The sequence below is a fragment of the Acinetobacter sp. YH12135 genome (genome assembly GCF_013418565.1).
Lineage (GTDB): Bacteria > Pseudomonadota > Gammaproteobacteria > Pseudomonadales > Moraxellaceae > Acinetobacter > Acinetobacter towneri.
The window spans coordinates 1-57,671 of sequence record NZ_VPBU01000007.1 but is presented as its reverse complement, the minus strand read 5'-3'; the positions used below and the strand labels follow the sequence as shown (position 1 = coordinate 57,671).

Annotated in this window: 46 protein-coding genes, 4 pseudogenes and 1 riboswitch (1 of these 51 running past the window's edge); of the genes and pseudogenes, 34 read left to right on the top strand and 16 right to left on the bottom strand. The window is 42.1% G+C overall.

What is annotated here, in order from left to right:
• Window positions 1-635, top strand: the 3' end of a protein-coding gene (parE, locus tag FTU70_RS05700) for a DNA topoisomerase IV subunit B (RefSeq protein ID WP_180060276.1). The gene continues 1,246 nt to the left of window position 1, outside the view; 635 of the gene's 1,881 nt are visible here — the last part of the coding sequence; its start codon lies off the left edge, out of view; the stop codon is at window positions 633-635.
• Window positions 636-711: 76 nt separating this feature from the next.
• On the opposite strand, the gene FTU70_RS05695 is transcribed toward parE, so the two are convergent.
• From FTU70_RS05695 to FTU70_RS05680, 4 genes are all read right to left on the bottom strand, one after another.
• A complete protein-coding gene (locus tag FTU70_RS05695; protein ID WP_180060274.1) occupies window positions 712-1,413 on the bottom strand; it encodes a phospholipase D family protein in 702 nt (233 codons plus the stop codon).
• Between the two features lie 137 nt (window positions 1,414-1,550).
• Window positions 1,551-2,966, bottom strand: a complete 1,416-nt coding sequence (locus tag FTU70_RS05690; RefSeq protein ID WP_180060272.1) for a DASS family sodium-coupled anion symporter — start codon at window positions 2,964-2,966, stop codon at window positions 1,551-1,553.
• A gap of 177 nt (window positions 2,967-3,143) precedes the next feature.
• A complete protein-coding gene (locus FTU70_RS05685) occupies window positions 3,144-3,926 on the bottom strand; it encodes a sulfite exporter TauE/SafE family protein (RefSeq protein ID WP_180060270.1) in 783 nt (260 codons plus the stop codon).
• A 171-nt stretch (window positions 3,927-4,097) separates the two neighbouring features.
• The gene (locus FTU70_RS05680) at window positions 4,098-4,835 is read right to left on the bottom strand and encodes an outer membrane protein OmpK (RefSeq protein WP_180060268.1); all 738 of its coding nucleotides are present in this window, start codon (window positions 4,833-4,835) and stop codon (window positions 4,098-4,100) included.
• A gap of 549 nt (window positions 4,836-5,384) precedes the next feature.
• On the opposite strand from FTU70_RS05680, the gene FTU70_RS05675 reads away from it, so the two are divergent.
• The 4 genes from FTU70_RS05675 (at window position 5,385) to dsbD (ending at window position 9,276) form a co-directional block, all read left to right on the top strand.
• On the top strand, window positions 5,385-5,747 hold the full coding sequence (locus FTU70_RS05675) for an HPF/RaiA family ribosome-associated protein (protein ID WP_168417681.1): 363 nt from the start codon (window positions 5,385-5,387) through the stop codon (window positions 5,745-5,747).
• Window positions 5,748-5,925: 178 nt separating this feature from the next.
• Entirely contained in the window at window positions 5,926-6,468 is a 543-nt protein-coding gene (locus tag FTU70_RS05670; RefSeq protein WP_180060266.1) for an ankyrin repeat domain-containing protein, read from the top strand.
• Window positions 6,469-6,484: 16 nt separating this feature from the next.
• Window positions 6,485-7,255: a transporter gene (locus tag FTU70_RS05665; protein ID WP_180060264.1), complete on the top strand. Its 771-nt coding sequence runs from the start codon at window positions 6,485-6,487 to the stop codon at window positions 7,253-7,255.
• A 110-nt stretch (window positions 7,256-7,365) separates the two neighbouring features.
• Window positions 7,366-9,276 (top strand): protein-disulfide reductase DsbD, encoded by a 1,911-nt coding sequence (dsbD, locus tag FTU70_RS05660; RefSeq protein WP_180060262.1) that lies wholly within the window; start codon window positions 7,366-7,368, stop codon window positions 9,274-9,276.
• Here the strand turns inward: dsbD and FTU70_RS05655 are convergent.
• Window positions 9,217-9,537 (bottom strand): annotated as a pseudogene (locus FTU70_RS05655) (esterase); the annotation flags it as partial. The gene dsbD and the pseudogene FTU70_RS05655 overlap by 60 nt on opposite strands.
• Window positions 9,538-9,691: 154 nt before the next feature.
• Here FTU70_RS05655 and FTU70_RS05650 point away from each other — a divergent pair.
• Window positions 9,692-10,129: a DUF2147 domain-containing protein gene (locus tag FTU70_RS05650; protein WP_004974208.1), complete on the top strand. Its 438-nt coding sequence runs from the start codon at window positions 9,692-9,694 to the stop codon at window positions 10,127-10,129.
• Between the two features lie 96 nt (window positions 10,130-10,225).
• On the opposite strand, the gene FTU70_RS05645 is transcribed toward FTU70_RS05650, so the two are convergent.
• Together FTU70_RS05645 and FTU70_RS05640 are read right to left on the bottom strand one after the other, a co-directional pair.
• The gene (locus tag FTU70_RS05645) at window positions 10,226-10,573 is read right to left on the bottom strand and encodes a Spx/MgsR family RNA polymerase-binding regulatory protein (RefSeq protein WP_026438350.1); all 348 of its coding nucleotides are present in this window, start codon (window positions 10,571-10,573) and stop codon (window positions 10,226-10,228) included.
• Window positions 10,574-11,316: 743 nt separating this feature from the next.
• Window positions 11,317-12,135: an exodeoxyribonuclease III gene (locus FTU70_RS05640; RefSeq protein ID WP_179988755.1), complete on the bottom strand. Its 819-nt coding sequence runs from the start codon at window positions 12,133-12,135 to the stop codon at window positions 11,317-11,319.
• A gap of 39 nt (window positions 12,136-12,174) precedes the next feature.
• Here FTU70_RS05640 and pyrE point away from each other — a divergent pair, with 39 nt between their 5' ends.
• Window positions 12,175-12,825, top strand: a complete 651-nt coding sequence (gene pyrE / locus FTU70_RS05635; protein WP_096901637.1) for an orotate phosphoribosyltransferase — start codon at window positions 12,175-12,177, stop codon at window positions 12,823-12,825.
• Window positions 12,826-13,040: 215 nt separating this feature from the next.
• Entirely contained in the window at window positions 13,041-13,547 is a 507-nt protein-coding gene (locus FTU70_RS05630; protein WP_096901639.1) for a hypothetical protein, read from the top strand.
• 112 nt (window positions 13,548-13,659) lie between these two features.
• Here the strand turns inward: FTU70_RS05630 and FTU70_RS05625 are convergent, their stop codons facing one another.
• On the bottom strand, window positions 13,660-13,875 hold the full coding sequence (locus FTU70_RS05625; protein WP_096901642.1) for a DUF3565 domain-containing protein: 216 nt from the start codon (window positions 13,873-13,875) through the stop codon (window positions 13,660-13,662).
• A gap of 116 nt (window positions 13,876-13,991) precedes the next feature.
• On the opposite strand from FTU70_RS05625, the gene gshB reads away from it, so the two are divergent.
• The 8 genes from gshB to lpxC all read left to right on the top strand — a co-directional run bounded on the left by gshB (window position 13,992) and on the right by lpxC (window position 23,351).
• Window positions 13,992-14,936 carry a glutathione synthase gene (gene gshB / locus FTU70_RS05620; protein WP_004974228.1) on the top strand — a complete coding sequence of 315 codons (945 nt, stop codon included), beginning with the start codon at window positions 13,992-13,994 and terminating at the stop codon, window positions 14,934-14,936.
• Between the two features lie 319 nt (window positions 14,937-15,255).
• On the top strand, window positions 15,256-16,359 hold the full coding sequence (murG, locus tag FTU70_RS05615) for an undecaprenyldiphospho-muramoylpentapeptide beta-N-acetylglucosaminyltransferase (protein ID WP_004974229.1): 1,104 nt from the start codon (window positions 15,256-15,258) through the stop codon (window positions 16,357-16,359).
• 3 nt (window positions 16,360-16,362) lie between these two features.
• On the top strand, window positions 16,363-17,811 hold the full coding sequence (murC, locus tag FTU70_RS05610; RefSeq protein ID WP_180060260.1) for a UDP-N-acetylmuramate--L-alanine ligase: 1,449 nt from the start codon (window positions 16,363-16,365) through the stop codon (window positions 17,809-17,811).
• Window positions 17,812-17,867: 56 nt separating this feature from the next.
• Window positions 17,868-18,797 (top strand): D-alanine--D-alanine ligase, encoded by a 930-nt coding sequence (locus FTU70_RS05605; RefSeq protein ID WP_004974232.1) that lies wholly within the window; start codon window positions 17,868-17,870, stop codon window positions 18,795-18,797.
• 2 nt (window positions 18,798-18,799) lie between these two features.
• Window positions 18,800-19,654, top strand: coding sequence for a cell division protein FtsQ/DivIB (locus FTU70_RS05600; protein ID WP_004974235.1), 855 nt, complete (start codon window positions 18,800-18,802; stop codon window positions 19,652-19,654).
• A gap of 67 nt (window positions 19,655-19,721) precedes the next feature.
• Window positions 19,722-20,984 carry a cell division protein FtsA gene (gene ftsA / locus FTU70_RS05595; protein ID WP_004974236.1) on the top strand — a complete coding sequence of 421 codons (1,263 nt, stop codon included), beginning with the start codon at window positions 19,722-19,724 and terminating at the stop codon, window positions 20,982-20,984.
• A gap of 159 nt (window positions 20,985-21,143) precedes the next feature.
• Window positions 21,144-22,325 (top strand): cell division protein FtsZ, encoded by a 1,182-nt coding sequence (ftsZ, locus tag FTU70_RS05590; protein WP_004974238.1) that lies wholly within the window; start codon window positions 21,144-21,146, stop codon window positions 22,323-22,325.
• 123 nt (window positions 22,326-22,448) lie between these two features.
• Window positions 22,449-23,351, top strand: coding sequence for a UDP-3-O-acyl-N-acetylglucosamine deacetylase (gene lpxC / locus FTU70_RS05585; RefSeq protein ID WP_004974240.1), 903 nt, complete (start codon window positions 22,449-22,451; stop codon window positions 23,349-23,351).
• Between the two features lie 97 nt (window positions 23,352-23,448).
• Here the strand turns inward: lpxC and FTU70_RS05580 are convergent, their stop codons facing one another.
• Window positions 23,449-23,889: a DciA family protein gene (locus tag FTU70_RS05580; RefSeq protein WP_004974242.1), complete on the bottom strand. Its 441-nt coding sequence runs from the start codon at window positions 23,887-23,889 to the stop codon at window positions 23,449-23,451.
• Window positions 23,890-23,995: 106 nt separating this feature from the next.
• On the opposite strand from FTU70_RS05580, the gene FTU70_RS05575 reads away from it, so the two are divergent.
• The 10 genes from FTU70_RS05575 (at window position 23,996) to recJ (ending at window position 37,755) form a co-directional block, all read left to right on the top strand.
• Complete coding sequence (locus FTU70_RS05575) at window positions 23,996-24,679, top strand: M23 family metallopeptidase (protein WP_004974246.1); 684 nt, start codon at window positions 23,996-23,998, stop codon at window positions 24,677-24,679.
• 368 nt (window positions 24,680-25,047) lie between these two features.
• Window positions 25,048-27,750: a pyruvate dehydrogenase (acetyl-transferring), homodimeric type gene (gene aceE / locus FTU70_RS05570; protein ID WP_004974248.1), complete on the top strand. Its 2,703-nt coding sequence runs from the start codon at window positions 25,048-25,050 to the stop codon at window positions 27,748-27,750.
• Window positions 27,751-27,752: 2 nt separating this feature from the next.
• A complete protein-coding gene (locus FTU70_RS05565; protein ID WP_180060258.1) occupies window positions 27,753-29,735 on the top strand; it encodes a 2-oxo acid dehydrogenase subunit E2 in 1,983 nt (660 codons plus the stop codon).
• Between the two features lie 99 nt (window positions 29,736-29,834).
• A riboswitch (yybP-ykoY riboswitch) is annotated at window positions 29,835-29,994 on the top strand.
• A gap of 72 nt (window positions 29,995-30,066) precedes the next feature.
• Entirely contained in the window at window positions 30,067-30,642 is a 576-nt protein-coding gene (locus FTU70_RS05560; protein WP_004974251.1) for a TMEM165/GDT1 family protein, read from the top strand.
• A 185-nt stretch (window positions 30,643-30,827) separates the two neighbouring features.
• Window positions 30,828-31,625 carry an MBL fold metallo-hydrolase gene (locus FTU70_RS05555; protein ID WP_004974253.1) on the top strand — a complete coding sequence of 266 codons (798 nt, stop codon included), beginning with the start codon at window positions 30,828-30,830 and terminating at the stop codon, window positions 31,623-31,625.
• A 106-nt stretch (window positions 31,626-31,731) separates the two neighbouring features.
• Window positions 31,732-32,097 carry a YkgJ family cysteine cluster protein gene (locus tag FTU70_RS05550; protein WP_004974255.1) on the top strand — a complete coding sequence of 122 codons (366 nt, stop codon included), beginning with the start codon at window positions 31,732-31,734 and terminating at the stop codon, window positions 32,095-32,097.
• A 329-nt stretch (window positions 32,098-32,426) separates the two neighbouring features.
• A complete protein-coding gene (gene guaB, locus FTU70_RS05545) occupies window positions 32,427-33,893 on the top strand; it encodes an IMP dehydrogenase (protein WP_004974257.1) in 1,467 nt (488 codons plus the stop codon).
• 142 nt (window positions 33,894-34,035) lie between these two features.
• Complete coding sequence (gene glmM, locus FTU70_RS05540; protein WP_096901661.1) at window positions 34,036-35,367, top strand: phosphoglucosamine mutase; 1,332 nt, start codon at window positions 34,036-34,038, stop codon at window positions 35,365-35,367.
• 14 nt (window positions 35,368-35,381) lie between these two features.
• Entirely contained in the window at window positions 35,382-36,038 is a 657-nt protein-coding gene (gene pdxH / locus FTU70_RS05535) for a pyridoxamine 5'-phosphate oxidase (protein WP_131261206.1), read from the top strand.
• A gap of 13 nt (window positions 36,039-36,051) precedes the next feature.
• Window positions 36,052-37,755 (top strand): single-stranded-DNA-specific exonuclease RecJ, encoded by a 1,704-nt coding sequence (gene recJ / locus FTU70_RS05530; RefSeq protein WP_180060256.1) that lies wholly within the window; start codon window positions 36,052-36,054, stop codon window positions 37,753-37,755.
• Between the two features lie 58 nt (window positions 37,756-37,813).
• Here recJ and FTU70_RS05525 read toward each other — a convergent pair.
• A pseudogene (locus tag FTU70_RS05525) lies at window positions 37,814-38,314 on the bottom strand (putative porin); the annotation flags it as partial.
• 164 nt (window positions 38,315-38,478) lie between these two features.
• Entirely contained in the window at window positions 38,479-39,255 is a 777-nt protein-coding gene (locus FTU70_RS05520) for a putative porin (RefSeq protein ID WP_180060254.1), read from the bottom strand.
• Between the two features lie 571 nt (window positions 39,256-39,826).
• On the opposite strand from FTU70_RS05520, the gene prfB reads away from it, so the two are divergent.
• From prfB to FTU70_RS05495, 5 genes are all read left to right on the top strand, one after another.
• Window positions 39,827-40,922 (top strand): peptide chain release factor 2 gene (gene prfB, locus FTU70_RS05515; protein WP_104852716.1). Its coding sequence is split into 2 segments (ribosomal slippage): window positions 39,827-39,898 and window positions 39,900-40,922, totalling 1,095 coding nucleotides; the frame shifts between segments, so codons are not numbered across the junction.
• Between the two features lie 157 nt (window positions 40,923-41,079).
• On the top strand, window positions 41,080-41,379 hold the full coding sequence (locus FTU70_RS05510; protein ID WP_178867820.1) for a helix-turn-helix transcriptional regulator: 300 nt from the start codon (window positions 41,080-41,082) through the stop codon (window positions 41,377-41,379).
• 20 nt (window positions 41,380-41,399) lie between these two features.
• Window positions 41,400-42,479, top strand: coding sequence for an alkene reductase (locus FTU70_RS05505; protein WP_096901672.1), 1,080 nt, complete (start codon window positions 41,400-41,402; stop codon window positions 42,477-42,479).
• Between the two features lie 84 nt (window positions 42,480-42,563).
• On the top strand, window positions 42,564-43,844 hold the full coding sequence (locus FTU70_RS05500; RefSeq protein ID WP_180060251.1) for a 3-deoxy-D-manno-octulosonic acid transferase: 1,281 nt from the start codon (window positions 42,564-42,566) through the stop codon (window positions 43,842-43,844).
• 2 nt (window positions 43,845-43,846) lie between these two features.
• Entirely contained in the window at window positions 43,847-44,560 is a 714-nt protein-coding gene (locus FTU70_RS05495) for a 16S rRNA (uracil(1498)-N(3))-methyltransferase (RefSeq protein WP_180060249.1), read from the top strand.
• On the opposite strand, the gene FTU70_RS05490 is transcribed toward FTU70_RS05495, so the two are convergent.
• Entirely contained in the window at window positions 44,534-45,520 is a 987-nt protein-coding gene (locus tag FTU70_RS05490) for a mechanosensitive ion channel family protein (RefSeq protein ID WP_131261199.1), read from the bottom strand. The two genes, FTU70_RS05495 and FTU70_RS05490, sit on opposite strands and share 27 nt — an antisense overlap.
• Before the next feature lie 468 nt (window positions 45,521-45,988).
• Here FTU70_RS05490 and acs point away from each other — a divergent pair, with 468 nt between their 5' ends.
• On the top strand, window positions 45,989-47,932 hold the full coding sequence (acs, locus tag FTU70_RS05485; RefSeq protein WP_131261198.1) for an acetate--CoA ligase: 1,944 nt from the start codon (window positions 45,989-45,991) through the stop codon (window positions 47,930-47,932).
• Between the two features lie 38 nt (window positions 47,933-47,970).
• On the opposite strand, the pseudogene FTU70_RS05480 reads toward acs, so the two are convergent.
• The 4 genes and pseudogenes from FTU70_RS05480 to FTU70_RS05465 all read right to left on the bottom strand — a co-directional run.
• Window positions 47,971-48,084 (bottom strand): annotated as a pseudogene (locus FTU70_RS05480) (XRE family transcriptional regulator); the annotation flags it as partial.
• 782 nt (window positions 48,085-48,866) lie between these two features.
• Window positions 48,867-51,824, bottom strand: coding sequence for a tyrosine-type recombinase/integrase (locus FTU70_RS05475; protein WP_180060247.1), 2,958 nt, complete (start codon window positions 51,822-51,824; stop codon window positions 48,867-48,869).
• Window positions 51,821-54,001 (bottom strand): hypothetical protein, encoded by a 2,181-nt coding sequence (locus tag FTU70_RS05470; RefSeq protein ID WP_180060245.1) that lies wholly within the window; start codon window positions 53,999-54,001, stop codon window positions 51,821-51,823. The genes FTU70_RS05475 and FTU70_RS05470 overlap by 4 nt, the downstream gene beginning before the upstream one ends.
• A 2-nt stretch (window positions 54,002-54,003) precedes the next feature.
• The gene (locus FTU70_RS05465; protein WP_373685315.1) at window positions 54,004-54,630 is read right to left on the bottom strand and encodes a hypothetical protein; all 627 of its coding nucleotides are present in this window, start codon (window positions 54,628-54,630) and stop codon (window positions 54,004-54,006) included.
• 146 nt (window positions 54,631-54,776) lie between these two features.
• On the opposite strand from FTU70_RS05465, the pseudogene FTU70_RS05460 reads away from it, so the two are divergent.
• Together FTU70_RS05460 and FTU70_RS05455 are read left to right on the top strand one after the other, a co-directional pair.
• Window positions 54,777-55,716 (top strand): annotated as a pseudogene (locus FTU70_RS05460) (IS5 family transposase).
• Between the two features lie 280 nt (window positions 55,717-55,996).
• A partial coding sequence (locus FTU70_RS05455) for an Ig-like domain-containing protein (protein ID WP_180060243.1) occupies window positions 55,997-57,671 on the top strand: 1,675 nt, incomplete at its 3' end.

Sequence of the window (57,671 nt, the reverse complement as noted above, 5' to 3'; positions counted from 1 at the left end):
TTGTAGAAGGTGATTCTGCAGGGGGGTCTGCCAAACAAGCGCGCGATAAAAACTTTCAGGCGATCATGCCAATTCGCGGAAAAATTTTAAATACGTGGGAAGTATCTTCGGACGAGGTTTTGGCTTCACAGGAAGTACACGATATTGCAATTGCGATTGGGGTTGACCCAGGCAGTGATGACTTGTCTGAATTACGTTACGGGAAGATTTGTATTTTGGCCGATGCCGACTCGGATGGTTTACACATTGCTACCTTGCTGTGTGCTTTATTCGTGAAACATTTCCCAAGCTTGGTGGAAGATGGGCATTTATACGTCGCCATGCCGCCATTATTCCGTATTGATGACGGTAAAGATGTGCATTATGCGTTAGATGACGATGAGCTGGAAAACACCCTGAAAAAAGCCAAGACCAAAAATCCGCAAATTACCCGATTTAAAGGTTTGGGTGAAATGAATGCCAGTCAGTTACGTGAAACCACGATGGATCCAAATACACGCCGTTTGGTGCAACTCGATTTGGATGATAGTCATTTTACCGCAGGTTTATTGGATAAATTGCTGGCTAAAAAACGCTCTGCAGACCGTAAAGTGTGGTTAGAGCAAAAAGGTAATTTAGCCGATTTGGCGGTTTAAGCTGATTTAATTTAGAAAAAGCATCCATTATTTCAAAAAAGTAATGGATGCTTTTTATTGTAATTTTGATTGGTGTTTATAATTCAATATTTTCAGGCCATAAAAAATATCCACCATATTGACTGGTTTTAAATTCTGCACCTACGTCTTTGCCTTGTTGAGTGAGTATGTGCTTTCCAGCATCATTGATATTTAAAAAGCCTTTTTCGGTAAAATGAGCCAATAATTCATTGGTTTTCATTTTATGTTTTGCTGCAAGTTTAGATGATGTTAATTTACCAACATTATTGTCATTGGTTTCTTCAACAGATTCATTGATTGGTTCGGCTTTAACTTCATCTAAACTAATTCTAACTTCATCACTAATACGGATAATACGCTGTGCTTCTTCATAAGCATCTTTAAAGACATCTTGATCTTCATATTTACGAATCAAAATGCCCATTTCGTTATTATTAATTTGGCTAAACTCATAAAGATTTAGACTAGAAATAATACATTCAGACTCATTGAGATAGCATTTAGCATGTAAGTTTTTACAAAAACTGAGTCGAACAAAATCAAGTTTTTGCATCCATTTTATTTCATCAGGATGTAAATCGCTTTTTCCATAAACGATCCGAATATCAATTTTGAGTCGATCTTTATCTTCAAGTAATTCTTTAATACGATCATTTAAACGTAAATATGGGCTAATTAAAATTAACCTTTCTTTGGCATTTTTTATAAGTTCTTCTAAGAAAAAATTGGTCGCGCTCGTATTCAAAAACTTAGCCATTTAACCCTCCTCATCGTATCTAAATTATTAAGTCCTGAGTATAGCGAATTTATTTAGGTAATTATTTGATGATTAAAATATTCTAAAATTAAGGTGAAAAAAATGGAGCATCTTGTGCTCCATTTTTTTATTGATCCTTAACTAAAGAACCAATATACGAATAATGAAATAATAAATACGCACATGACGTTCAAGACCATGCCCACACTCATCATTTCACTTTGTTTAATTTGACCAGTACCAAATACAATCGCATTTGGTGGCGTTGCCACAGGAAGCATAAAGGCACACGATGCCCCAATACCAATAATCACCACTAAAATTTCTTTTGGAATACCCATTTGGTCTGCAATTGCAGCAAATACAGGGACCAATAATGCAGCAGACGCCGTATTACTTGTAAATTCAGTTAAGAAAATAATGAAGATGGTCACCGCAAAAATCACCACCAATGGAGAGGTATCCCCAAAGGTATTGGCAAGGGTTTGACCCAATACCAAAGATGCACCTGAATCTTTTAAGATTGCACTGAGGGTTAAACCACCACCAAACAGTAATAACACGCCCCAATCGGTATTTTCAGCCACTTGCCGCCATGATGCAGTACCTAGCATGACCACCAAACATGCAGCAGCTAATGCAGTCCATGTATCGGGTTGGCTAATACCAAAGGTTTCGCTAAGCTTCTTACCAAAAATCCACGCGACTGCAGTACATACGAATAAAAGCATGGTTGCAATACGGGTTTTGGTCCAAGGAATCACTTCAGTTTCAAAATGAATTTTCTGGTTTAAATTTGGACGCAATACCAAATACAAGCTGACCAACATGGCTGGCAGTAAAATCAGCATCATTGGTAAACCAATTTTCATCCAGTCAGCAAAGTCATAGTCTAAAGCTTTGGCTGCAATGGCGTTTGGCGGAGAGCCGACCAAAGTCCCCAAACCACCTAAACTGGCAGAGTAGGCAATCCCCAATAAAATGAAAACGAAGGTTTTACGCTCTTTGGTGGCATCGAGGTGTGACAACAAACCTAGTGCCAGCGGTAACATCATTGCTGCAGTCGCGGTGTTGGAAATCCACATCGACAGCGCAGCAGTGACCGCAAAAATAGATAAAACCGAAATCCCCAAGTGACCGCCCGACATGGAAATAATCCACATTGCAATTTTACGATCCAGTTTTTGGATATGCAGCGCAGTTGCTAAGGCAAAACCACCAAAGAATAAGAAAATGACAGGGTCAGCAAAAGTGGCTAATGCTTGCTTGGTTGAAATTGGTACAAGTTCTTTGCTGGCATTTTCAAGTGGCATACCTAAAGCTACAGCAAGCACAGGTACTAACAGTGCTGTAATGGTAATGTGTACCGCTTCGGTGAGCCATAAAATACCAATAAAAAGCAACAGACTTAGACCCTTATTGGCGTTTTCATCATAGGGTAAGACGTTATACAAACCGAAAGAGAGCAGGGTCGCAAGAATAACAATGGCCCAAGTCTTGATCAGTTCTTTTCGCTTAATACTGGCTGGCACTTCTATATGGTTATTTTCCATAGAAGTTCGCTCCGTAAAAATGGAATAAAAGGAAAAGTTGGAAGATTGGTCGGTGCAAACGACCGAAGCAGTCTTAACAGACTGTTTTTTAAGCTAGTCTTAATTATAGGTGTAAAAAATTATTTAAGCCAAAAAAAATCTAAATAATTTTCCATTTGTTATGTTCATTTTATTGATTTATATCAACAATGCAGGCTGTTTTGTGATGATGGCTAATCCTTGAGCAATTGCGTAAATAGCCATGAAACTAAGTAAAGTAAAAACAATGTGCTTAAATACAGCCTGAGAAATATTTTTACGAATCAGACTGCCCACATAAACCATTGCTACAGAAATTAGGCAAATTAGCGCCAAAACCTTAAATTGTGTGCTGCTAAATTGTTGAATTACTGGATATAACACTGCCAGTTGAATGAGTTTAGAGACAATAAAATTAAGATTACTAATCACCACAATATCGGTTTTACTGTGTTGGGTGCTGAGCAAATACATCATTAAAAACGGTGCCATAGCATTGGTGGCTCCACCAATCACACCTGCTAGAAAACCAAAAATCAGCATATTTTTCAGTGAGGCTGAAATTTGTAAGGGGTGGGTTCTAAACTGATCGGCCACGTAAAGCAGAATCAGTGTCCCCATCGCAAATTTTAAATAGCCTTCATTTAGAATCAGCAGCAAACTGACGCCTAAATAGCTGCCAATTAACGCACTGAGAATTAAGCCCCAATATTTTTTGCAGTAGCCATATAAACTGCTCAATAAAGATTGCTTGGTGTCACCCCGCAACATGTATAGATTTAACAGTAAACAGGGAATGAGAACCAAGGCGACTGCGGTACTCAGCGGATACAGCATCGCCACTGCAGCGGTGCTAAGCATGGGAAAGCCAAAACCACTCATGCCATGTAAAATTGCGGCAATGGCACAAAATAGCAGAATAATGAAATCGGTTTTTTGCATGTGGGGTTCACAGTGCTTTTTATTTGAAATTTAACTCAATGTAGCGGAATTTTGTAGCAAGTACAAACGGGTTGCGTGGTGGTGAGCAATGTATAACGATTGAAAATTATTTTAACGACCAATAAAAAAGCAAGACTGAAGTCTTGCTTTTTGAATAGCGATGAGGCTGGCTTAGAAGTGGTATTTGACTAATGCGCTAACATCGTTTTGATCTACGCCTTTAATACCAAACTTGTTGTTCCAGACAGAATGTTCAATACCCACGTATAAACGTGTATTTGGAGAGATATGTTTACCTGCATTCCACTTGTATTGTGTAGTCCAGTTGAGTTCGCTGGCGTGGTCATCTTCTGCAGTAGACCAATCAAGGAAACCATCAACTAAAAAGTCTTCAGCACCGACTTTAAACGGAAGGCCGTAAGCAAACGTCAATTGATAATCATCTTCAGACACATCTTTATCATTGTCTGCTTTGTAGAAGTTTAGCTGTGCATATTTAAAATATGGAATTTCAAGATCAAAACCAATACCGTACAGGTAGTTGTTAAAGCCTTCACCACCTTCCCAAGTCGTTGCAATTAAAACGTCTTTAATTGGGCCGACTGCCAGTTTTTGACCTGAAACAGCACCCAAGCTTAAACGCGGTGATACTTCAAAGTAAGTTTCATTGCCGTCAGCATCATTGTTAGAGCGGTCAGCAAAGGCAAAAAAATCACCGTATTTCAATCCAGCAGCATATTCGAAGGTAACTGTACTTTGTTCCAGTTTTTGATCTTCAGTAGCGTAAGGTGATTTGTAATTCTCACCATATAAACCTGTAATGCTGAAATCTTGCCAAACTGGCGCAGCTTGCGTGAATGTTGCAGCAGTGGAGAGAGCGCATAGCGCAGCAATATGTGTAAATTTCATAAAATAAGACCCCAAGAAAAGCGTTTCAAGGATACAGATTCTTAAGCAAAAATAAAGCAAAATTCGATTATTGACAGGTCATTTCTTGGTATTTTTTGCCAATTCTAAAAGCGCTGCATTTTTTGCAGGATTTAAAACCAATGGTAAAAATAATGTCTAGCTTTTTGCATGCCATGCTAAGCCCCTTAAAAGCATCAAGTTTCTGTGTTGAAAAACCAATCACATTGGCTTGAACAGTCAAATTGGTTGCTTATTGAACATCTGAGCGAAAACTTGTCCTAAAAGGGTTATTCTTTTGCTGCTTTTCTATAAATATCGCTTGCATATTTTTTAGATAGGCCCGATATTCAAGGTATAGGGACACGGTTCTGCAGACTTAAAAGTGTTCATCATTCAAATGGGAGGAAGTTATTCCAAACTAAGTTGAAGATGTACTTTATGCTGTAAAAACAGCACATTATAAACACGCTAAAACGTATATGTATAAAATTATATGTAAGATTTTGGCACAACAAGATTCAGAAATAACGAACGCAAGAGGATGAAATCATGAATATTGAAATCCGTACCGATAAAAACATTCAAAACAGTGATCGATTAATTAGTTACGTTCGTGAAGAACTGAATAATGAATTCCAACGCCACAGTGAGCGTATTACCCATTTTTCAGTACATTTTAGTGATGAAAATGGGGAAAAAGGCGGTGATGACGACATCCGTTGCATGATTGAAGCCCGTCCAGCAGGTTTAAAACCAGTGGTTGTAAATCATCGTGGTCACAACATTGATACTGCAATTCATGGTGCGATTGACCGTTTAAAACGCAGCCTAGAACATGCGTTTGAAAAAAATGAGAACCCTCGTGGTGCCCGCCCTGAATTTGTAGATACAGATGTCGATGCTGACGAATAAGAAACATGCAGTTTAAGTACTGCAGGCTTCTGGCCTCGCAAATATTGCGGGGCTTTTTTATGCCTGATAGAACTGTGCAGATGTAAATTCACGATTTGCTGACATTTATCTCATACAAATGCCGCTTTATTGGGCATAATAGTCTTAAATTGAATATTGATTGAAGAGAGCTTTCTGCATGTTAACTGCGCAACAACAAGTTTTGGTGCAAGCAATAGAAGAATTAGACCTTGCCCAAGTGCAACGCCTTTTGGCAGAGGGTTTGGATCCTAATTTTATGGATGCCGAAAAGGGGCCTGTCATTTCGGTCTGGTCTGACGGTTTATTTCAATGGTGGGAAAAAATTTGTGAAGCTTATGAGGCGGGTCAGCCATTAAGTGATCAGCAAAAACAACAAGATTTACAAGTCCATTTAGATATTTTAGAAGCCTTGATTCAAGCCAAAGTGAATTTGCATTTATGGGATGCCGAAGAAGTCTACGGCCCACTTTGGGATGCGGCTTCTGCAGCATGTGTTCCTGCGGTACAGCGTTTATTAGATGAAAAAGTCGATCCGAACAGCAAAGATGAAGATGGTTTAACGATTTTATCTTCAATTAGTGATTTATTGTTTGATTGTGATTTTGATGAAATTCAGTGGTCGGATGCTTTGCTAGAAGAACAGCAGACTTTAGAATTGTTGCGTCGCCATGGCGCAAAAATGAGTAAAGAATTGGCCTAACCGCAGAGATAAAAATATGTCAGCATTAAAAACAGTTGGAATTCTGGTGGCAGCAGCGATCAGCATGCAGGTTGGAGCAACCGAGTTTGAATTTGATCGTCTTGGTGCAGGAATGAGCACAGGTATCACCCCTGTAGGAAAATTGGCTTGGGAACAGGCTTTGCCAAGTGCAAGTTATCAGGAAAGTAACAACGCTTTGGGCGAAACAGTGAAAACCACACGCTTAAATGCTGACATGTTGTTGCGTACAGGCTTAATGCAGGACTTAGAGTTGCAACTAGGTTGGCAGGGTCCTGCGTGGAGCCAAAGCAAAACTGCAGGGCAATCGGTTGAAGATGATGGTTTGGGCGATGTCAGCATTGGCCTAAAACAAGCGATTGATTTAAATGACGATAAATTGTCGATGGCGGTATTGTTAGAAGCGTTAATTGCCACAGGCAATGACGGTTTTACTGAACATGACGATATTTACAGTTTAAGCACAGCGGTGAGCTATCAATATAGCGACCTATTAAAAACGGGCATCACTATGCGTTATGCGGTGCAAAATAGTGATTGGGCGGCAACTGCGATTCCAAATATTCAATATCGTTTAAATGATCAATGGTCGGGTTTTTCTGAGTTGGTGTATCGCAAAGCAGAAAGTCAGGACTATGAATATGGTTTGGGTTCAGGGCTGATTTATACACTGAATGAGCGGACCCAACTCGATGCCAGTGTTGGTGTAGATTTAGACGGTGCAGATAAAAGTTACCGTGCAGGTTTAGGGATGTCGTTCCTGTTCTAAGTGAACAGCACTTAAAACAGCAACTCAAAATGCAGCGCGTGTAAACAGTGATTTCACGCGCTGCATTTATTAAATAACAACAAAGTGTATGCGGAGGCAGCTAAAACAAGATGACACCGCCATTTTTTCAGCCGAGTACAGCACAGTTTAATGCAGTGATTCGAGGCGTGGCTTATCATCTGAGTCACTATTTGCATGAAGCTGTGCGCATTTTATTGCTGGGTTGGCTGTTGCTGTTCAGTTTGAATGTGCAAGCAGAAACGCCATTACTTCCGCCCGAAAAAGCCTTTCAGTTTAGTGTTGAATCTGTAGATTCGCATCAGGCAGAACTGCGCTGGAACATGCCTGAACAGTATTATTTGTATCGACATCAATTTAAGGTCGAGCATGGGCAGCAAGTGCTGGCTTTGGAGTTGCCTCCCGCTGAAGATGTTTATGATGAAAATTATGGACACACTCAAGTTTATTATCGGCAGGTGAGTTTTAAAATTCCCACCCAAGCTGCGCAGCACTATCAAGTGACTTGGCAAGGGTGCGCCCAAGATCGGATTTGTTATCCACCGCAGCGTATAGAATTCCAGACCGATAACACAGGTTTGGTCATTTTAGAAAATCAAAGTGCATCACAAAAAAGTATTTGGGCTGGGCAAAGTAGTTTCACTCGTGAAGGATTTTCAACTGCACCTGCCAATTCTCCAACTGATTTGCAGACAAGCCCTGAAGCTGCACAACCTATAACGGCACAAGATCAGCAGTGGTCTGAAAAACTGGCACAAAGCTCGTTGGCCTATGGCTTGTTATTATTTTTTGGATTAGGGCTGCTGCTGGCTTTTACCCCGTGTTCTTTGCCGATGTTGCCCATTTTGACCTCTCTATTGGTACGTGAACACAAAGGCCTCAAAGCATGGATGATTGCATTGGTCTTTGTCTGCAGTATCGCCATGGTCTATGCGCTGTTGGGTTTAATTGCCTCATCGGCAGGTTTGAATTTTCAGCGTTGGTTGCAGCAGCCTGCAACCTTAATTGCCTTTAGCCTGTTATTTGTGCTGTTTGCTTTAAACCTATTTGGTTTGTTTGAAATCAAGTTACCACGTGCTTGGGTCAATCGACTCGATCAGGCGCAATCTATGCAAAAGGGCGGTAATTTAGCTGGTGCTGCGCTAATGGGCATGTTATCTGCCTTGTTGGTTGGGCCGTGTATGACTGCGCCGTTAGCAGGGGCATTATTGTTTATTTCCCAAACCCAAAGTCAGATACAGGGTGCGTTACTACTATTTACACTCGGTTTTGGCATGGGTACGCCGTTATTGTTGGCCAGTGTGCTTGGGGCAAAAGTATTGCCGCGAGCAGGCTTGTGGATGCATCAAATTAAAGTGCTGTTTGCCTTTATTATGCTGGCTTTAGCACTATATTTTGTCCGTCCTTTAATCGGTGAAGCATGGCTGCAATGGCTTAGCTTGGCACTTGGACTCAGTTTTATTGGCTATGTGCTGCATCGTTTAAGCCGCTATCATGGTGGCTTGCGAGCCTTTTATGTGAGTGCGTTATTGTTGGTTGTGCCTTATCTGATTTATAGCCAGTATCAACACAGTCAGCGCTTTTGGCAGCAAAAAAGTGTAGTAGGATTACAATGGCATCAGGCCAAAACTGCTGCCGAATTACAACAGTTACTGGCTCAAGCCCCTAAAAATCAGCAAGTGATGATCGATGTTTATGCCGACTGGTGTGTAGCGTGTCGTCCGATTGAGCAGCAAGTATTGAAGGCTGCTGAGGTTAAACAGGCATTGGCAGCGTATTATCTGATTAAACTCGATTTAAGTGATTATGATGAAAGTCATCAGGCCTTGCTTAATCAATGGGAAATTTTAGGGCCACCGACATTCTTGTTTTTAGATGCACAACAACAAGAAATTCGCAGTTTACGTTTAACAGGTGCATTTACCGAGCGTACTTTATTGCAACAGCTCAGTCAGTTGGGTGCGTGCCGCAACTTGACTCAAAAATGCTCGATGGGTATTTAACGAACCCAGAAAAAAAGCCCCGCCATGAATATGAAAAATGAGCTGTGTTGCAGCATTCTGTGGTTTTAATTCTTCGGCATGCAGACCTGCTAAACGCAGCGCGCGTACCTGCACCGACTTTTGCATGGGAAATAAACGGCACATTTGTTCTAGTGCAAAACGTACAGAATTGGGGGGTAAATTAAATTGGCTTGGTTTGCGAATGGTGGTTTTTAAAAACTGCTCTGTAATAATTTGTTTCCACATGGGGTTAATCTTCATGATTTTTCCATCTTGTTCTTTATTTGATCGGATATTTGTGTATTTACCAACATAATTTACAAGGGTACACTAAACGGTCACATTCAAAAATTGCAAATTTGTTGTGACTTTTTAATAATAAAGTTGTCTGATAGTAGACCAGGGAAACAAAACAATGAAAAAAATTGCACTTGCATTCGGGCTGTTAGGTTTAAGCGCTTTGGCCAATGCTGCAGATCCGCTTAACGGCACAGTTTGGAAAACAATTGACGACAAAACCAAACAACCCAAAGCCACGGTAAGATTTACTGAGCAAAAAAATGGAACTTTAACCGCAAGCATTCAGTCAATTTTAACGCCTGGTGAAGAAAATGCCTGTACAAAATGTGAAGGTCCGTATCACAACAAATCACTCAAAGGTTTGACCATTGTTCGCGGTCTGAAAAATACAGGCGGCACGAGCTACGATGGTGGTTCAATTCTTGACCCGCAAACAGGTAAAACCTACAAGCTAAAAGGTAAACTTGCCGATGGTGGTAAGAAACTGGAATTGCGTGGTTTCATTGGTGTAGCGGCATTGGGTCGTAACCAAACATGGATTCGTGCGAACTAAGCATGTATTCCACCTGTGCAGTTGAAATCATATTGCACAGGATATAAAAAAACCTGCTCCATGTGAGCAGGTTTTTTTATTGGTATTTTTTTAAACTTAACCTAAAGCACGATAAGCCGCTTCATCAAAACCCGCAATAAAGCCTGATTCAGTTTTTAAGACAGGACGTTTAATTAAACTGGTGTGAGTGCAAAGTGCTTCAATTAAGTTGGCTTCACTGGCCAAAGCAGCTTGCTGTTCTGCTTCGCTGAGTTTGCGCCAAGTGGTGCCTTTTTTATTCAGTACTACATCTTGCCCAAGCGCATCTAACCAACTTTTGACAGTGTCGGCATCGATCCCTTGTTTTTTATAATCGTGAAACTCATAACTTAGCCCCAATTCATTGAGTAAATCGAAGGCTTTTTTCATTGAATTGCAGTTCTTAATCCCATAAATTTTTAACATATTTTTTTCACGTTAATATCATCAAACTGGCTATAGCCTAGCCCAAAACAGCGCTAAGTGCTAGAAACTTGCAGTGAACAATGATTGGCTGTTTAAATGGTATGTGTCATCAATACGTCATACCGATGTCACCAAATTGACACTTGATCGCTCTAAAATGGGACGCATAAACAGAAAAAAATGAAAAACTTGATAAGAACAGACTCTAGTGAAAATAAAAAATACAGTGAAGAACAACAGTAACAGCGCAAAACAGAAAATAAGATGATAAAAAGAGAAAACCCGCATTTAATCATCCTGATTATGCGGGTCTCATTTTAACGTCCATTGTTACATCCTTGAAACTAACCAAAACCAGTTAGTTTATTTTCCATCCTTCGGCTTCCAATCCTTTTGTGTCATCCTGACTGTCCCTTTGCCGTTATGCAATAATGCGCTGAATCGACTTGAAGATAAATACACAAAGTCGACAGATTATGTGCGAATTGAACCTCAGTTGAGTGAACAACTGTTCACTCGTGTAGGCTGTGAAATTTGTGTGAATAAGGGACTATTGACAATTCGTCCTTCGCTGCGCCTTGCGCTGCAAACAAAGCAGTGCTTGTTTTTGCTCAGGCTGTGGCTAAAACTTTCTCAGATTGCGTTATGAAACTTGGCAATAGACCCACTATTCCCTGCGTTTCATGCCTGATCTGCTCAGTTTTAGCCTACAGCGCAAACCATTTATGAAATGTCAATAGACCCTAAATCTTATAATCAATAATCACAGGGGCATGGTCACTAAACCATTCGTCTTTATACACCCAAGCATTGACAGTGCGTGCTTTCCAGTCGGGTGAGCAAGCATGATAATCAATCCGCCAACCAACGTTCTTGGCACGGGCTTGCCCGCGATTTGACCACCAAGAATACAGCTCCGCTTCATGGCGCACTTCACGGAAGGTATCAACATAGCCCAAATCATTGTAAATATGATCTAACCATGCACGTTCATGCGGCAAACAACCTGAAGACTTTTGGTTGCCCGACCAGTTTTTAATATCAATGCGCTTATGCACAATGTTGTAATCGCCACAGACAATGATCGATTTATTGTCTTCACGCCACTGTTTTAGAATTTTTTGATACTCTTCTAAAAAGTGATCTTTCCGCATTTGGGCTTCTTCACCTGAAGAGCCAGAAGGCAAATACAGTGAACAGATGTAAATTGGGTGATCCAGTCCTACATCAAATTCAGCACTGATAAAGCGACCCTGAGAATCGGCCAATTCAAAGCCTAAACCATTTTGCACAGAAACAAACGGCAAACGGCTATAAATAGCTGTCCCTGCGTAGCCTGCGCGTTCTGCAGGGAAAAGATGCGTGTGCCAGCCTTCTGGCTTAAATTTATCGGTCCATTGGGCGTGTGTGATGCGGCTTTCCTGCATGCAAATCACGTCTGCTTCAGACTTTTCCAACCATTCGAGTAAGCCTTTGCTTACCGATGAACGCAACCCATTGACGTTAATTGAAACCACTCGAAGAATTTTTTGATCACTCGGATAGCTACTCTTTGGTATCATGCTCAGGTCTTACCTCAATGTATTAATTTGGAGCACCTCATGACATCGCCAGCTCAATTTAACCCGCAAGCTTTTATCGAACTCGCCTTATCACGTGGTGTGCTTAAATTTGGTGAGTTTACTTTAAAATCGGGTCGTGTGAGTCCTTATTTTTTTAACGCAGGTTTGTTGAATGATGGCGAAGCTTTATCGCTATTGGCTTCGGGCTATGCAGATCAACTCATGCAATGCAAAAATGTAGATGTTATTTTCGGGCCTGCCTATAAAGGTATTCCATTTGTGGCAGCTACAGCAGTGGCTTTATCACAAAATCATGGCGTAAGTGTGCCGTGGGGGTTTAACCGTAAAGAAGCCAAAGATCATGGCGAAGGCGGTGTGTTGGTGGGTGCTGCGGTTGAGGGCAAAAAAGTTTGGATTATTGATGATGTGATTACTGCGGGTACGGCTATTCGTGAAGTGGTGACTATTTTGAAAAATGCAGGCGCACAAATTGCGGGCGTATTGGTGGCTTTAGACCGTCAAGAAAAAGGTCAGGGCGATTTGTCTGCTATTCAGGAAGTGCAAAAAGAGTTGGAAATTCCTGTGCATGCTTTAATTACCATGAAAGATTTAATGAATTATTTGGATGCTAAAGGTGAAAAAGATGCCTTGGCGAAAATGGAAGCGTACCGTGTGAAGTATGGGATTTAAGTCTTATCAATTCTCTTTAATGATAATATTGAGCGTTGATTAATAATTTAGCGCGGAACGTAACAAGTTTATAAAAAGCCCAGATCTGTAGGTTTGGGCTTTTTTTGTATGCAGTGGACTGAATTATGTGGAATAATTTTCGTGATGTGTTAAAGGTGTATGATGTCGATTTTAGAATAGCTTATTCTTAAAAATATTATGAGCGATGTCTTTCAATGAAAAATAAAGAATATATTAATCAGTATTTAGATAATACTTGTGATCTTGTCATTCAACACCTTAAAAATATAATGGTATTTCAAGCTAATATTCAAAAGTCTTGGGGATATCACTCCAGATTTATAGAGAGATTAGTTCATCCAGAAGATGAATTAATTTTTAAGGGATACTCTAATCCTGTTTTTCAAAATTTACCTGTGGGCTCTATTCCTGCAAGAAAAGAACACATCGTACCTATGTCTTATCTTTTCAATGGTTTATGGGGTTTAATAAAAACCGATCAATTATCAAATCAAGAATTATCAACGATTCTCAAACGAAATTTAGGCATAGCTTATATTACTCATGACGAGCAAAAAAAATTAGATTCCAAGACATGTGGCTTAAAAAACAAAATGCCTGATGGATGGTGTTTAAAAACAGGGGATCCATTAGATCGTTTAAAAGCTGCTGATATTGAACTTGTAGATGAGTTTGGGGCGCCCATACTATCTTTAATTTGACGGTGTCAGCACAATTATCATCTAAGAAAATATACTTAAATTTTCGATTTAACATAATCGTGGTCGTTATACGAAAGCCCCGCTTCATGGGTCGTTTGATTATCTTTTTAACCTAAAATCTCTTATCCAAAACCCACTCCAATTCCTCCTCACACTTCTTACACTCCAGCATCACCCCCAACTTTTCCTTGCGCCCTTGCTCTGTGATTACCCACGGGCGGTTTTGCCACGGTGGATTATGCCGCACATGCTGCCCATGACCGCAGGCCAAATCTGCGACCCAATCATTTTCTTCATCTAAATGAAAACCAATAATCGCTTGTTGCATCGCATACTCCTAAGTGCATGATGATCGTGGATAAAGCGTTACGAAAATTGCAGCAAAACCAAAGCCAAACTCCGCTATACTTTTGCTTATTCAATTCTTCAAAAGAGCACCGAAATATGCGCGTACTTGTTGTGATGGATCCCATCGAAAGTGTCAATTTGAAAAAAGACTCAACCATGGCGATGTTATGGGCGGCAAGCCGTCGTGGGCATACCTTGGGCTATGCATTACAGCAAGACTTATATATTGATCAGGGCAAGGCATTTGGTCTGATTGCATCGCTCAAAGTCTTTGAAGATTATAACCATTATTACGAATTGGGCGAAAAACGCAAAGAATCCTTAGCTGATTATGATGTCATTCTCATGCGTAAAGACCCGCCTTTTGACATGAATTTCGTTTATACCACATATATTTTAGAGCAAGCTGAACGCGAAGGCGCATGGATCATCAACAAGCCGCAAAGCCTGCGTGACTGTAATGAAAAGCTGTTTGCGACTCAATTCCCAGAACTACAAGTTCCGACATTGGTCACTTCACAACAAAGCCTGATTCGTGAATTTATTCAGCAACATGGTGATGTGATCGTTAAACCGCTCGATGGCATGGGCGGCATGGGAATTTTCCGTTTGTACCAAGATGGGGTCAATATTGGCTCAACCATTGAAATTCTGACCAACAACGGCACTCAGCCAATCATGGCGCAGCGCTATATTCCAGAAATTGTAGATGGTGATAAACGCATCCTCATGGTTAATGGTGAGCCTGTGCCTTATTGTTTGGCACGAATTCCACAAAATGGCGAAGTGCGTGGCAACTTAGCTGCAGGTGGTTTAGGCGAAGCACGTCCATTGACTGAAAATGACAAAGCCATTGCCGCCAAAGTCGGGCCATTTTTACGTGAAAAAGGCTTGGTTTTTGTCGGATTAGATGTGATTGGCAACTATGTCACTGAAATCAACGTGACCAGTCCAACGTGTATTCGTGAAATTGATGCACAGTTTGGTACATCCATTGCCGATGATTTATTTACCGTACTTGAAGCAGGTCGTCCCAACTAAGTTTGGGCTTTATGCTCACTGTATCAATACAAAAGCCGTTTTCTATTTGAAAGCGGCCTTGTTTTTAGAGACGTGGATACAAAAAACAACTTAAACACTTTGCAAAATAGATCAATCAAAGCAGGTAAAATTGAATAAAACTTAACATTTTCCGTAGATTAATAATAAAACTAGTTTAAACTTGAAAATCTGTAGAAAAAAACAATCAAGCACTTGGTGAAAAAAAGTAAATAACCTTTCAAGCCCATGCGTTTGTGATTACAATTGATAGCTTATACAAGATTTTTATTTGCCTTATTTTGAGTTGAAGAATTAAACCGTGACTGACGCACAGCAACAACAGCCTAAACATGTCATGATGATGGCCGCAGGTACAGGTGGACATGTTTTTCCCGCTTTGGCCGTCGCAAAACAATTACAGCAACAAGGGATTCAAGTGTCATGGTTGGCGACCCCAACGGGCATGGAAAATCGTCTGCTTAAAAATCATAATATCCCAATTTACCAAATTAATATTCAAGGTGTACGTGGCAACGGTTTGATCCGTAAACTGGCTGCACCATTTAAAATTTTAGGCGCAACGCTCAGTGCTGTGCGTTACATGAAGCAATTAAAAGTTGATGCTGTTGCAGGTTTTGGTGGTTATGTGGCAGGGCCAGGTGGCTTGGCAGCACGTGCTTTGGGTATTCCTGTGCTGATTCACGAACAAAATGCAGTTGCGGGTTTTACCAACACTCAATTGTCACGTGTGGCAAAAACCGTGTGTCAGGCTTTCCCAAATACCTTTCCAAACAGTAACAAAATTGTCACCACAGGCAACCCTGTTCGTGAAGAAATCACTGCGACCTTAAGCCCTGCATGGCGCTATCAGGAACGTGAAAAAGCAGGCTTGCCAATTCGTATTTTAATTGTGGGTGGTTCACTAGGTGCACAAGCCTTAAATGAATGTGTACCTGAAGCGTTAAAGCAACTAAATGTCGCTTTAGATGTTTATCATCAATGTGGGCAAAACCATGCCGAAGCGACGCAGGCACGTTATGCACACAAGCCTGACCATTTACAGGTTGAGGTACAGCCTTTTATTGAAGATATGGCCAAAGCCTATAGTGATGCCGATTTAATTATTTGTCGTGCGGGCGCACTCACGGTAACCGAGGTCGCGACTGCAGGTGTTGCAGCAGTATTTGTACCATTGCCTAGTGCGGTGGATGATCACCAAACTGCCAATGCCAAGTTTTTAGCCGATCTTGGTGCAGCAAAAATCTGTCCGCAAGCCAGCATGACACCTGAAAGTTTAACAACATTATTAACCCCGTTAATGAATCGTCAATTGTTGTCTGAAATGGCGGTCAAAGCCCGTCAGCAGGCGCAGCCTGATGCAACTCAACACGTGGTTCGTCTTATTCAAGCATTGTTCGAGTAAAATATGTCTCCTTCTACACCCGCTGATCAAGCGAAAAAATTAATCAAAGTGCCTGAAATGCGCCGTATCAAACACATTCATTTTGTGGGTATTGGTGGCGCGGGGATGTGTGGTATTGCCGAAGTCTTGAAAAACCAAGGCTATAAAGTGTCGGGTTCAGACATCAAAGCTTCAAAAACCACAGCGCAATTAGAAGAAAACGGCATCAAGGTTTATATTGGGCATGCGGCAGAGAATATTAAAGGCGCCAATGTGTTGGTGGTGTCTACTGCAATTGACCCAGAAAACCCAGAAATTAAAACAGCAATTGACACCCGTATTCCTGTGGTGCGTCGTGCTGAAATGCTGGGCGAGTTGATGCGTTACCGTCATGGTATTGCAGTCGCGGGTACACATGGTAAAACCACCACTACCAGTTTAATCACCTGTATGTTGGCCGAAGAAAACATGGATCCAACTTACGTGATTGGTGGTTTGCTAAACCGTACTGGGGTCAATGCAGCATTGGGTGCTAGCCGTTATATCGTGGCAGAAGCCGATGAATCTGATGCATCGTTCTTATTCCTAGAGCCAATGGCGGCTGTGGTGACCAATATTGATGCCGACCACATGGACACCTATGGTGGTAGTTTCGATACCTTAAAAGATACCTTTATTCAATTTTTGCACAAACTGCCATTCTACGGTTTGGCTGTGGTGTGTGGTGATGATGCCAATATTCGTGAAATCATGCCGCGTATCGGGCGCCCTGTATTGACCTATGGTTTTAATGAAGACAACGATATTCGTGCCGTTGATGTTGATCAAGACGGTATGCGCACACACTTTACTGTACTGCGTAAAGACCGCGAACCGTTACGCGTGACGGTGAATCAACCGGGGCTGCATAACGTATTGAATGCCTTGGCTGCAATTGGAATTGCCACCGATGAAGGCGTTTCTGATGGTGCAATTTGCCGTGCTTTAGAAGGCTTTAGCGGTGTCGGTCGTCGTTTCCAAGTACAAGGTGAGTTTGCGGTAGCAGACGGCAATGTGAAATTGGTAGATGACTACGGACATCACCCGAAAGAAGTGGAAGCCACCATTAAAGCTGCGCGTCAAAGTCATCCTGATCGCCGTTTGGTGATGTTGTTCCAGCCACACCGTTTTAGTCGCACCCGTGACTGTTTTGATGACTTTGTGGAAGTGTTGTCACAAGTCGATCAATTGTTATTGGTCGATGTTTATCCTGCGGGTGAAAAACCAATTGTTGGCGCAGATAGCCGTACTTTGGCACGCAGTATTCGTTTGCGTGGTCAGGTTGAGCCAATTTTGGTCGATCCAAATGACGGCAACCTACCGAATATTGTGAAACAAGTGTTACAGGCCAATGACTTGTTATTGACCCAAGGTGCAGGTAATGTGGGGGCGATTTCAATCGAGCTTGCACAAAACCATTTATATTTAAAATAATCACAACCTGTGATGTTTGAATTTGATCGACCAGTTTAAAGTTTAAGGATATAAACGTGTCAAATGCTTCAAAGTTCGGCAAAGTTGCCGTGTTATTGGGTGGAAAATCTGCTGAGCGTGAGGTTTCTCTAGACAGCGGTCAAGCAGTACTCGAAGCACTGCTACGTTCTGGGGTCAATGCAGAAGCATTTGATCCACAAACACGTAGCGTGACCGAATTGGTCAATTATGATCGTGCCTTTATTGTGTTACACGGGCGCGGTGGTGAAGATGGTCAAATTCAAGGTGTTTTGGAATGGTTGAATATTCCATACACGGGTACGGGCGTGCAAGGTTCAGCCATTGGCATGGACAAAGTGAAGACCAAGCAAATTTGGCAAGGTTCTGACTTGCCAACTGCGCCATATCGTATTGTTAGCAAAGATTCCAATATTGAAGACGTGGTTGCCGAATTGGGTTTACCACTCATCATCAAGCCTGTACATGAAGGTTCAAGTATTGGCATGAGCAAAGTCGAAAAAGTAGAAGACTTTGCCGATGCTGTAGCGAAAGCAACTGCACATGACGCTATTGTTATGGCTGAAAAATGGATTACAGGACGTGAATTTACCATCGTGCTGTTAAATGGTCAGGCTTTACCGATTATTCGTTTAGAACCACCGAAAGATGTGGCGTTCTATGATTATGAAGCCAAATATCAACGTAATGATGTGCAATACGGTATTCCGTGTGGTTTAAGCACTGCCGAAGAGCAACAGTTACAAGCTTTGGCATTACGTGCCTTCCAAGCCGTGGGTGCAAGTGGCTGGGGTCGTATTGATGCCATGCAAGATGAGAACGGCAATTTCTGGCTATTGGAAGTGAATACCGTGCCGGGAATGACCAGCCACTCTTTAGTTCCGAAAGCGGCAAATGCAGTCGGCTATAGTTTTGATGAGCTGTGTGTGGCAATTTTGGCACAAACCCTTACAGGTGAAGCACACTAAATATGGCTCAACTTCCTGCATCCTTGCGCCGTAAACGGGCAGCGATTACCTCGATTCATGACAAACCGCCAACAGCCAAAGAAAAGCTGATTCATTTTGGCGGTTGGGTAATGCTGTGCGTTGCGGTGCTCGTGTTGGCAGTGGGTGCGTACGGGCTATACAAAGTCATGACCGATGCACAAATTGCCAAGCTAGATGTAGTGGGTACACGTTCAGATGCGGAACACCGCCAAGTGATGACGCATGTGAACCCTGTAATGACCAAGAACTATTTCACCTCTGACCTAGAGCAAATCCGCGATACCGCTTTGGAGTTGTCTTGGGTAGATCGAGTGGTGGTTTCACGTGCGTGGCCGAATGCTATTCGTGTGCGGGTTATGCCGCGTCATCCAATTGCACGTTGGGGGACAGGTCGTTTGCTCAGTGACAGCGGTGAAGTCTTTACCGAGGTCACGCCACAAAATAATCAACATTTACCGTTATTACACGGGCCAACGCATCAATCTAAAATGATGATGCGTCGTTATAATGAAATTAACCAATTATTCTTACCCGTCAACGATCGTTTAAAAGAACTATATTTAACAGAACGTATGACGTGGTTTATGCAGTTTGATTCAGGTCTACGTGTTATTGTAGATAAAGATCAAACCATGAGTAAGCTGCAGCGCTTGGGGCATCTTGCACAAAGTGATTTGAAACCTGTATGGTCTAAAATATCCGCCATCGATTTGCGTTATCGCAATGGTTTAGCCATTCAATGGAAAAACTCAATTCCGCCAAAAATTGCAAATGGTCACTTTGTTGTAACGATTGATGACACAAGCATTGCAGAGGGAATAAGAGCAAAGCCATAATATTGGGCTTTAAAAAAATAGAGGCATTAAGCCATAAATTAAACATACTGGTAATGGTAGTGAATAAATGAGTGAAGCTGTTCCCTCGGTTGTTGCGATTGACATTGGGACGCACAAAGTTTCAGTTTTGATTGCTAAGGTCCATGCGCCAGACAATATCCAAGTCATTGGTATGGCCACCGCACGTAATCGAGGCATGAGTAAGGGAAAAATTGTCAGTCTCGATAAAGTGATTACTGCAATTAAAAATGCCGTGCAAGAAGCGGAAGATATGGCGGAATGCCGTGTGCATTCGGCATGGATTTCTATTCCTAGTGCAGAGCTAAAAAGCTTTTATGCTTCAGGTCGCACACCTATTGAAAGTAGTGATCACACCATTACCACCAGTGAAGTGGTACGCGCCTTGGACTTGGCCAAAGCCAGTCACCTCACCTCAGACCATTATTTGGTGAGCGCAGTACCACTCGGTTTCGATTTAGATGATTCGGGTGAATGGGTACAAAACCCAATTCGTATGTCAGCACATAGCATGACGGGGCATTATCAATTGATGATGTTGCCTATTAGCACCATGCAGAATTTAGACCGTGCTTTAAAAGGTGCCAATATTGGTGTCGAAAAAATGGTGGTGTCAAATTTAGCCACTGCAGAAGCCAGTCTGCTTAAAGATGAAAAAGAATACGGTGTGTGTCTGGTAGATATTGGCGCAGGTACGACCAGTATTGCAGTTTATTTAGATGGACGTTTGGCCTTGGCACACACTTTGCAGCGTGGTGGTGAGCATGTCACCCGCGATATTGCAGCGGTGTTACAAACCACAACTGAAGAAGCTGAACGGATTAAGCTATTGTATGGCTGTGTAGATATGAAAGTGGTCAAACCTGATCACATGATTCAGATTCAGGGCATTGATGGGCCGCAAACCATTAGCCGTATTGAACTGGCGGAAATTATTATTGCGCGTTATGAAGAAATTTTTGCACAAATTCGTCAGGAACTCGAAAAGAGTGGTGCTATTCATGGTTTATATCATGGTGTGGTTTTGGCGGGCGATGCTTCACAAATTGAAGGCATGATCAGCTTGGTACGTCGTATGTTGGGTGTTTCGGCACACTTGGGGAATCATCCTTCACAAGTTTATGCCGATGAACCGCATCAGGCCGCCTTACGCCGTTCACAATATGCAACAGCTTCAGGCTTATTGCTTTATAGTCAAAACTATACTCAAGACACGATTGTAGAACATGAAGACCCTGAAACCTTATCGGTTTGGGGGCGTGTCGGACGGGCATGGTCAGGCTTAAACGAAAAGTTAAAATCTATTTTTTAGTTGAGTTTTTTGGGAATATTGTTAGGAAGTTGTACGGATCATCACTGGTACTTGACAAGCCAGAAGTTGAACAGCATTCTTAAAAATAATTTTTATGAAGATCAAGGCAGTATACGGGCTTAAGTGACTGCCAATAACGTATTAGGAAATCTAAAGGTCATGGCCTCATTTGAATTTATAGATGATCAAACCGATAGCAACGGTCAAGCCCGTTTCACTGTGTTTGGTGTGGGTGGTGCAGGTGGTAACGCTGTGCAGCACATGCTTGAGTCGGATATTCAGGGTGTAAAATTTGTTTGTGCCAATACGGACAAACAAGCATTGGATCGCATGAATTCGCAATTCAAAATCCAGCTAGGTGAGCAAAGCACACGTGGTTTAGGCGCGGGCGGTGATCCTCAAGTGGGTCAAACTGCAGCGGAAGAAAGCCGCGAGCTGATCTGTCAGCAACTTGAAGGCACAGACATGGTGTTTGTGACTGCAGGGATGGGCGGTGGTACAGGTACAGGTGCTGCGCCAGTTGTGGCTGAAATTGCCAAAGAAATGGGCATTTTGACTGTTGGTGTGGTGACTACGCCATTTAACTTTGAGGGTAAGCGTCGCTTACTTTCTGCGGAAAAAGGGATTGCGGCATTAGAACAGCATGTAGACTCTTTAATCATTATTCCAAACCAGCGTTTAATGAAAGTTTACCGCGACATTTCAATGAAAGATGCGTATAAAAAAGCCGATGACGTTTTGTTGAACGGTGTACGCAGTATTTTTGATTTGGTGGTACGTCCAGGTCACATCAACCTAGACTTTGCTGACTTGAAAACTGCGATGAGTACGCGCGGTTATGCGATGATGGGTGTTGGTTCAGGTCGTGGTGAAAACCGTGCGCGTCAAGCGGCTGAACAAGCGATTCGTAGCCCATTGCTCGATAGCGTAACCATTGCCAATGCCAAAGGCTTGTTGATTAACGTAACGGGTGGTGATGATGTGACCTTCGGTGAAATCGAAGAGATCATGGACGTGATTCATCAACTTTCAGATACCGAACAAACCCAAGTATTCTACGGTACGGTATTTGATCCTGAAGCGCGTGACGAAATTAGCGTGACTGTTATTGCTACTGGTTTAGCGCGTAACACAGGCGATACACCAGAGCCTGCAAAACGCACCGTGACACAAACCACTTCTGCAGCACCAACAGCGGCAGTAGAAGAAGATGATGTGCCTGCAATTCAGCGTCAGCAAGCAGAAACTGCGCCTGCAATTAGTGCGACAACAACATCAGGCTCTGCGCGTCCAACGCCAATGAGTATTCAAGACTATTTGAAAAATCAGCAGCGTAAATAAGCCAAGATCCTCAATTTCATTGTGTGATCGGGAAAAGGCAGTTTTAAACTGCCTTTTTTGTTTTTTATCAATGGCTAAATATGCTAACGTATAGCGGTTTTAAAATTTAGATGAATTGAGAACATGCTGAAACAACGTACCCTACAACGTGTCGTCAAGGCGAGCGGTATTGGTCTGCACAGTGGTCAAAAAGTATTGATCAACTTTGTGCCGCATCATGCCGATGGGGGAATTGTGTTTCGTCGTATCGATTTAAATCCGCCTGTCGATATTCCAGCCGATGCCATGCTGATTCAAGAAGCATTTATGTGCTCGAATTTGGTTCAGGATAATGCCAAAGTTGGCACTATTGAGCATGTTATGAGTGCAATTGCAGGGTTGGGCATTGATAACTTGATTATTGAAGTGTCTGCCTCTGAAGTGCCCATTATGGACGGCAGTGCAGGGCCTTTTATTTATTTGTTGATGCAGGGTGGTTTAAAAGAACAGGATGCTGCGAAAAAGTTCATCAAAATTTTAAAACCTGTAGAAGCTTTAATTGACGATAAACGTGCGGTGTTCAGTCCGCATGAAGGTTTTCAGCTCAATTTCACCATCGACTTTGATCATCCTGCCTTTAAAAAAGAATATCAGTCTGCCACCATCGATTTTTCTACAGAAACCTTTGTATATGAAGTCAGTGGCGCACGTACTTTTGGCTTTATGAAAGATTTGGACTATTTAAAAGCCAATAATTTGGCTTTGGGTGCGAGTTTAGATAATGCCATTGGGGTAGATGATACAGGCGTGGTCAATGAAGAAGGTTTGCGCTTCTCGGACGAGTTTGTACGGCATAAAATTTTAGATGCTGTGGGGGATTTGTACTTGCTTGGACATCAAATTATTGCCAAGTTTGATGGTTATAAATCAGGACATGCCTTAAATAATCAGTTATTACGCAATGTTCAGAGCGATCCAAGCAGTTATGAAATTGTAACATTTGATGACATAAATTCTTGCCCGATCACTTTTGTGCATGTGACATAAGTCATTGTCTTTTCTTACTACGTTATAATGTAACAACAATAATATGTGAATTTCATCACAAATTTGAGCACGAGTTTTTGGTGTTTTCTGCAAACAATTATTTTTTATTGCTTGCCAAACGTAACAAAGCTTGGCTAAGCTTAGGGTCGCTCACAAAGTCAGCAGCACCTCGTAACATATCTTGAGTTTCTGGACTAAGTGTTCTTAAAGGCTTTTCGCTTTTTGGGGGCGTTTGAGATTCAACTCTTAAACGAACTTGAATTTTTTGTATGTCTTTCAGTTCATGCAGTTGTGACAGTTGAGTAATGTATTGCTTTTGCAAATAAGCAAGTTGACTGACCATCGCTTGATTCGTTCCAGTAATGGTTAAGACACCTTGTTGATAACAAACCACCTGCCATTGCTCTGGTTGCGGCAGTAAAGGTTGAATAAGTTTGCCAAGTTTCTGCCATGCAGCAACTTGGGTTGAGAGAAACGTTAGGTTTCCTGTTTTTATGTGTTTTCTTGTTTGTTGAAAGAGATTCACAGGTTCGGACATACATCATTCCTTCATGTTTATGCCCTAATCTTATGCGCTCCTTTCAGTAGATATCAAGGAAGAGATCACAAGGAACTTCAAGTAAGAACAGTTAAGAGGTTTTTTTATGCATTCGCGCCGTATTTTATTAGCGTTTTCACTGGCAGCTTCGGCAGCATCTGTCGCATTTGCTGATTTAGTTGAGTTAGATTCTCAAAATTCATCGACTGATCGTATTGAGCAATTAACCCGCACCTTGTCACAAGGTTCTTATACAGAAACACAAGACATTGATGTTCCTGCTCAAACGCAGATGACCGTTAAGCTTCGTGAAAAGACTACAGAATTAAACAATGCGTCTTTAGCAAAAAAATACGGTACCAATACCAGCACCCGTTTTGCTTCTTCAAATCCTTATGCTTGGTTAGTGTCACATCCATTACCAAATGCACGTATTAGCTCGAACTATGGCGGTCGTGTCATGAGTGGTCGTGCTGAAAACCATTCAGGCTTAGACCTTGCTGCACCAAGCGGTACTCCAATTTATGCGACTGGCCCAGGTATTGTGACCAAGTCAGGCTGGGGCACAGGTTATGGTCAATATGTAGAAATTAACCACGGTAATGGTTATATCACGCGCTACGCACACGCTTCACGTTTAATTGCACGTGTGGGTGACCGTGTAGATGCAGGCGAACATATTGCCAACGTGGGTTGTACAGGTCGTTGTACAGGTCCTCACTTACATTATGAAGTAGTGAAAGATGGTCAACGTAAGAACCCTTCTACCTATTTAGCAATGTTGCCGTAATGTTTTGGCTAGAAATTCATGCTCTAGCCACACTCACTGTAAACTACACGCGAACTACAAATTAAAACATGAAATTAAAGTGGCAAAGGTCGCTTTTCTTTATACTCACGTTTTAGCTTTTAGCAAAATCTAGTGAGACATTTCAGACATCAACTTATCACCTAAAAAAATAATAACACGCAGTATCTGCTTTATTGTATAAAAAACCGCCTAAATTGGCGGTTTTTTGTTATTTGCTGTAAGAATGTGTCAATCACTATTTATTTTCTAAATAGTATGCAGGATATGCATTTAAGATTAGCCATATCTACTAAAGTCTAAATTATGATACATATAAAGCATACGATTAGGCTTAGGAATAGTGAATTATGGCGTTTTACGGTGATACGGACTCACAAGAAACCCAAGAATGGCAAGACGCCTTTGATGCTGTGTTACAACATATGGGTACTGAACGGGCAGCATTTTTACTCGAAAAACTGTACCAACGTGCAATTGCAAAGCATGTACCCATTCAGCGATTAAATACTCCCTACCTCAATACCATTTCAGTGGAAGAACAACCTGCCATGCCGGGCGATCAGGATATGGAGCGTCGTATTCGCGCCCTAATTCGCTGGAATGCGTTGGCGATGGTATTGCGTGCCAATAAAACAGGTGATGATTTAGGTGGTCACCTTGCAAGTTTCGCATCTTCAGCCACATTATATGATGTTGGTTTTAACCATTTCTTCCGCGCCAATAGTGATCATTTTGGCGGTGACATGATTTACTACCAAGGTCACTGTGCACCTGGTATTTATGCTCGTTCATTTTTAGAAGGGCGTTTAACCGAAGATCAATTGAATAATTTCCGCCGTGAAGTGGGCGGTAACGGTTTACCTAGCTATCCACATCCTTATTTAATGCCTGACTATTGGCAGTTCCCAACGGTATCGATGGGTCTGGGTCCAATCATGTCAATTTATCAGGCACATATTCAAAAATATTTAATGAACCGCGGTTTAATTAAAGAAGAAGACCGTAAAGTCTGGGCATATCTAGGCGATGGTGAAATGGATGAGCCAGAAAGTCTGGGCGCAATTTCACTGGCAGGTCGTGAAAAGCTAGATAACCTGATTTGGGTGGTGAACTGTAACTTACAGCGTTTAGATGGCCCTGTACGCGGTAACGGTAAAATCATTCAAGAACTTGAGTCGTTATTCCGTGGCGCAGGTTGGCGCGTGATTAAAGTGGTCTGGGGGCGTCATTGGGATGCTTTATTGGACAAAGACGACACAGGTGCATTAAGAGCCATCATGGAAGAAGCGGTGGATGGCGATTATCAGCGCTTGCAAGTGAAAGGCGGTGCATACGCCCGTGAGAAATTCTTTGGTAAATATCCTGAAGCCAAAGAATTAGTCAAAGATTTAAGCGATGAAGATATTGATAATCTGAACCGTGGTGGTCACGACCCGTACAAAGTATTTGCGGCTTATGCAGAAGCGACCAAAGCTAAAGGTCAGCCAACGGTCATTTTAGCCAAAACCGTCAAAGGTTATGGTTTGTCTGATGAAATTGAAGCGGTGAACAAAACCCACCAAATCAAAAAAATGCAGTTGGACTCTTTAAAATATGTGCGTGACCGCTTCAACTTGCCATTTAGCGATGAGCAACTTGAAGAAGTGCCGTTCTATCGTCCAAGTGAAAATTCGCCTGAATTGAAATATATGAAAGCGCGTCGCGAAGCGTTGGGTGGTTATTTGCCTGCGCGTCGTAAAGACAGCGAAGCTTTACAGATTCCTGAATTATCAGTTTTCGATTCGGTCTTGGCAGGCTCAGGTGGCAAAGAACAATCGACCACGATGGTGATGGTACGTTTGATTTCTGCCTTGCTCAAAGAAAAAGCCATTAAAGACCGTGTGGTACCCATTGTACCCGATGAAGCACGTACTTTCGGTTTAGAAGGCATGTTCCGTCAACTGGGTATTTATGCCGCACATGGGCAAAAATACACCCCTGAAGACCAAGAACAATTGATGCATTATCGTGAAGCCAAAGACGGTCACATGCTGCAAGAAGGCATTAACGAAGCAGGTGCAATGAGTGCTTGGGCAGCTTTGGGTACCAGTTATTCGACCAATAACTTACCAATGATCCCAATGTATATGTATTACTCCATGTTTGGTTTCCAACGTATTGGGGATATTGCATGGGCGGCAGGTGATGCACAGGCGCAAGGTTTCTTGTTGGGTGCCACTGCAGGACGTACCACACTCAATGGTGAAGGCTTGCAACACCAAGATGGTCACTCGCATATTTTAGCCAATACCATTCCAAACTGTGTGTCTTATGACCCATGTTTTGGTTATGAGCTTGCCGTGATTGTGCATGATGGTTTGCAGCGCATGTATGTCAATCAGGAGCGCGTGTTCTATTACCTCACTGTAATGAATGAAAACTACGAGCATCCTGAAATGCCACAAGGTGTGGAAGAAGGCATTAAGCGCGGTATGTATTTGCTGCAGGAAGATGAAAAAGCCACGGTTCAATTGCTGGGTTCAGGCGTGATTTTGCGTGAAGTCATCAAAGCGGCGAAAATCTTGCGTGAAGAGTATCAAATTCACTCGAATGTCTACAGTGTGACCAGTTTTAATGAATTGGCGCGTGATGGTATGGCGTGTGAAGAATACAACCGTTTGCATCCATTGGCTGAAGAAAGCAAAGAGCCGTGGATCTCACAACAGTTACGTGGCAAGGATGGCATTGTCGTGTCTGCTACCGATCACATGCGCGCCTATAGCGAGCAAATTCGCGGTTACTTGCCAGACAATCGTCCATTTGTTGCCTTAGGTACCGATGGTTATGGTCGTTCCGATACCCGCGGTAACTTGCGTAGCTACTTTGGGGTCGATGCAGCACATATTGTGGTAGCCACCTTGAAAAAACTGGCTGATGAAGGCGAAGTCGATGCGCGTTTGGTCAAAGATGCAATCTCGACATTTGAGTTAGATACAGATCGTCCTGTCGCGTGGGCACCGCAAGCGGTTCCTGAAGTACAAGCGGTTGCTGACTACAAAGAGGAGCACTGATCATGCAAATTCAAACGCCTGATATTGGTGTCGATAAAGCCACTGTTGCAGATATTCTTGTCAAAGTTGGCGACACGATTGCAGTTGATGACAGCATTGTCCTGTTGGAATCAGACAAAGCTTCTGTTGAAGTACCCAGCACCGCTGCAGGGGTAGTGAAAAGTATTTTGGTACAACAAGGCGATGAAGTGACTGAAGGTGCGGTGCTGATTGAGCTAGAAACAGAAGCTCAAACCGCAGTTGCTACAGAAGTTGCTGCACCGCAAGCCGAAGTGGACGCGGCACCGAAGCAAGATGCTGAACCAGTGGTCGCTGCAGCACCAAGCTCAGCGACATCAAACACTGCGCAAGAAGTAGATGTACAAGTACCTGATATTGGCGTGGAAAAAGCCGTTGTTGGGGAAATTTTAGTACAAGTGGGCGATGCGATTGATGTTGATCAAAGTATTATTGTGGTGGAGTCAGACAAAGCCACGGTAGAAGTGCCGAGTACGGTATCGGGTACAGTTACCGCGATCCAAATCACTACGGGTGATACGGTAAAAGAAGGTGTGGTGATTCTGAAAGTGAAAACTGCCGCTGCTGCCGCAGTTGCACAGGTGGAAACACCTCAAGCGACACCAGTAGAAGCGGCTGCTGTACCAGTGAACGCAGCAACTGCATCTGCACCACAAACTGCAGCATCAGCTCAGGTTGAAGTCGCAGTGCCTGATTTAGGGGTCGATAAAGCCACAGTGGCAGAAATTTTGGTACAAGTAGGCGATACAGTCGCCGCTGACCAAAGTTTGATTGTGGTGGAATCAGACAAAGCCACGGTTGAGGTGCCAAGTACTACCGCAGGTGTGATTCAAGCCATCCACGTGGAATTAGGACAAAGTGTTGCGCAGGGCAATGCCTTAGTGACGATAGTAACTGCAGGCGCAGCTGCACCAGCAGCAGTTGCGGCAGCGCAAGTTGCCTCTGCACCAAGTGCATCGCCAGCAGTCAGTGCTGCATCTACAGCACAAACCACAACGGTTGCAGCAAGTGCACATACGAATGTAGACAAATTGAGCAAGGCGCAAAATGAAGCCAATGCAAAAGTGTATGCAGGCCCTGCTGTGCGTAAACTGGCGCGTGAGTTAGGTGTTGTTTTAGCCGATGTAAACGCCACTGGCCCGCATGCGCGTGTACTCAAAGAAGACTTGAAGGCTTATGTTAAAGCGCGTCTTACTGCGCCGCAGACGGCTCCTGTCGCTGCTACAACACAGCAAGTTACAGGTTTGCCAAAGTTGCCTGATTTTAGTGCATTTGGTGGCGTGGAAGAAAAAGGTTTGACGCGCTTACAACAAGTGTCAATTCCGCAATTGTCCCTGAACAATTACATTCCACAAGTCACGCAATTTGATTTGGCCGATATTACTGAGCTAGAAGCGTGGCGCAGTGAATTGAAAGCTAACTTTAAAAAAGAAGGTGTTAGCTTGACCATTTTGGCGTTCATTGCCAAAGCAGTAGCGCATTTGCTGAAAGATGAGCCATATTTCGCTGCGCATCTGGCAGATGATCAAAAGTCTGTGCTGCTGCGTAAAGAAATCCACATGGGCATTGCGGTGGCAACCCCCGATGGTTTAACCGTGCCTGTACTACGTAATCCAGATCAGAAATCGATTAAACAAATTGCGATTGAACTGGGTGAGTTGAGTCAAAAAGCGCGTGATAAAAAGTTGTCGCCTAAAGATTTACAAGGTGCAAACTTTACCATCACCAGTTTAGGTTCGATTGGCGGTACGGCATTTACGCCGTTGGTGAACTGGCCGCAGGTTGCGATTTTGGGTATTTCACCAGCGACCATGCAGCCTGTCTGGAATGGTGAAGGCTTTGATCCGCGCTTGATGTTGCCGTTGTCATTGTCGTATGACCATCGGGTGATTAATGGTGCAGATGCAGCACGTTTTACCCATAAACTGACCCAGTTGTTGGCAGATATTCGTAGCTTGCTGCTCTAAATTCAGAAAAGCTTTATAAAACCCTGCTACGGCAGGGTTTTTTTGTCAGTGCCGTTACTCGGCTAAATTTGCTTAACCGCAGTATTCCGTTTAGAATAGCTGTACTTCATTGGGGAGTAGCCGCTTTTTACTAATTTCTGTTTCAACTGAATGCAGTAAAAAGGTGATGGTCAACATATTTGTTCCACAGAACATGGTCATCATAGCAAAGAACCAAGTCTGCTTTTTCAAGCTTTCTTTTGTTGGCAAGACCTTTGATTTATCACTCTGCAGATTTTGGCTAGCAGGAGGGATAGGTCATTGGTATGTGTGCTAGCCAGAGAAAAACATCATGTATGAATTCCTCATCTCGACTGCCATTGTCGCCTTAGCCGAAATGGGTGATAAAACCCAATTACTGGCTTTATTACTCGCGGCACGTTTTCGTAAACCTGCTCCAATCTTGGTTGCTATTTTACTGGCAACACTCATTAACCACGGACTTTCTGCAGTTTTGGGGCAGTGGATTACCACGGTACTTAGCCCAGAAATTTTATTGTGGATTTTGTCTTTAGGTTTTATTGGCATGGCGATTTGGATGCTTATTCCAGACCAGCTAGATGATGAAACTGAAAGCATCAACAAGTGGCAAAAATACGGTGTATTTGGCGCGACCTTTGTATTGTTCTTTTTGGCAGAAATTGGCGATAAAACTCAAATTGCCACAGTGGCTTTAGCCGCACGTTATGACAGCGTGTTTTGGGTCATGCTTGGAACCACTTTGGGGATGATGCTGGCCAATGCACCTGCGGTATTTATTGGCAATAAATTAGCGACCCGATTGCCAATTGCTTTAATTCATAAAATTGGTGCACTGATTTTCCTAATTATTGGTGTGTCGACTTTGGCGCAACATTATTTATTCTAAATTATTCATTAAAATGCATAAATCCTGAGCAAACTGCTCAGGATTTATTTATGTGAATGGTACTGCAATTCACTGATATTTCAGATAATCTGAGCCATTTTATTTATTGTAACTTTCCATAAATAGCTATATGTTATTCAGTGATAGAAAATCTATTTTTAAAATGAAAAAATTGGGGATTGGTTATGGCATTTGACCGTACAACATCGCAGGTCTTATTTGATAATGGGACACATAAATGTATTAGTTTTACCAGTTTGGTCAAAGGTGAAGGTGTTCAGGCCAACCAATTTCTGATCATTGATAATAACCGTGCCGCAGTGCTAGACCCAGGTGGCGACCTGACCTATGTACCACTGACCATGGAATTAAACAAATATACCCGTTTGACCAATCTTGACTATGTCATGGCATCGCACCAAGACCCAGACATCATCACTTCAATGCCGCGTTGGTTGGTCTATACCGAAGCAAAAATCGTAGCATCAAAATTGTGGGCGCGTTTCTTGCCGCACTTAAGCTCATCTTTTATGAGCGACCGTATGAAAGGCAACTGGTTAGATCGTTTGGTGGAACTGCCAGATGAAGGTCAGGCAATTCCTTTGGGCGAGTCTAAAATTATTGCTGTGCCTGCGCATTTCTTACACTCTGTTGGTAATTTCCAGTTTTATGATCCTATCGCCAAAATTTTATTTTCTGGTGATATGGGTGCGTCAATGGTGGAAGATGCTTCAATTCCATTGACTGATTTTGCTGCGCATATTCCTGCGATGAAAGGCTTCCATCAGCGCTATATGTGTTCCAATAAAGTGATTCGCCTCTGGGTGAATATGGTACGCACCATGGACGTTGAAATGATTGTGCCGCAACACGGTACACCATTTGTGGGCAAAGAACAGGTGAATCAATTCTTAGACTGGATTGAAACACTGGAATGTGGCGTCGATTTGATGGACGAACACGTTTTTAGCTGCCCTGAATAAGCGACAAAAAAAGCTGAAAAAACTGTAAAAAAAACTTGAGTGCAAAAACAACTTTTTTTAAGATTTTCGCCCAAAAACGATTTTTTTGATGACGAGAACTTAACGAATGTTGTCTCAAGTACCTACAGCAGATGCCTGCTTAAGCTGCGGCGCGTGTTGCGCTTATTTCCGTGTTTCATTTTATTGGGCTGAAGGCATGAATATGCCTGAGCACTACACGGAACCAGTAACAGCAGTCTATTCATGCATGTGTGGTACCAATCAGAGTCAGCCGCGTTGTGTCGCTTTAGAAGGTGAAGTTGGACAGCAAGTGAGCTGCGGGATTTATGAATTACGCAGCAGCTCTTGTAAAGAAGTGCAAATTGCCGATGATCAATGCAATAAAGCACGTCGTGCGCATAACATGATTCCATTTGTGCAAGTCGATCCAGCCATTTCTGTGAATGATGATGACTTCGATCAAGTGGTTTAATGGTGCTTTAAGTTGTTGATCGCAATCCAGATTGGAAAAGCAAAGCTGCGGCTTTGCTTTTTTTGTGGCTCAATTTTGGGTAGATAGCCAAATCATGATTCAGATTGAAGCGGCTTTATCTGCCTGAAAAATGAAACCTCGCAAGTTTTAAACTTGCGTGGCTAAAAAGCAAACTAGGAGTGAAAACCTCAATTTTTAGATGAAAATTACCGATTTTTTCATGCTGCATCCCCCAGAAGGGCAGAATAAAAAATATTTCTTAGAGAACAAATGAAATTTGTGCCCAGATTTGTTTATAATGGCTCACGGAAATTACCAGTGAGACTGTTATGCTGACCATCGTTCAAGAAGCGTTAACCTTCGATGATGTCTTATTACTCCCTGCCTATTCTACTGTTCTCCCAAAAGATGTCTCCTTAAAGACACGTTTTACGCGCGGCATTGACCTGAATATTCCTTTGGTTTCAGCAGCAATGGATACGGTGACTGAATCTCGTATGGCAATTGCGATGGCGCAAAACGGTGGTATTGGTATTTTGCATAAAAACATGGACATCGTTGCGCAAGCAGCCGAAGTGCGCCGTGTGAAAAAATTTGAAGCGGGTATGGTGAAAGACCCAATTACCGTAACGCCTGAAACTACAGTACGTGAATTGATTGCGCTGACTCAAGCCAACAATATTAGCGGTGTACCTGTGGTAAAAGATGGCAAAGTTGTCGGTATTGTGACAGGACGTGATACACGTTTTGAAACCAACCTTGAGCAACCTGTCAGCAACATCATGACAGGTCAAGATCGTTTAGTGACAGTACGCGAAGACGAATCTAAAGAAAACATTCAAGCTTTATTGCAACAGCATCGTATTGAAAAGGTCTTGGTGGTGAATGACCAGCAGGAATTAAAAGGCTTAATTACGGTCACTGATTTCCGTAAAGCAGAATTGTATCCAAACAGCTGTAAAGATGACTTAGGTCGTTTACGTGTGGGTGCTGCAGTGGGTACAGGCGCAGAAACACCAAGCCGTGTAGAAGCATTGGTTGAAGCAGGTGTCGATGCGATTGTGGTTGATACTGCACACGGTCACTCTGCAGGCGTAATTGAGCGTGTACGTTGGGTAAAAGCTAACTATCCACAAGTTCAAGTAATTGGCGGTAACATTGCAACTGGCGATGCTGCTTTGGCATTGTTAGATGCAGGCGCAGACGCAGTGAAAGTGGGGATTGGCCCAGGTTCAATCTGTACCACACGTATTGTGGCAGGTATTGGTATGCCGCAAATCTCTGCAATTGACGCTGTTGCCAATGCATTGAAAGAACAGATTCCATTAATTGCCGATGGTGGTATTCGCTTCTCTGGTGATATGGCCAAAGCAATTGGTGCAGGTGCAAGTACCATTATGGTGGGTTCATTGCTTGCTGGTACTGAAGAAGCACCGGGCGAAGTTGAATTCTTCCAAGGTCGTTACTACAAAGCATACCGTGGTATGGGTTCATTGGGTGCAATGGCGGGTGCAACAGGTTCTGCAGACCGTTATTTCCAAGACTCGAAAGCAGGTGCAGAAAAACTTGTACCAGAAGGTATTGAAGGTCGTGTACCGTACAAAGGCCCAATGGGCAACATCGTGCATCAGATGATGGGTGGTTTACGTTCATCTATGGGTTATACAGGTTCTTCAACCATTGAAGATCTACGCCAAAATGCTAAATTCGTGAAAATTACTGCAGCAGGTATGCAGGAATCTCACGTGCATGATGTGACGATTACTAAAGAAGCGCCGAACTATCGCGTTGGTTAATATGAACTATCGCGTTGGTTGATATTTAGTAGCATTTTCAAATAAAAGCCGTCATCAATGTGACGGCTTTTTCATTTTTGGTGTAAAGTAACTCGCAGTAAAAAAGTGATGATAAAGATCACCCCTAAGAAGTGAGAACAATATGAGTTATTTTGGTACAGACGGCATTCGAGGGAAGTTTGGAGAGTTACCAATTACACCTGAATTTGCATTAAAACTAGGTTTTGCAGCAGGTAAAGTTTTAAAAAAGCACACCAAAAAAAATAAACCTATTGTGGTATTAGGTAAAGATACACGTCTTTCAGGCTATATTTTAGAAGCAGCATTACAAGCGGGTTTAAATGCCGCAGGTGTCTATGTGCATTTGCTCGGCCCATTGCCGACGCCCGCTATTGCGCACTTAACCCGCGCTTTGCATGCCAGTTTAGGCATTGTGATTTCAGCATCGCATAATCCGTATTTTGATAACGGGATTAAATTTTTCTCGGGCGAAGGGAAAAAGCTGCCAGATGCCTTGCAAGAAGAAATTAACCAAGAATTGCAGCAAGAATTAAAAATTGAAGATACGGCCAACTTGGGTAAAAGTGTTCGTGTCAAAGATGCCAATGGGCGTTACATCGAGTTTTGTAAATCGACCTTTCCATATCATTTAGATTTAAATGACCTCACTATTGTGGTCGATTGCGCCAATGGTGCTGCCTACAATGTTGGCCCTGCGGTATTTCGTGAATTAGGCGCGAAAGTGATTGCCATTCACAATGAACCGAATGGTTTAAACATCAACGAAAATTGCGGCTCAACCCATCCTGAAAGTTTGCAAAAAGCAGTGCTTGAGCATCAGGCGGACTTGGGGGTTGCATTTGATGGTGATGCAGACCGTGTGATTTTGGTGGATAGTCAAGGCAAGCAAATTGATGGTGACCACATTTTATATATTCTTGCCACACAAGGCTCGAAAAAACCTGCAGGTATTGTTGGGACGTTAATGAGCAATATGGCGCTGGAATTGGCGTTAGAAAAAGCCCAAGTACCATTACTCCGTGCCAATGTCGGTGACCGTTACGTGCTACAAGGTCTGGAAGAAAATGGCTGGGTTATTGGTGGTGAGCCATCGGGGCATATTTTGACTTTGGACAAGAGCACCACAGGTGATGCAATTATTGCTGCCTTGCAAGTGTTAACGGTGATGGTCGAACAAAATAAAGCCCTACATGAATTGGTGGCAGATTTTAAACTGTTGCCAAATGTGCTGGAAAACGTGCGCTTAGCAAATATGTTTGATCCGTATACCGTTCCTGCCTTGGTGGAAGAGTTTGACCGTGCTACGGAACAGCTGAAAGGTCGTGGACGCTTATTGATTCGTAAATCGGGCACTGAACCTGTGATTCGTGTCATGGTGGAAGGTGATGATTTGGCTGAAGTGAAGGCAATGGCGAAAGATTTAGCAGATGCTGTACGTCGTCATGCCGTCTAAAAGGGGGGTAAATCGTGAGTGATTTAATTAAAGATTTAAGTGAGCTGCGTTTAAGTTACCAAAAAGGTGAATTGCTAGAAGCACAGGTCAGTGCCAATCCGCATATTCAGTTTTTGAATTGGTTTAACCATGCCTTAGAAGCCAAGCTGCATGAACCGTATGCGATGTCATTGGCGACTGCCAATGCGCAAGGTCGTCCGCATGTGCGTACTGTGTTGCTGCGTGGAGCCACCGAAGCAGGCTATGACTTTTATACCAATTATGACAGTCAAAAAGGGTTGGATTTAGCGGCCAATCCTTATGCTGAATTGTTATTTTACTGGCCTGAACTGGAACGTCAGATTCGTGTCAGCGGTTATGTCGAAAAAATTGATGAGCAAGAATCGACAGCGTATTATCACAAACGCCCACGTGACAACCAAATCGCTGCGCATATTAGCACTCCGCAAAGTGGTGTGATTGCCAGCCGTGAAGAACTACAGGCGCGTTTCCAAGACTTGCATGCCCAAGTGGGTGATCAATCTGAATTGCAAAAACCCGTATTTTGGGGTGGCTACCGCTTGCAGCCTGATTATTACGAATTTTGGCAAGGCCGTCCGAACCGTTTGCATGACCGCTTAGCTTATGAAAAAATTGAAGGTGACTGGAAACTACAACGCTTGATGCCTTAAATGACTGGAAATTATGTCAAAAATTTTAATAAAACAAAGACCTTTACTTACACGCCCTGAAAACTTTCAGGGCGTCTCTACATTTGTTGCCCAAATTTTAGCGCGCCGTGGCGTTGCGTCTGAGCAGGAGCTGGAACTTAAACTGAAGCACTTGCTTGCTCCAAGCATGAAAGGTCTACCAGAAGCAATTCAGCTGATGGATCAGGCGATTGATCAGCAGAAAAAAATTGTAATTGTGGGCGATTACGATGCCGATGGCGCGACCAGTACCACACTCATGATTCTGGCACTGCGCGAAATGGGCGCACACGTGCAGTATTTAGTACCTGACCGTTTTAAATATGGTTATGGCTTAACCCCCGCCATTGCCGATTTGGCTTTTGAGCGTTATACGCCTGATGTATTAATTACGGTAGATAACGGCATTTCCAGTCATGCAGGCGTGGAACGTGCGCAAGCTTTGGGGATGCAGGTCATCATCACCGATCACCACCTCACCACAAAAGCCACCCCAAATGCAGAGGCTGTGGTGAATCCGAATCAATTGGGTTGTGATTTCCCAAGTAAAGCCTTGGCAGGTGTGGGCGTGGCATTTTATGTGTTGGCGAACTTATCCAGTCAACGAAAAAAACAGGGCAAATCTGCTGCAAATTTGACTCAATATTTAGATTTGGTGGCTTTGGGCACCTATGCCGATGTCGCTAGTCTAGATTATAACAACCGTATTTTGGTGGATGCAGGCTTAAAACGGATACAGCAGAATTTATGCCGTCTGGGGATTAGTGCATTGCTGGATTTGGCAGGACGTGAACCCGCACAGCTTAAAGCACAAGATTTGGGCTTTGTCTTGGGACCACGTATTAATGCCGCAGGGCGCATGGAAACCATGGACATTGGAATCGAGTGTTTACTGGCAGCGGATATGCAAAGTGCCTATGCTTTGGCGCGTCAGTTAAATGCTTTGAATCAGGAACGTCGTCAGGTTGAAGGGCAAATTAAACAGGATGCACTGGCAGAATTGGAAAAGCTGCAGTTAGATCAAAGTGATTTACCGCATGCCTTGATCCTGTTTGAAGAACATTGGCACCAAGGTGTAATTGGAATTGTTGCAGGACGCTTAAAAGAACAGTTTCATCGCCCTGCGATTGTATTTGCTGCCGATGAAGATGGTGAGCATATTAAAGGCTCTGCCCGTTCAATTGAAGGGGTTCACATACGTGACACCATTGAATTGGTCGCAGAGCAATATCCATATTTGGTCAGTCATTTTGGTGGACATGCGGCTGCGGCAGGTTTGACCATAAAAAAGGTGCACTTTGCAGAATTTAAACAGGTCTTTGAACAGATCATTGCGCAAATGGATGCGGATTTATTTCATGCTGTGCTATGGACAGATGGTGAATTGCCGCAAGAAGCTTTTGATTTACACACGGTAGATTTATTACAGCATTTGGCGCCGTGGGGACAAAAGTTTCCGCAGCCTGTGTTTGAGGGACGGTTTAAAGTGGTTGATTTTAGATGGTTGAAGGACGCTCATTTAAAATTGCGTTTGGCATTGGACAATGGACAAGTGGTTGATGCGATTGCGTTTGGTGCTAAAGATAAATTTGAATTTAACCCGATGCGGGATGATGTGCGTTTGGTTTATGAGTTAGAGCGCAATGTGTTTAATGGCAATGTGAGTTTGCAGTTGCAGATTGTGCATTTGGAGCAGTAATCCAAATAAAAAAATCCGCTCAAATTTGAGCGGATTTTTTTGCTTTTAATGTAAGGGATTAGAAGCGGAATGTACCATTGATACCGAATGAATCGATTTCATCAACTGTTGTGTAATTCACACCAACTGCAACTGTTGGGGTAAAGAATTTTTGTGCACGAACGCCAAAAACAGTTTCAGAATCATCAGCAGTTGAGTCTGCAATAGAAACGCCTACACTTAAAGTTGGGTCGATATAAAGATCAGCACCTAAGCGATAAGTTGTTTCATCACCAAAATAAGACAAGCCTTCAAAGTTAGCAAGATGGTTGCCAATTTGAGTGACATACTTAGCGCGTAAAGATACAGTAGTATCTTCACCTACTGTTAATTGATTTAGAAGATTTGTGGTAAAGCCATAGTTTGCAACTTGAACTGGATCTAAGCTCTCATCTGCTACACCAACTGCTAATAATAAGCCATTGACTGGTAAGTAACCAACTTCAAGAGCATAGCCAGTATTATCATCACCATCAAATTTGGTTTGATTAATTGCACCATTCACATAAAAATTGAGATTCCCTCTGTTATTGAAATATGACTGTTTTGTTACAGTTGTTGCTGATTGTACGGAAAATACGCAGTACGTCAATGCACAATTTCTACCTAACTGCTTTATTTTAGGGCATAAAAAAAGCACCCTTCCGAAGAAGAGTGCTGTTTGAGTATGTAATTAAGCGAAGCTTAGAAGCGATATTTAGCTGCGACACCAAAGCTGTTGTAGTCAGCATTACCCACTTCACCAAAGCCTACACGACCTTCCAAGCTGACTTGTGGTGTAAAGAATTTACGTGCACTCACACCAAACTCATCATTATCGTTGATGTCGTTGCTGTAATAATCGACACCTACACTTAGCGTTTTATCAATGAAGTAGTCTGCAGCAAGATTGTATTCATCGAGATCACCAAAAGCAGCGCCTGCTTCAAGGTTGATGTCTTTACCATTCGAAAGTGTAGTTACATATTTGGCACGTAAAGTTGGATCTACACCATCATCATGGTCGGTATCCCAACCTTTAAGACCTGCTGCAATTAACAAGCCTGGTGCTGGTAAATAACCAACCTCTGCGCCATAAGTAGTTAAATCATTGTTTAGGTCATTATTGTTTTTCAAGTCATGACCACTCACATTACCACTTAAGTAAAAATCTGAGTTCGGTACAAAATACTCTGCCCCTACACCATAAGTATGCGCTTCATTATCGCCAACTTCGTCATATTGGTATTTGGCATTTACGTTGCTAGCACGATCAAGGAACGCTGCTTCTGCCAAAGGTGCATTACGGGTTTGTACAGGGTTAAAGTAATAAGTACCATCTACACCGAATGAACCGCTTGAGCTGCCATTGTCTGGATCAATCAGTCCTGCTGATGCACCAATTTCAGCTTGGTATGCGTTCGCAGTACCAGTGATAGCCAAAGCTGAAAGTAGGGCTGATGCGATTGCTAATTTTTTCATGGAAAGTACCCCTCTGAAATCTGGTTAACAGTTAAACTTTTTGTTACAACTTTCAGTCTAGGCGAAAAAAAATCAGCGTCAATCAAAGGAAAGTTACCACTTTGTTACAAGCGTAAATTTGTGTAATTTTTTTAGTTTAAGTGATTGAAATAAAAGCGAAATAATCAAATGTTTTGTTTTATTAAAACTATGTAGATTTTGTGAATTTTAATAAAATTGATCATTAAATCATCAAATTTGTTTCATCCTTGCTTTATTTTGGCGGGTTGAAGCAATTACGATACACAGTTTTTAAGCTTGGATTCAGCTGAATGTGTCAGGAAAAAATCAGGGCGGTAGATCAGCCATTTAGACAACATCAGTGTTAATCGAGCATGCTATTTTTTAGGTTGGATATCATCAGGCTCTCATTTTAAAAGTTTAAAGTGATCTTTATTTTTAACCACATTTAGCATTCAACCGATAAAAGCTGAAAAGTTATGCTGGAATTTGCAGCAGGGTAGAAATGCCAGAACAGGTCTGTGCTACAATTATCGGCTATTGAGCTTCATTGTTAATTGAGAGAATTTACGTGGAAATTAATCCTTATCTAAACCAATTAAAAGACTTGAACGAACGTGGTCAAACACTACGGGGGTATCTTTGACTACGATCTGAAAAAAGAGCGTTTAGAAGAGGTTCTCCGCGAGTTAGAAGATCCTGCAATCTGGAATGATCAAAGTCGTGCGCAAGCCATGGCCAAAGAAAAGGGCGAGCTTGAAAACGTGATTCATGTCCTAGAAGGTTTGGCGACCCAGTTAGAAGATGCCCAAGCCATGCTAGACTTAGCCGTTGAAGCCGATGATGAAGATTTATTGGTGGATGTACAGTCTGAATTGACTTCTGCAGAAGAAGAACTGGCGAAATTAGAATTCCGTCGTATGTTCAGTAATCCAATGGATCCAAACCCATGCTATGTTGAAATTCAGGCAGGTTCGGGTGGTACAGAAGCGCAAGACTGGGCATCGATGCTGTTGCGTATGTATATGCGCTGGATTGAACGTCACGGCTTTAAAGCAGAATTGATGGAAGAATCGGATGGTGATGTGGCAGGGATTAAATCTGCGACCATTCGCGTAGAAGGCGAATATGCCTATGGTTGGTTGCGCACTGAATCGGGTGTGCATCGTTTAGTGCGTAAATCGCCATTTGACTCAGGTAACCGTCGTCATACGTCATTTTCTGCAGTGTTTGTTTCACCAGAAGTGGATGACAATATTGAAATTGATATTAACCCTGCCGATGTTCGTACCGATACGTATCGTGCATCGGGTGCGGGTGGTCAGCACATTAATAAAACCGACTCTGCGGTACGTTTAACCCACGCACCTACAGGTATTGTGGTTGCTTGTCAGAACCAACGTTCGCAACACGCCAACCGTGACCATGCGTGGAAACAGTTACGTGCCAAGTTGTATGAACTGGAAATGAGTAAACGTAATGAGGCGGCTCAAGCACTGGAAGACTCGAAGTCTGATATTGGTTGGGGAAGCCAAATTCGCTCTTATGTATTGGATGATTCACGTATTAAAGACTTGCGTACAGGCGTGGAAACTTCAAATACAGGTGCGGTTTTAGATGGTGATTTAGACAAGTTTATTGAAGCCAGTTTAAAGCAGGGTCTATAAGTTACGGTCTGTAAGATCCTAATGAGCCTGCCCAATTCAGTGAAGTTGCTTAAAAATTTATATAAATCGTAAAAAAACGATATTAATATCGAAAAAATACGATATATTAAAAGCAGCTGCTGAATTGGGCTTATATTTACGAATATGTGTCTGAATGATGGATGTCGATTTAATCTTTAAAGCCTTAGCCAATCCTACCCGTCGGCAAATTTTAGAATGGTTAAAAGCACCAGAACAATTTTTGTCGGTAGATGAGTGTGGCGACTTTAAGCGTGGCGTATGTGCAGGACACATTGAGCGTTTGGGCAAAGTGTCGCAATCGACCATGTCAAATCATTTATCGGTACTGCAACAGGCAGGTCTTATTCGTGCAGAAAAATATGGACAATGGTCGTATTTTTCTCGTAATGAAGCACTCATTCAGCAATATGTCGAATATTTAAAACACTCACTTTAACTGTGAGATTAGAGGCAAAAATGGCTGAATTAGACTCTCCTTTAGTTTTGGGTGATCTGCATCTAAAAAACCGTGTGGTGATGGCACCTTTAACCCGTAGCCGCGCCAGCGATGACCGTGTTCCAACGCCAATGATGGCAGAATATTATGCACAGCGTGCCAGTGCAGGTTTGATTCTTTCAGAAGCAACGGTAATTTCTGAAGAAGCCAATGGTTATTTAAATACCCCAGGATTGTTTACCGATGCTCAAGTGCAGGGTTGGAAACTCGTTACCGATGCCGTGCATGCCAAAGGTGGTTTGATTGTGGCGCAACTGTGGCATGTAGGTCGTGTTTCACATCCAGATTTACTCAATGGTGCAACACCAGTATCGGCAAGTGCGGTACAACAAGCAGGTTATGTCAGTTTGTTGCGTCCTAAACGTGAATATGTGTTGCCACGTGCCTTAGAAATTGCAGAAATCCACACCATTACCGAGCAATATAAACAAGCCGCCATCCGTGCCAAAGAAGCAGGATTTGATGGGGTAGAGTTGCATGCAGCCAATGGTTATTTGATTGATCAATTCCTGCAAAGCAAAACCAACCAACGTGACGATGAATACGGTGGTTCGGTTGAAAATCGTGCGCGTTTCTTGTTAGAAGTGATGGACGCCTTAATTGAAGTCTGGGGCGCAGGTCGAGTCGGTGTGCATTTAGCACCACGTGGCGATGAGCACGACATGGGAGATGATGATCCACGTGAAACCTTTGGCTATGTCATGCAGCAATTGGGGCAGCGTAAAATCGCCTTTTTCTTTACCCGCGAATATTTAGCCGAAGACAGCATTTCCCAAGAAATGAAAGTACGTTCAGGCGGTGTGCCATATATCGCGAACATGCGTTTAAGTCGTGCTGATGCCGTGGAATTATTGGCTTCGGGCAAGGCCGATGCGGTGTCATTTGGTAAGGCGTATATTGCCAATCCAGACTTGTATGAGCGTTTATTGGCAGATGTACCTTTAAACGAACTCAAGCTGGAAAACATGATTGGTACAGCCGTTGCAGAAGGCTATATCGATTATCCAACTTTGGCGGAAACACAACACGCTGTAGAATAAAAGCCAGTATAGCGCCACATGCAATTAACATGCGCGTGTGGCTCTGTTATATTTTGCCGATAATCTTTCTTTGGGGCGCATCTTTTGGCTACTCCATTTTGGTATAACGCAGCCTTGGCGCTGTTAAAACCGATTTATCAGTCACGTATTCGTAAACGTGCCGAACATCCTGAGCAATTACAACAAGAACTGCTTGAGCGTTTTGGCCCATTTCAGCCTGCTAAAAATTTACATGCCATTTGGTTTCATGTGGTGTCGGTGGGGGAAACTAATGCCGCACAACCTTTAATTGAACATTATTTAAAAGTGGGACATCCCGTTTTAGTCACCAATACCACCAAAACGGGGCAGGCACGCGCCAAATCATTATTTTTAAAAGCACCGTATTTAGATTTATTTCAAGCCGTGTATTTACCTGCCGATCAGGTGCATTTAATTCGTGAGTTTTATCAGAAATATCAGCCTAAATTATTGGCACTGGTCGAAACAGAGTTATGGCCAAACTTGATTGATCAGGCGCAGCATTTTCAAGTCCCGTGTTTGTTGATTAATGCGCGGCTTTCGGAAAAATCGGCCAAAGGCTATGCCAAAGTTAAAGGATTGACTCGTGGCATGTTGCAAAATTTGCAGCAACTTTTGGCGCAAGACTCTGCCACACAGCAGCGTTTTATCGCATTGGGGATGCCTGCCGAGCGTACAAACGTGGTGGGTAATATTAAATTTGATATTACTGCGCCAGAAGATTTTGTAGAGCAAGCCGCGCAGTTGCAACAGACATGGCAATTGGCACATCGCAAAATTATCACCCTTGCCAGTACCCATGCGCCTGAAGAACAGCAATTATTGACTGCTTTGAAACCTTATTTCGCACAGCATCCTGAACTGTTATGTATTGTTGTGCCGCGCCATCCAGAGCGTTTTGATGAAGTGGCTGTGCAGGTGAAAAAACTGCAACTCAATATGCAGCGCCGTAGTTTGGCTGAAGCGATTCAACCCGAAACACAAGTGTATTTAGCCGATAGCATGGGTGAAATGTGGTTGTGGTACGCCTTAAGTCAGGCCTGTTATGTCGGTGGTTCGCTGAATGAACCTGGCGGTGGGCATAATATTTTAGAGCCTTTGGCCTTAAATGTCGCCACGGTATTGGGCAAAAATTATTTTAACTTTCAAAGTATTGTGGATGAGTTTGTTGCAGCAGAAGCCGTGTATGTGGTCGAAGATGCTGAACAAGCTGTAAATACGTTAACGCAATTGTTGTTTGAACCTGCGTTGCGTGCTCAGCTGAATCAAAATGCTCAAGTGATTATGTATAAAAATCGTGGCTCTTTAACTGAGCATATTCACGTGATTAATCAGTATCTTTAAATATGAATATCGTTTTGCTTGACCCGCGACAGACCACAAATGAAGTGTGGTCTATTAGCACCCAGCGGCAAGTGCAGCATTTGCATACGCATGTTGGTGTGCAAGTCGGTGACACCTTGAAAGTCGGGATTCATGGTGGCAAGCGTTATTTGACCGAAGTGGTGGAAGTCAGCGAGCAGCGAATTCAAGTCAAAGCCCTGCATGAAGAAGCTGTCCCAAAAAAACTGCCTGTGACCCTGATTGTGGCTTTGCCGCGCCCCAAAGTATTGCGTCGTTTAATTATGGATAGCGTGACGTTAGGTGTGGAAAAAATTATTTTACTGCACAGCTATCGGGTTGATAAAAGCTATTGGCAAACGCCATTTTTGCAGCAGCTCGATCAATATGTAACTTTGGGTTTGGAACAAGCAGGCGATACCATTGCATCTGAGATTCAGCTTTATAAACGCTTTAAACCCTTTGTGGAAGATGTCTTACCCAGTTTGATTTCTGCCGATTGTCCTGCTTATGTGGCGCATCCTTATACCGATCAAGCTATGCCACATGCCATCCAACATCCATGCAGTATTGTGATTGGCCCAGAAGGTGGATTTATTCCCTACGAAATTGATTTGCTCGAAAAAAACGGCTGCCAAGCGCGGCACTTGGGCAACCGTATTATTCGTACTGAAACTGTGATTGCTTATGTTTTAGGGCGTTTGTTTAGTGCGGGCTGAATCATCTTCATTGACTGCTGCATCACCACGATAAACTTTCACTTCCTGCACAGGATAAGGAATCGAAATGTGATGTTCGGCAAAAGCGGCAATTACCCGTTCTTGCACTTCACTGATGGATGCTGAAGTGGTGGTTTCCGTCGTATTTACCCACCAACGCACATTTAAATTAATCGAAAAATCGGCCAAGGCAGTGACATTGACGCTAAATGCAGGTTGGCTCAAGATTTTTATGTCACGGTCTAAAATGGCCAAAATAATATCTTTGGCTTTTTGTACGTCATCTTCATAACCAATACCGACCACAAACTCGCAACGACGACGGGTATAAGCCGTATTGACCGTTACGGCACTGGTATACACCGTAGCATTTGGAATCACGATTCGACGCCCATCGGGAGAGCGCAGGAAGGTGGCACGAATCTGAATATCTTCTACCGTACCTTCCATATTATTCACGATGATGTCATCACCAATTTTAAATGGTTCTCCAATCAAAATGAGCACACCCGATAATAAATTCTGGAAAATATCTTTAAAAGCAAAACCAATTGCCACGGAGCCTAGACCTAAAGCACTCATCAGTTGGCTTGGGGTAAAACCTGGAATTGCAATCACCATCGCAATTAGAAAACCAAAGAAAATAATTGCAGAGCTACCGACCCGATTCAGCACCAAAACCAAATTTTGTCGGGTATAGGAACGATTGTTCAGGGTCTTGCGAATAAACCATTTAAACAGTCGGGCAAGCAGCCAAAACAGAATCAGCACCACGGCTGCAATCATCAAATACGGCACACGTTCCCAAAATCCTTCCATAATTTTGTCGATGGTGGAGTAGGCGTCATTGTACTTGGCCGTATGATTGATCACGGTTTGCGTGGTTTTTTCAGTGGCTTCCTGCAACAGCTGACTGGTGTTTTCAGAAACTTCACTGAGTGAGGGTTTGGATTCTGCCACGATAATTCCGAATTCAAAATGAAGCGACTATTTTGCCTGAAAAACTCAATTTGGTTAATGAGCAATGCTTACTTGCCAGTATTTTAGACAACTTGGATAGAAGTGATGAGCGTACTATTTTGTAGCATTTAAACTGCGAGTTGTATGTGGTTTTATCTGTAAGACAGGGTCGCAGGTATGAATGATTGGCTGCGTAAAAAAATGTTAATACTCACGGTTATTAGACGATATTTTCTTTAAAAATAATGCAATGCGCAGTACAGTGGAATGTAAACCTGAAAGTATGAATGCAAGAATATGGCATTCGATCAACGCTTTGGCATGCTATTGTTTGTATAAAATTTATGCGACTAAAGCCGAATGGTGAGCCATAAAAAAGAAAGTTCATACTGTGAATATGCAGAAATAATAATCAATAACGTGGCATACATCTCGTGATGAGATGCAAGAACATCAAGGAAGTAGCAGATGAAAGACGTATATCCTGTTCCAGATGAATTTAAAAAGACTGCCCGCACCACTGAGGCAGAATATTTTCAACGCTATCAACAATCTATAGATGACCCTGATACTTATTGGGCAGAGCAGGCCCAACGCTTAGATTGGATTAAACCTTTTACCCAAGTCAAAAATACCAACTTTGACCCCGAGCATTTTAAAATTGAATGGTTTGCCGATGGGCAACTGAATGTCAGTGCCAATTGCTTAGACCGTCATTTAAAAGAACATCCGCATAAACCTGCAATTATTTGGGAAGGAGATCATCCATCTCGGCATAAAGTGGTTTCTTTTGCTTCTTTGCATGATGAAACCTGTCGTTTTGCCAACGTGCTGAAAAAGAACGGGGTGCAAAAAGGTGATCGGGTGGTGCTGTACATGCCAATGGTTTCCGAAGCTGCGATTGCCATGCTAGCCTGCGCGCGGATTGGTGCAGTGCATTGTGTGGTTTTTGGTGGTTTTTCTCCCGATGCTTTGGCTAGCCGAATTGAAGACTGTCAGGCCAAGTTAATTGTCACTGCAGACTCGGCCATGCGTGGTGGCAAGCCAATTTATTTAAAAGCCAATGTTGATGCTGCTCTAAAAGTAGCAGGTACCGACTGTGTGCAAAATGTGATTGTGGTGCACCGTACAGGAAATCCTATTGAGATGTTACCTGAACGCGACGTGTGGTATCACATGGAAATTATGTCGGTCAATGACATCTGCCCACCCGAGCCGATGAATGCCGAAGACCCATTATTCATTTTATATACTTCGGGTTCGACTGGAAAACCCAAAGGTGTTTTGCATACCACAGGCGGTTATTTGACCTATGTGAATAGCACGTTCCGAGAAGTCTTTGACCTGAAACAGGATGATGTGTTTTGGTGTACCGCAGATGTAGGCTGGATTACAGGGCATTCTTATGTCTTATACGGGCCATTGTCGAATGGTACATCTACCGTGATGTTTGAAGGTGTACCGAACTATCCAAGTTGGGCGCGCACAGGGCATATTGTCGATAAACACAACATCACCATTTTATATACTGCACCGACTGCCATTCGCGCCATGATGCGGGAGGGAGATCGTTTTGTACGTGAAAGTGACCGCAGCAGCTTGCGTTTACTCGGTTCAGTCGGTGAGCCGATTAATCCCGAAGCGTGGAACTGGTATTACAACGTGGTAGGCGAAGGACGTTGCCCAATTGTAGATACATGGTGGCAAACCGAAACAGGGGGCATATTAATTTCAGCATTGCCTGGTGCAACGCCACTGAAACCCGGTTCGGCAACCCGCCCATTATTTGGCGTGCAACCTGCTATTGTCGATGCCGAAGGTAATGAACTGGAAGGCGCGACCGAAGGCAATTTAATTATGAAAGATTCATGGCCAGGGCAAATGCGCGGTATTTGGGGCGACCCTGCACGTTTTATTGAAGCGTATTTTTCGACCTATCCGGGTGCGTATTTTACAGGAGATGGTGCACGCCGTGATGAAGATGGCTATTACTGGATTACAGGGCGTGTGGATGATGTCTTGAATATTTCGGGGCACCGTTTAGGTACTGCGGAAATTGAAAGTGCCCTAGTAGCGCATGAAGCTGTGGCTGAAGCGGCAGTGGTGGGTATGCCCCATGAGATTAAAGGACAGGGGATTTGCACCTTTGTAACTTTGCAAGTTGGTACACCCGAGTCAGAGGAATTGCGTGAAGAATTAGTCAATTGGGTTCGCAAAATTTTGGGGCCTGTGGCAACGCCTGATGCGCTGCATTGGGCACCTGCTTTACCTAAAACCCGCTCAGGTAAAATCATGCGCCGTATTTTGCGGAAAATTGCAGCGAATGAATTGGATAGTTTAGGAGATACTTCGACTTTGGCTGAGCCGCAAGTGGTGGAGCATTTGATTGCAACGGTGTATGGGGAGAGGTAGGTTAAGGTTACTGTCACTGTACACAAAGAAGTTAGATTACCCGCACGCGCAGCAACATCTGCCTGAGTCATTTCCAGATAAAGACGTTCTTTACGAAGCCTCTCACATAATAAAGCAACAACTTCTTCAGGTTTTTTGAATATTAAATCCATAGTATTGTGTTTTACATTGTGATATCACCATTAAAACACAAAAAAATGGATTTATGAAATTATGCCAGTTGGTCGATAATGAGATGCTTGATTGGCTGATGAGATTCTATTGGATTAAAGAAATCTAATGATTTTAATGCATTTATTTTTTGCAACTACCTACGAATATGTCGTATTTGGGGCCCGAAACTGTGAAATAAAAGATAATAAAGAAAGTATGATTGGGGATAACATAATATAAAATCAATAAAAAAGCCCCCATCTTTCGATGAGGGTTTTTTTGAATTTGGAGCGGGAAACGAGACTCGAACTCGCGACCCCAACCTTGGCAAGGTCACCGATATTTATTCCATTAAATTATATTAATTGTAAATATATGATTTAATTGGTGGTATGTGGTTTTTTGGTAGGGTGAATTTTTGATGAATTTAGATCATTTAATGTTATTTTGGTCACTTTATTTTAGACGTTTTAGTTTATAAAAGTCACCTATGTTTTGGTCCTGATTTTCATATTAATAATAACATTATATTGTTTAATATAATGATTATTAATAATTTATAAATCGACTACAACATGTAGTAGCGAAGATGCTCAAAATGCACTTACTACGTAACATCAGTTAAATAAAAGTCTCCCACAAACCCAGTACGGTTCAATAGAAAAATTGAAAAGAAGTAAATTAAATTCACTATTTTTAATGCTTTATGAGATTTAAATTATGGTTAAAATATAGTCAGCATACTTTTTGAAACACCACCCAAATTTTTATTACAAGCAGCTTAAAGATGAGAAACTATCATGAGATACATCAGTAACTTGAATACCCCAAGTGCTTTTGCATCTTTACTTTTGAAGCAGAATTTAATTCGCCTTTCATTTTCATTCAAGCTGAAGTTTTCTGCCCGTAATGTTAAATCCTGTAATGTCTTTTTGAGCTCTGTCTTGCTCTGTTGAGAGAGTTCTAAATGAAGATATTTTTTCGGAAATAAACTATGAATAAAAGAAAGAAGTTTCTTCAGTTGCCGTTTTTCATTCAGTTCAAAAATTAACTGGGCTGAATTGGGCTGAACTTTTTCAAGATAAATTGAGTAGATCGTATGAAGCTGTTTTTTGTATTTACTTTGTACATTTGCATAACGCTCCTGAACATGTTGAATGACTTTTTTTTCCTCCTGATTGGTTGGCAACATGGTGACCAATGCATTCGGAGTTTTCCTTAAAAAATCTGTGGTAAATAACCTCGATGATTTTTTTTGGTTTACACAGGAGGTTTTCAAATGTAGGGCTCTGGCACGTAATTTTTGCGCGATTTGCAAAGGAATGGCTTCAGGTAACAGAAGATCTTGCTCTTTTTCTACTGCAAGAATGTGATGCAATAATTCAAAAGTCATCTCTGAGTCATGAGCTCCTAGCATCAGTGAATCAGGCGATTTCTGTTGTTCTGGTTTATATTGATGATCATGTTGCCTGTAACGGTCTTTAGTGAGTTGATCAAATAAAAACTGTTTGATCGCCCGTTGCTGAACAGGATATTTAATAGCATCATCATGTTTCAGAATATTAAAATAGGCTTCTTTAGGAAGTGGGCTGTGCATTTGATTCAGCTGGTAGCTAATTGCCAGATGCATTAAATGCAGATAGCTTGAACAGGTCGTGTCAGGGGTTAGGTGCCCGGCAAAATGAGAAAGTGCATACCAGGTTTGCTGAGTATTTCTGTTTCGCAACAATGCATAACGGATACGTAATTGCTCATGTGGGCTATAGTCAGTAAATGCATCTGAAAGTGTTGAGTTTTTTAAAATCAGGTAAAGATGATTAAATGCAGAATGGCGCAGACTATGGTAAGTAAAATTGTGTTCTCCAAAAACTGGCTGGATCAATTGTTTCAATAGGGAATTCACTTCATTTTCATGAGTTTCTTCTAAGGACTGTTTTAAAAACAGCGGTTGTGCAACTGATTTTCCTTGTTCTTTTAGCAGACGTTTTCTATTCTGACTATATATTTTAAATGCATGTAATTCGTCGGCTTTAAGTAGATGATGCAGGGGAATCTTGCGGTAAGCTGAGTAGCTTTTTTGATTTTTATTGCGATTGTTGCGAATAGTGATTATCACAGCATCTTCACTAATAAATAGATCACGTACGAAGATATTCAATGTTTCATTGATCCGTAGTCCGACTCTGAACCCCAGAATAAAAATCAGTTTAAATATATTTTTATCCTGAATCGAAATATTTTGAGTATTTTCGAGCTGCTCTAGCATGTGGTGAAAAATATGGGGCGAGATCAATGCGGTTCTGCAGATTTTTACCTGGATTAAATTATCCAGATCAACAGTGGGTGCGTTAAAAAATAAGGTCTGTTTGTGATGAAACTCCTGTAGACGTTTTTGTAGAGTTGCTCTAGTTGTTTCTTTCTTTAATAGAAGCATTTCTCCATACAAATCTTCAAAATCAGCATCTAAAAATGATGAAATATCTTTGTCTTGGGTTGCCTGCAGCCAATGGACTGCAAACTGTGAAAACATGGTCTTCAGAGAACTTTGCTTGAGCGGCTGAAAATCTGCACGTATAAGCTTGCGCTTAAATCGTTGCTGCTGCTGAATAATATGATTTAGAAGGTCCAGTTGAGGTTCCGTTAATTTTGAGCGTAGAATGCTCCACAGCAGCAAACGTTCCAAGGCTGGAGATTGTTCTTTAGCATATAATTCTATGAGTTGATCGCTATAGTTTTTTGCACGAATAGCTTGACGTATTTCTACTAAAATATCGGCTATATCTAATGCAATAGTGACTGTAGACTGGTTCTGAGGGTTCTCATAAACTTTCTGAATCGTATGGGTAGGCGTGGGTTCAGGCTGACTAAAATAAGCTGCTAATTGTTTTTCAAGAGGACTGGAACTATAAATTTCATTTTTTAAGATACAAATGGACATTTGATCCAGCCCGCTGTTTTTCAGGAACTGTGTATAGTAAAAACCGTATTTTAACAGGTCTTTACAACGCACCTTTTCCTCAGGGAAGCATTCAATAATACAAGCGTTAATCAGATGTTCTGCATCTTCAATATCCGAAAATAAATCAAATTTTTGATGTTTTAGTCTGTAGATCCAGCATTTCACAATGTCGTGTAGCACAAACGTTTTGGTATAGCTGACTGAAAAATCAGGGTCATATATACGCTGATTACCGAAATTCCGGTTCGGGATATCAAGTGAAACAATATGATTCAGGTTTAAAAAACTTTGAAATTTCTTTGTTTTTAAAATGATTTTTAAAAACTTTTGTAGTTCGTTCTCATTATAAATGCCATTAAATAATATTGAACTGATCAAACAGAAGCCAAGTGATTGAGTTAGACTGAAGTCATTATGTTTTGTCCAGTAAGCAATCATATTTTGGGCAAATTGAGTAACTTTTTTACCATGTTTTAAGGTTTCAATATTTTGTAGTGGCAGAGACCTTTCGTACCTTACGGGAGCGGCAGGCACTGGATAGTAGTGATTCGATGAAAGATTAAAGCGCTTGATATATTTAGCAAATTCTATACGTGCCATCTGATAGCTACGGATGTTTGACTTACAGTGTTCTAAAAGCTGATTATCAACTTGACGACAAATTTCCGAATAGTTCTCAGGCGTCAGCTCTATACATTTCTCACTAAACAAGTTCAGAAGAAATGCTTTGTTTTTTCTATGCTTTTTTATTCTTTTGAGGGAGTGTGGGTGTTTACTCATTCAATCAGGAACCCGTTAAATGTAGACATACTTTTAAGTTCTAATATTTCGACAAGCTTGTCTTGTGCTACTCGAATATGATCGTAATCAGTTACCTGAAAACCCGAATAACGATCAAACAGTCCCTGCATTGCTTCGTCATGACCAAAGATGTCTTTAACTATATCTTCATTGCAGTATTGTGCAAAAAAATAACGAGAAAAGTGGCGGGTCCAATTGCGCTGAAGGGCTATTTCTGTACAGAATTTTTGAATATCAGAAAGTTCTAAATTTTGGATATCTCCTTGTGGATCGTAAAATAATAGAAAGGGGCGTTCACCCTCGAAGACCTCATGGATTGTTTGTACTTGTTCATTGGACAGATAGGCTTTTGTGAGGTAGAGAAAGTGTTTTAAATATTTTAGGTAATGCTGTATTTCATCACGAAGATAATCGTTAAACGGTAGATATCGTCCAATGGTGCCCGAATAACGCTGCTCTTTATCTGCAACAGCCATCAATTGATTGTCGAGGTCAATATAATCTAGATTTGGCGGGAAGGACTCACTTGGTCGTGCTGAAGTTATCAGCATGCAAATATGCCAAAGCCAGATTGAATAATACTTCAGTGTTTTGAAAGGATTTGGATTACCTCGAACTTGTTCATCAAGCTGTTTAAATAAAGATTTAACCAGTGGCAGATCTGGTGTTTGCTGACTACCGAAAGTAATAGGAGATTTAAATTCTTCGATATAACTGCTGTTGAGCTGCGGGCAAACTAGATAAAGTGTTTGGCTATAAATATCGAGAATATCTATGATCTGTGTTGAAGAGTAATGGCAAGGAATATAGTGCTGAACGCTTACGCCGCTAAGTAACTTACTTTCCAATTCATAACCTAGCTCATTCAATGTAATGTCACTGAGTAAACGTGGGAGATTTTGTTGAGTTAGCTGGAAAGTCAGCTCTTTATTGATGCTACGTAAATGCTCTTGTACCTTTGAATCAATTTTTGCATGATCCCACTTTTTTAGTTGAAAAATATTTTTAAAGTAAACTTGAGGCAAGGGAATTGTAAAAGAGTTTATGGTATTCAGCATATGTTCTTTCAAAACAAAATCTTTGAATTTAGAGATTTCAAAGCTTTGTTTGAAGAAACACGAGTCAGGCTTCAGTAAAACTTTTTTATTTTTTGCAGTGATTCGTGAGTTTTTTTGGAAAACTGGCAGATCTTTATAATAAGTAAGGCTGAGTACTGAAAATAGAAGTAAAGCATGAATGGGAGAACTTTCTGCTTCTTCAAATAAAACTTGCATAACGTGCCGTGCAGTAGGTAAATCGAAAACCCGAGGATTTGGCTTGTTCATTAGCTCATTCTTGTTTTGATGCAGAATTTTACTTTTCAGATTTACGATTTGGGCAGTGACAGAATGTTGCTCTAATCCAGTAAATTCAAAGTTATGATCTTCAACTGTTTCAATGACTTTATCTTCGCGTGATTGTTTAGCTGTACCCTGTTCAAACTTGGTCTGATACGTTTGCTCATCATCAAGAGTAGTTCTTGAGGTCTTGTAAACATCTGTTTGGGGAGGTTCTTGGATGCCTGGATTACTTTGACGGTGTCTTTTTTGACGTTCTGATTGAGTATAGGTATACGTATAAATAACGCGGATTTCTGCCAATTGGCCTATTTGGGTTTTCTTTAAACTCTCTTTGGATTTGTCAAATAATTTTCTATTCTCAGTTTCAGCTTCTTTTAGAAATTCAACAAGATCGTCTAATTCGATCGGAAGAGACGGTAAAAAATTGTAAAGCCAATGGTATTCCTGCTTTGTACTGGCTAAACGAAAACGTCTACAAAGATTAGCTACAGTAGCTGCATGTTCTTTGCTATCAAGTAATTCAATGCATTGAGTATTGAAAATGGCCCATTTCAGTGCATTTGATTGATATGCTGATGGAGTGTTGATCAGCGCCAGGAGATAATGAGCTAATGGATACTTACTAATCGATAGATCAGTAGGATGCTGATTCATAATTTTAATTAGTTTAACGACTTCAGTTGGTCGGATGAAATCATTGAGCTTAAAGAAGTCCTGATCATTTTCCAGTTTTGCTTCCGCCAGTGCTTGATAGAAGTCTCGAAATAGCTCAAGCTTTAATTCTTGAGTATCTTCTAAATAACGATATTCGTTCATGATTAAATTCCCGCCAGAATTTTTTCTAATGACAGTGGGTCGGCATAATTTGAAATAGAACTCACTGGACTTTTGGATTTAGACAGTCCTGATAATTCTCGTAGATAATTGATAGTTAAAACTTCCTGACCGAAAATTTCCTGAAGATGTGCAGCTAAGTATTCTTCATTTAGCCAATTTGCAATGATGTCTAAGCCATGAATGGAGTGGTGTAATCCGGAACACAGTAAGGCCTTTACTTCGTTTAAAGCCTGGATGGTGAATTCGTAGGAATTATTTTTTTCATAAGCTCTGAACTTAAATTCATTTTTATTCTTGTTGTAAGAATAGGCATAGATCCAGCTGAAATGACTACTAAAAAAATAGTGATCAGGTTTGTCTGTTGTCAGAACAGGAATGTCGACTTTTTGTTGAAAAGTAAAATCCAAATGATAGTTTTGCTGTTTCTCATTAAGCTGAAAAAATAGAGCAATCCAGATTTGGTAGGCATGCATACATTTTGGATAACACATTAATTTTAAGTTTTTTGAAGATACACGATGACTTTCAATAGCTTTTTTTTTATAGACATATGCTGATGTCTCCCCATATTTATGCCAAGTGGCTGAAAAATAAGCTATAATATTCACGTATTTTTTATAGGAGAGTCAAGGGTTGTGCACCCTATATTGTGTTATTAAATTGTAAATTTCACTATATATAGTGTTTTTAATCTTTTTAGGGCTTTGTTGCACAAACCTATCTGTAAAGGCTTTTTCAGCGATATAATTTTCAAATGAAGAAGCCTACACACAAAATCTATCGCACAACCAATTGGCCCGCATATAACCGAGCACTCATGAGTCGCGGAAATATTGCCATTTGGTTTGATCCTGCTACGCAATGGTATGCGCCATCAAAAGGCAAACAAGGGCGAAATCAAATCTACTCCGACGCAGCTATCCAATGCTGCTTAATGATTAAATCCTTATTCCGTCTGTCTTTACGTATGGTTACTGGCTTTGTGCAAAGTCTGATTAAACTTTGCGGATGAGCAGCCCCGAATATCAGTGATATTCTTACACCACGCTTTGTAGAAGACAAAAGCATATTGATATTGTAATCAGCTACCAAAAAAGTAGCGATGGGCTGCATCTACTCATGGACTCTACAGGCATGAAGTTTCTAGGTGAGGGCGAATGGAAACGAAAGAAACATGGACCTGAATATCGTCGCCAATGGCGTAAACTACATATTGGTATAGATGCTAAAACCCTACAAATACGCGCTATTCAGCTCACAACCAATAATGTCAGTGATTCACAGGTGCTTGGTGATTTACTTAATCAGATTCCACAAGATGAGCGGATTGATTCTGTTTATACCGATGGAGCTTATGACACCAAGCAATGCCGTCAGGTCATTGCAGATCGGCAAGCGCATGCGGTGATTCCACCTAGAAAAAATGCGAAACCATGGAAAGATACAAAGAGTAGCTCGCTAGAGCGAAACGAATGACTTCGAACAGTTACACGTTTAGGCAGGACACTCTGGAAAAAATGGTCAGGCTATCATCGGCGAAGTTTGGTTGAAATAAGATGCATTGCATCAAATTATTAGGAGATAAGCTCAGTGCAAGGAGTTTTGATAGCCAAGTGAATGAGATCCATGCACGTGTAGCAGTCCTTAACAGATTTACGGAATTAGGTCGACCACTTACCCAAGTTACGCCTTAAATTTGGCTCAAATTAGGGGCGCTTTGCATTTCAAATCTTTGTGCAACAAAGCCACCTTAATAACGGATTTGTTTAACGCCAGCATACTTTTTGAGACACCACCAGTAATTTTAATTAAGAAATGCGAAATAAAGCACGCAATTGAATATGTGCTGTAACATTAATATTGTATATTAATTAACTAATCTAGGATGGTTTTTTGTCTGCGCTAAATAAATTTGGTCATGTAAAGCATAAATAATTGATATGGCTAAACTTTCAAATTGAGGTAAAGTTATAAATGAATACATCGGTAAAAATAATCTCTGTTGATGGTGATGTTTGGCGTTTTTCAAAGACAAATAAAAAAATAATTCTAAAAAAGGGGGCAAAGCTTCAGACCAAGGATGTGTTGCATCTTTCTGAAGAAAGCAATGTTGTGTTGCAGCTTTCAAATGGCCGTGTGGTTGAAATACACGGTAAAGATTTAACGAATAATGGCGGTAATTTTAGCCTGAGTTCTTTATTGGGCGAATCAAATTCAGATATCGATAAAATTGTAAATTTTGCAAAATCATTTCAGCAAATGAATGACACTGAACAACAAAATGATGTTGTTCGTTTGGATGATGGTCGCGTATTTAAAAAAGAAGGTAAGGACTACGTTGAAATTGCAGGGGAGTCTTTCGAGGGCGATCCTGATGTTACCCAAGGTGGGCATCGTTTTGTTCAACTGACACGGGCAGGTGAAACATCTGTCGCCGACGGTATAAAACCGTTAATGCTGAATCGAGTGTTAGATAATATTCCGCCTTTAGGAATTGAGTACCCAATATTATCTTCAGTTATCAAACCATTTGAGCATGGTTTGGGTGGTGGTAGTTGGACACCTTTGTCTCCATTTGCACCTACACCAAACACGCCACCCAAGGCGCCAGTGTTTGTAGATCCAAGCAATCCAGGCACGCCAGTTGCGTCTTATACATTTAACTATGACGAGAACAGCAGCGATGCCGATGTGATCGGCACGGTTAAGGCGACCGATGTTGACAGCAGCACGGTGACGTACAGCATCAGCAGTGGCAACGGCAATAACTGGTTCGAGATCAATGCCAACACGGGTGAGATCAGCCTGACCGCAGCGGGCGTAGCTGCTGCGGCGAATGACTACGAGGCACTTGCGAACATCCACAACCTGGTGGTGACGGCAACTGATGGCACGAACAGCACCAACATCAACGTGACGCTGAACGAGCAGGATATCAATGACAACGCGCCAGTGGCGAATGACGACACAGCGACGGTGGACGAAGGTGACACCGTGGTGATAACGGTCAAGGGCAACGACACCGATGCCGAAGACGGTACGCCAGCAGGTGTGGTGACCATCGTGGGCGCACCAGCCAACGGTACCGTGACGGTGAATGCCAATGGCACCGTGAGCTATGTACATGATGGTTCAGAAACCAGCAGCGACAGCTTCACCTATACCGTGATCGACAGCAATGGTGTCGTGTCCAATACAGCGACCGTGAATATCACCGTCAATCCAGTCAATGATGCGCCAGTGGCGAATGACGACACAGCGACGGTGGACGAAGGTGACACCGTGGTGATAACGGTCAAGGGCAACGACACCGATGCCGAAGACGGTACGCCAGCAGGTGTGGTGACCATCGTGGGCGCACCAGCCAACGGTACTGTGACGGTGAATGCCAATGGCACCGTGAGCTATGTACATGATGGTTCAGAAACCAGCAGCGACAGCTTCACCTATACCGTGACCGACAGCAATGGTGTCGTGTCCAATACAGCGACCGTGAATATCACCATCAACGGCACGGATGATCTGCCAGTTGCGGTGGCGGATGTGAACAGCATCAACGAAGACGCGGTGAGCGTGAGCGGCAATGTGCGCAGCAACGACACCCTGGGCGACGGTACGGCTGCCGAACACGTGGTGAGCCTGAACGGCA

Excerpts from the sequence above, each read along its gene's own strand:
- FTU70_RS05520 (WP_180060254.1), bottom strand. The coding sequence starts at position 39,255 with ATGAAAAAATTAGCAATCGCATCAGCCCTACTTTCAGCTTTGGCTATC.
- FTU70_RS05665 (WP_180060264.1), top strand. The coding sequence starts at position 6,485 with ATGTCAGCATTAAAAACAGTTGGAATTCTGGTGGCAGCAGCGATCAGC.
- FTU70_RS05630 (WP_096901639.1), top strand. The coding sequence starts at position 13,041 with ATGAAAAATAAAGAATATATTAATCAGTATTTAGATAATACTTGTGAT.
- FTU70_RS05600 (WP_004974235.1), top strand. The coding sequence starts at position 18,800 with ATGGCTCAACTTCCTGCATCCTTGCGCCGTAAACGGGCAGCGATTACC.
- FTU70_RS05690 (WP_180060272.1), bottom strand. The coding sequence starts at position 2,966 with ATGGAAAATAACCATATAGAAGTGCCAGCCAGTATTAAGCGAAAAGAA.
- recJ (WP_180060256.1), top strand. The coding sequence starts at position 36,052 with ATGTCAAAAATTTTAATAAAACAAAGACCTTTACTTACACGCCCTGAA.
- FTU70_RS05695 (WP_180060274.1), bottom strand. The coding sequence starts at position 1,413 with ATGGCTAAGTTTTTGAATACGAGCGCGACCAATTTTTTCTTAGAAGAA.
- FTU70_RS05510 (WP_178867820.1), top strand. The coding sequence starts at position 41,080 with ATGGATGTCGATTTAATCTTTAAAGCCTTAGCCAATCCTACCCGTCGG.
- FTU70_RS05565 (WP_180060258.1), top strand. The coding sequence starts at position 27,753 with ATGCAAATTCAAACGCCTGATATTGGTGTCGATAAAGCCACTGTTGCA.
- FTU70_RS05645 (WP_026438350.1), bottom strand. The coding sequence starts at position 10,573 with ATGTTAAAAATTTATGGGATTAAGAACTGCAATTCAATGAAAAAAGCC.
- FTU70_RS05475 (WP_180060247.1), bottom strand. The coding sequence starts at position 51,824 with ATGAGTAAACACCCACACTCCCTCAAAAGAATAAAAAAGCATAGAAAA.
- lpxC (WP_004974240.1), top strand. The coding sequence starts at position 22,449 with ATGCTGAAACAACGTACCCTACAACGTGTCGTCAAGGCGAGCGGTATT.
- FTU70_RS05625 (WP_096901642.1), bottom strand. The coding sequence starts at position 13,875 with ATGCAACAAGCGATTATTGGTTTTCATTTAGATGAAGAAAATGATTGG.
- glmM (WP_096901661.1), top strand. The coding sequence starts at position 34,036 with ATGAGTTATTTTGGTACAGACGGCATTCGAGGGAAGTTTGGAGAGTTA.
- FTU70_RS05650 (WP_004974208.1), top strand. The coding sequence starts at position 9,692 with ATGAAAAAAATTGCACTTGCATTCGGGCTGTTAGGTTTAAGCGCTTTG.
- ftsZ (WP_004974238.1), top strand. The coding sequence starts at position 21,144 with ATGGCCTCATTTGAATTTATAGATGATCAAACCGATAGCAACGGTCAA.
- dsbD (WP_180060262.1), top strand. The coding sequence starts at position 7,366 with ATGACACCGCCATTTTTTCAGCCGAGTACAGCACAGTTTAATGCAGTG.
- aceE (WP_004974248.1), top strand. The coding sequence starts at position 25,048 with ATGGCGTTTTACGGTGATACGGACTCACAAGAAACCCAAGAATGGCAA.
- FTU70_RS05470 (WP_180060245.1), bottom strand. The coding sequence starts at position 54,001 with ATGAACGAATATCGTTATTTAGAAGATACTCAAGAATTAAAGCTTGAG.
- FTU70_RS05505 (WP_096901672.1), top strand. The coding sequence starts at position 41,400 with ATGGCTGAATTAGACTCTCCTTTAGTTTTGGGTGATCTGCATCTAAAA.
- ftsA (WP_004974236.1), top strand. The coding sequence starts at position 19,722 with ATGAGTGAAGCTGTTCCCTCGGTTGTTGCGATTGACATTGGGACGCAC.
- FTU70_RS05560 (WP_004974251.1), top strand. The coding sequence starts at position 30,067 with ATGTATGAATTCCTCATCTCGACTGCCATTGTCGCCTTAGCCGAAATG.
- FTU70_RS05670 (WP_180060266.1), top strand. The coding sequence starts at position 5,926 with ATGTTAACTGCGCAACAACAAGTTTTGGTGCAAGCAATAGAAGAATTA.
- acs (WP_131261198.1), top strand. The coding sequence starts at position 45,989 with ATGAAAGACGTATATCCTGTTCCAGATGAATTTAAAAAGACTGCCCGC.
- murC (WP_180060260.1), top strand. The coding sequence starts at position 16,363 with ATGTCTCCTTCTACACCCGCTGATCAAGCGAAAAAATTAATCAAAGTG.
- pyrE (WP_096901637.1), top strand. The coding sequence starts at position 12,175 with ATGACATCGCCAGCTCAATTTAACCCGCAAGCTTTTATCGAACTCGCC.
- FTU70_RS05685 (WP_180060270.1), bottom strand. The coding sequence starts at position 3,926 with ATGCAAAAAACCGATTTCATTATTCTGCTATTTTGTGCCATTGCCGCA.
- FTU70_RS05495 (WP_180060249.1), top strand. The coding sequence starts at position 43,847 with ATGAATATCGTTTTGCTTGACCCGCGACAGACCACAAATGAAGTGTGG.
- FTU70_RS05550 (WP_004974255.1), top strand. The coding sequence starts at position 31,732 with ATGTTGTCTCAAGTACCTACAGCAGATGCCTGCTTAAGCTGCGGCGCG.
- guaB (WP_004974257.1), top strand. The coding sequence starts at position 32,427 with ATGCTGACCATCGTTCAAGAAGCGTTAACCTTCGATGATGTCTTATTA.
- FTU70_RS05580 (WP_004974242.1), bottom strand. The coding sequence starts at position 23,889 with ATGTCCGAACCTGTGAATCTCTTTCAACAAACAAGAAAACACATAAAA.
- FTU70_RS05575 (WP_004974246.1), top strand. The coding sequence starts at position 23,996 with ATGCATTCGCGCCGTATTTTATTAGCGTTTTCACTGGCAGCTTCGGCA.
- FTU70_RS05555 (WP_004974253.1), top strand. The coding sequence starts at position 30,828 with ATGGCATTTGACCGTACAACATCGCAGGTCTTATTTGATAATGGGACA.
- FTU70_RS05640 (WP_179988755.1), bottom strand. The coding sequence starts at position 12,135 with ATGATACCAAAGAGTAGCTATCCGAGTGATCAAAAAATTCTTCGAGTG.
- FTU70_RS05675 (WP_168417681.1), top strand. The coding sequence starts at position 5,385 with ATGAATATTGAAATCCGTACCGATAAAAACATTCAAAACAGTGATCGA.
- FTU70_RS05680 (WP_180060268.1), bottom strand. The coding sequence starts at position 4,835 with ATGAAATTTACACATATTGCTGCGCTATGCGCTCTCTCCACTGCTGCA.
- gshB (WP_004974228.1), top strand. The coding sequence starts at position 13,992 with ATGCGCGTACTTGTTGTGATGGATCCCATCGAAAGTGTCAATTTGAAA.